Origin of the sequence: Runella sp. MFBS21 (assembly GCF_029433105.1) — a bacterium.
Lineage (GTDB): Bacteria > Bacteroidota > Bacteroidia > Cytophagales > Spirosomataceae > Runella.
Window position 1 is genome coordinate 230,687 of sequence record NZ_JARNTW010000006.1, and the last position, 57,671, is coordinate 288,357.

Annotated in this window: 57 protein-coding genes (2 of these 57 running past the window's edge); 30 read left to right on the plus strand and 27 right to left on the minus strand. The window is 40.7% G+C overall.

Annotated features, from left to right (window positions below; all coding sequences use genetic code 11):
- A protein-coding gene (locus tag P1X15_RS15280) for a DUF1501 domain-containing protein (RefSeq protein ID WP_277339000.1) crosses the window boundary here: on the plus strand, positions 1 to 542 show its 3' end. The gene continues 919 nt to the left of window position 1, outside the view; only the last 542 of its 1,461 coding nucleotides appear in the window; its start codon lies off the left edge, out of view; the stop codon is at positions 540 to 542.
- 128 nt (positions 543 to 670) lie between these two features.
- Positions 671 to 1,840 (plus strand): hypothetical protein, encoded by a 1,170-nt coding sequence (locus tag P1X15_RS15285; protein WP_277339001.1) that lies wholly within the window; start codon positions 671 to 673, stop codon positions 1,838 to 1,840.
- 61 nt (positions 1,841 to 1,901) lie between these two features.
- On the opposite strand, the gene ftsY is transcribed toward P1X15_RS15285, so the two are convergent.
- The 3 genes from ftsY to rpmG form a co-directional block, all read right to left on the minus strand.
- Complete coding sequence (gene ftsY, locus P1X15_RS15290; RefSeq protein WP_277339002.1) at positions 1,902 to 2,858, minus strand: signal recognition particle-docking protein FtsY; 957 nt, start codon at positions 2,856 to 2,858, stop codon at positions 1,902 to 1,904.
- Positions 2,859 to 3,013: 155 nt separating this feature from the next.
- Complete coding sequence (locus P1X15_RS15295; RefSeq protein WP_084332196.1) at positions 3,014 to 3,166, minus strand: DUF4295 domain-containing protein; 153 nt, start codon at positions 3,164 to 3,166, stop codon at positions 3,014 to 3,016.
- Positions 3,167 to 3,250: 84 nt separating this feature from the next.
- Positions 3,251 to 3,433, minus strand: coding sequence for a 50S ribosomal protein L33 (rpmG, locus tag P1X15_RS15300; protein ID WP_028663585.1), 183 nt, complete (start codon positions 3,431 to 3,433; stop codon positions 3,251 to 3,253).
- Between the two features lie 183 nt (positions 3,434 to 3,616).
- On the opposite strand from rpmG, the gene P1X15_RS15305 reads away from it, so the two are divergent.
- From P1X15_RS15305 to P1X15_RS15350, 10 genes are all read left to right on the plus strand, one after another.
- Positions 3,617 to 4,654 carry a cell wall metabolism sensor histidine kinase WalK gene (locus P1X15_RS15305; protein WP_277339003.1) on the plus strand — a complete coding sequence of 346 codons (1,038 nt, stop codon included), beginning with the start codon at positions 3,617 to 3,619 and terminating at the stop codon, positions 4,652 to 4,654.
- 190 nt (positions 4,655 to 4,844) lie between these two features.
- Positions 4,845 to 5,918, plus strand: a complete 1,074-nt coding sequence (locus tag P1X15_RS15310; protein WP_277339004.1) for an NAD-dependent epimerase/dehydratase family protein — start codon at positions 4,845 to 4,847, stop codon at positions 5,916 to 5,918.
- Between the two features lie 102 nt (positions 5,919 to 6,020).
- Positions 6,021 to 6,962 carry a glycosyltransferase gene (locus tag P1X15_RS15315; RefSeq protein ID WP_277339005.1) on the plus strand — a complete coding sequence of 314 codons (942 nt, stop codon included), beginning with the start codon at positions 6,021 to 6,023 and terminating at the stop codon, positions 6,960 to 6,962.
- A 47-nt stretch (positions 6,963 to 7,009) separates the two neighbouring features.
- A complete protein-coding gene (locus tag P1X15_RS15320; protein ID WP_277339006.1) occupies positions 7,010 to 8,629 on the plus strand; it encodes a hypothetical protein in 1,620 nt (539 codons plus the stop codon).
- An 81-nt stretch (positions 8,630 to 8,710) separates the two neighbouring features.
- Entirely contained in the window at positions 8,711 to 9,589 is an 879-nt protein-coding gene (locus tag P1X15_RS15325) for a class I SAM-dependent methyltransferase (protein WP_277339007.1), read from the plus strand.
- Between the two features lie 51 nt (positions 9,590 to 9,640).
- Complete coding sequence (locus P1X15_RS15330) at positions 9,641 to 10,576, plus strand: hypothetical protein (protein WP_277339008.1); 936 nt, start codon at positions 9,641 to 9,643, stop codon at positions 10,574 to 10,576.
- A gap of 112 nt (positions 10,577 to 10,688) precedes the next feature.
- Positions 10,689 to 11,525, plus strand: coding sequence for a phytanoyl-CoA dioxygenase family protein (locus P1X15_RS15335; RefSeq protein WP_277339009.1), 837 nt, complete (start codon positions 10,689 to 10,691; stop codon positions 11,523 to 11,525).
- Positions 11,525 to 12,496 (plus strand): glycosyltransferase family 2 protein, encoded by a 972-nt coding sequence (locus tag P1X15_RS15340; RefSeq protein ID WP_277339010.1) that lies wholly within the window; start codon positions 11,525 to 11,527, stop codon positions 12,494 to 12,496. Before P1X15_RS15335 ends, P1X15_RS15340 begins: the two co-directional genes overlap by 1 nt.
- Positions 12,493 to 13,308 (plus strand): glycosyltransferase, encoded by an 816-nt coding sequence (locus P1X15_RS15345; protein ID WP_277339011.1) that lies wholly within the window; start codon positions 12,493 to 12,495, stop codon positions 13,306 to 13,308. Before P1X15_RS15340 ends, P1X15_RS15345 begins: the two co-directional genes overlap by 4 nt.
- A gap of 86 nt (positions 13,309 to 13,394) precedes the next feature.
- Positions 13,395 to 14,132 carry a glycosyltransferase family 2 protein gene (locus P1X15_RS15350; protein ID WP_277339012.1) on the plus strand — a complete coding sequence of 246 codons (738 nt, stop codon included), beginning with the start codon at positions 13,395 to 13,397 and terminating at the stop codon, positions 14,130 to 14,132.
- Here the strand turns inward: P1X15_RS15350 and P1X15_RS15355 are convergent.
- The 5 genes from P1X15_RS15355 to P1X15_RS15375 form a co-directional block, all read right to left on the minus strand.
- Positions 14,129 to 16,036, minus strand: coding sequence for a hypothetical protein (locus tag P1X15_RS15355; protein ID WP_277339013.1), 1,908 nt, complete (start codon positions 16,034 to 16,036; stop codon positions 14,129 to 14,131). The genes P1X15_RS15350 and P1X15_RS15355 overlap by 4 nt on opposite strands.
- Before the next feature lie 191 nt (positions 16,037 to 16,227).
- Positions 16,228 to 17,694 carry a TonB-dependent receptor gene (locus P1X15_RS15360; protein WP_277339014.1) on the minus strand — a complete coding sequence of 489 codons (1,467 nt, stop codon included), beginning with the start codon at positions 17,692 to 17,694 and terminating at the stop codon, positions 16,228 to 16,230.
- Positions 17,695 to 17,834: 140 nt separating this feature from the next.
- Positions 17,835 to 18,053, minus strand: coding sequence for a hypothetical protein (locus P1X15_RS15365; protein ID WP_277339015.1), 219 nt, complete (start codon positions 18,051 to 18,053; stop codon positions 17,835 to 17,837).
- Positions 18,054 to 18,062: 9 nt separating this feature from the next.
- Positions 18,063 to 18,572, minus strand: coding sequence for a hypothetical protein (locus P1X15_RS15370; protein ID WP_277339016.1), 510 nt, complete (start codon positions 18,570 to 18,572; stop codon positions 18,063 to 18,065).
- Positions 18,573 to 18,601: 29 nt separating this feature from the next.
- Complete coding sequence (locus P1X15_RS15375) at positions 18,602 to 19,177, minus strand: RNA polymerase sigma factor (RefSeq protein WP_277339017.1); 576 nt, start codon at positions 19,175 to 19,177, stop codon at positions 18,602 to 18,604.
- Positions 19,178 to 19,285: 108 nt separating this feature from the next.
- On the opposite strand from P1X15_RS15375, the gene gatC reads away from it, so the two are divergent.
- The 6 genes from gatC to rlmB all read left to right on the plus strand — a co-directional run bounded on the left by gatC (position 19,286) and on the right by rlmB (position 23,206).
- The gene (gene gatC / locus P1X15_RS15380) at positions 19,286 to 19,573 is read left to right on the plus strand and encodes an Asp-tRNA(Asn)/Glu-tRNA(Gln) amidotransferase subunit GatC (RefSeq protein ID WP_277339018.1); all 288 of its coding nucleotides are present in this window, start codon (positions 19,286 to 19,288) and stop codon (positions 19,571 to 19,573) included.
- Positions 19,574 to 19,646: 73 nt separating this feature from the next.
- Positions 19,647 to 20,477, plus strand: a complete 831-nt coding sequence (locus tag P1X15_RS15385; protein ID WP_277339019.1) for an Fpg/Nei family DNA glycosylase — start codon at positions 19,647 to 19,649, stop codon at positions 20,475 to 20,477.
- Between the two features lie 113 nt (positions 20,478 to 20,590).
- On the plus strand, positions 20,591 to 20,902 hold the full coding sequence (gene rplU, locus P1X15_RS15390; protein ID WP_028663570.1) for a 50S ribosomal protein L21: 312 nt from the start codon (positions 20,591 to 20,593) through the stop codon (positions 20,900 to 20,902).
- Positions 20,903 to 20,948: 46 nt separating this feature from the next.
- Positions 20,949 to 21,209, plus strand: coding sequence for a 50S ribosomal protein L27 (gene rpmA / locus P1X15_RS15395; protein ID WP_028663569.1), 261 nt, complete (start codon positions 20,949 to 20,951; stop codon positions 21,207 to 21,209).
- Between the two features lie 163 nt (positions 21,210 to 21,372).
- Entirely contained in the window at positions 21,373 to 22,410 is a 1,038-nt protein-coding gene (locus P1X15_RS15400) for a class I SAM-dependent methyltransferase (protein ID WP_277339020.1), read from the plus strand.
- A gap of 4 nt (positions 22,411 to 22,414) precedes the next feature.
- Positions 22,415 to 23,206, plus strand: a complete 792-nt coding sequence (gene rlmB, locus P1X15_RS15405; protein WP_277339021.1) for a 23S rRNA (guanosine(2251)-2'-O)-methyltransferase RlmB — start codon at positions 22,415 to 22,417, stop codon at positions 23,204 to 23,206.
- A 51-nt stretch (positions 23,207 to 23,257) separates the two neighbouring features.
- On the opposite strand, the gene gmd is transcribed toward rlmB, so the two are convergent.
- The 3 genes from gmd to P1X15_RS15420 form a co-directional block, all read right to left on the minus strand.
- Positions 23,258 to 24,373: a GDP-mannose 4,6-dehydratase gene (gene gmd / locus P1X15_RS15410; protein WP_277339022.1), complete on the minus strand. Its 1,116-nt coding sequence runs from the start codon at positions 24,371 to 24,373 to the stop codon at positions 23,258 to 23,260.
- Between the two features lie 40 nt (positions 24,374 to 24,413).
- Positions 24,414 to 24,953: an SPOR domain-containing protein gene (locus P1X15_RS15415; RefSeq protein ID WP_277339023.1), complete on the minus strand. Its 540-nt coding sequence runs from the start codon at positions 24,951 to 24,953 to the stop codon at positions 24,414 to 24,416.
- Between the two features lie 68 nt (positions 24,954 to 25,021).
- Positions 25,022 to 26,974 (minus strand): DUF3857 domain-containing protein, encoded by a 1,953-nt coding sequence (locus P1X15_RS15420; RefSeq protein WP_277339024.1) that lies wholly within the window; start codon positions 26,972 to 26,974, stop codon positions 25,022 to 25,024.
- Between the two features lie 78 nt (positions 26,975 to 27,052).
- Here P1X15_RS15420 and P1X15_RS15425 point away from each other — a divergent pair, with 78 nt between their 5' ends.
- Entirely contained in the window at positions 27,053 to 27,694 is a 642-nt protein-coding gene (locus P1X15_RS15425) for a TIGR04282 family arsenosugar biosynthesis glycosyltransferase (RefSeq protein WP_277339025.1), read from the plus strand.
- Here P1X15_RS15425 and P1X15_RS15430 read toward each other — a convergent pair.
- Complete coding sequence (locus tag P1X15_RS15430) at positions 27,691 to 27,945, minus strand: hypothetical protein (protein ID WP_277339026.1); 255 nt, start codon at positions 27,943 to 27,945, stop codon at positions 27,691 to 27,693. The two genes, P1X15_RS15425 and P1X15_RS15430, sit on opposite strands and share 4 nt — an antisense overlap.
- A 166-nt stretch (positions 27,946 to 28,111) precedes the next feature.
- On the opposite strand from P1X15_RS15430, the gene P1X15_RS15435 reads away from it, so the two are divergent.
- Entirely contained in the window at positions 28,112 to 29,764 is a 1,653-nt protein-coding gene (locus P1X15_RS15435; RefSeq protein ID WP_277339027.1) for an amino acid permease, read from the plus strand.
- Positions 29,765 to 29,939: 175 nt separating this feature from the next.
- Here the strand turns inward: P1X15_RS15435 and P1X15_RS15440 are convergent, their stop codons facing one another.
- Positions 29,940 to 30,650 carry a helix-turn-helix domain-containing protein gene (locus P1X15_RS15440; RefSeq protein WP_277339028.1) on the minus strand — a complete coding sequence of 237 codons (711 nt, stop codon included), beginning with the start codon at positions 30,648 to 30,650 and terminating at the stop codon, positions 29,940 to 29,942.
- A 153-nt stretch (positions 30,651 to 30,803) separates the two neighbouring features.
- Here P1X15_RS15440 and P1X15_RS15445 point away from each other — a divergent pair, with 153 nt between their 5' ends.
- Positions 30,804 to 31,106: a DUF4286 family protein gene (locus tag P1X15_RS15445; RefSeq protein WP_277339029.1), complete on the plus strand. Its 303-nt coding sequence runs from the start codon at positions 30,804 to 30,806 to the stop codon at positions 31,104 to 31,106.
- A 21-nt stretch (positions 31,107 to 31,127) separates the two neighbouring features.
- A complete protein-coding gene (gene pbpC, locus P1X15_RS15450; protein ID WP_277339030.1) occupies positions 31,128 to 33,449 on the plus strand; it encodes a penicillin-binding protein 1C in 2,322 nt (773 codons plus the stop codon).
- 58 nt (positions 33,450 to 33,507) lie between these two features.
- On the opposite strand, the gene P1X15_RS15455 is transcribed toward pbpC, so the two are convergent.
- From P1X15_RS15455 to P1X15_RS15495, 9 genes are all read right to left on the minus strand, one after another.
- A complete protein-coding gene (locus tag P1X15_RS15455) occupies positions 33,508 to 34,017 on the minus strand; it encodes a DUF3299 domain-containing protein (protein WP_277339031.1) in 510 nt (169 codons plus the stop codon).
- A gap of 60 nt (positions 34,018 to 34,077) precedes the next feature.
- Positions 34,078 to 35,010, minus strand: a complete 933-nt coding sequence (locus P1X15_RS15460; protein WP_277339032.1) for a fasciclin domain-containing protein — start codon at positions 35,008 to 35,010, stop codon at positions 34,078 to 34,080.
- Between the two features lie 94 nt (positions 35,011 to 35,104).
- Positions 35,105 to 36,091, minus strand: a complete 987-nt coding sequence (hemB, locus tag P1X15_RS15465) for a porphobilinogen synthase (RefSeq protein WP_277339033.1) — start codon at positions 36,089 to 36,091, stop codon at positions 35,105 to 35,107.
- A gap of 11 nt (positions 36,092 to 36,102) precedes the next feature.
- On the minus strand, positions 36,103 to 37,017 hold the full coding sequence (locus P1X15_RS15470; RefSeq protein ID WP_277339034.1) for a PfkB family carbohydrate kinase: 915 nt from the start codon (positions 37,015 to 37,017) through the stop codon (positions 36,103 to 36,105).
- 256 nt (positions 37,018 to 37,273) lie between these two features.
- Entirely contained in the window at positions 37,274 to 37,969 is a 696-nt protein-coding gene (locus tag P1X15_RS15475; protein ID WP_277339035.1) for a tetratricopeptide repeat protein, read from the minus strand.
- A 49-nt stretch (positions 37,970 to 38,018) separates the two neighbouring features.
- Positions 38,019 to 39,068 (minus strand): cytidylyltransferase domain-containing protein, encoded by a 1,050-nt coding sequence (locus P1X15_RS15480; RefSeq protein WP_277339036.1) that lies wholly within the window; start codon positions 39,066 to 39,068, stop codon positions 38,019 to 38,021.
- A gap of 57 nt (positions 39,069 to 39,125) precedes the next feature.
- Positions 39,126 to 41,579 (minus strand): tyrosine-protein kinase family protein, encoded by a 2,454-nt coding sequence (locus tag P1X15_RS15485; protein ID WP_277339037.1) that lies wholly within the window; start codon positions 41,577 to 41,579, stop codon positions 39,126 to 39,128.
- Between the two features lie 18 nt (positions 41,580 to 41,597).
- Positions 41,598 to 42,335, minus strand: a complete 738-nt coding sequence (locus tag P1X15_RS15490; RefSeq protein WP_277339038.1) for a tyrosine-protein phosphatase — start codon at positions 42,333 to 42,335, stop codon at positions 41,598 to 41,600.
- An 11-nt stretch (positions 42,336 to 42,346) separates the two neighbouring features.
- Positions 42,347 to 43,126 carry a polysaccharide biosynthesis/export family protein gene (locus P1X15_RS15495; protein WP_277339039.1) on the minus strand — a complete coding sequence of 260 codons (780 nt, stop codon included), beginning with the start codon at positions 43,124 to 43,126 and terminating at the stop codon, positions 42,347 to 42,349.
- A gap of 231 nt (positions 43,127 to 43,357) precedes the next feature.
- Here P1X15_RS15495 and P1X15_RS15500 point away from each other — a divergent pair, with 231 nt between their 5' ends.
- Both P1X15_RS15500 and glyA read left to right on the plus strand, forming a co-directional pair.
- Positions 43,358 to 43,933: a ribonuclease HII gene (locus tag P1X15_RS15500; RefSeq protein WP_277339040.1), complete on the plus strand. Its 576-nt coding sequence runs from the start codon at positions 43,358 to 43,360 to the stop codon at positions 43,931 to 43,933.
- 96 nt (positions 43,934 to 44,029) lie between these two features.
- On the plus strand, positions 44,030 to 45,316 hold the full coding sequence (gene glyA, locus P1X15_RS15505; RefSeq protein ID WP_277339041.1) for a serine hydroxymethyltransferase: 1,287 nt from the start codon (positions 44,030 to 44,032) through the stop codon (positions 45,314 to 45,316).
- A gap of 58 nt (positions 45,317 to 45,374) precedes the next feature.
- On the opposite strand, the gene P1X15_RS15510 is transcribed toward glyA, so the two are convergent.
- The 4 genes from P1X15_RS15510 to P1X15_RS15525 form a co-directional block, all read right to left on the minus strand.
- Complete coding sequence (locus tag P1X15_RS15510) at positions 45,375 to 46,097, minus strand: RluA family pseudouridine synthase (RefSeq protein WP_277339042.1); 723 nt, start codon at positions 46,095 to 46,097, stop codon at positions 45,375 to 45,377.
- A gap of 118 nt (positions 46,098 to 46,215) precedes the next feature.
- Positions 46,216 to 47,649: a histidine kinase gene (locus tag P1X15_RS15515; RefSeq protein WP_277339043.1), complete on the minus strand. Its 1,434-nt coding sequence runs from the start codon at positions 47,647 to 47,649 to the stop codon at positions 46,216 to 46,218.
- Positions 47,650 to 47,667: 18 nt separating this feature from the next.
- Positions 47,668 to 48,606 (minus strand): hypothetical protein, encoded by a 939-nt coding sequence (locus P1X15_RS15520; protein ID WP_277339044.1) that lies wholly within the window; start codon positions 48,604 to 48,606, stop codon positions 47,668 to 47,670.
- A gap of 17 nt (positions 48,607 to 48,623) precedes the next feature.
- Positions 48,624 to 49,580, minus strand: a complete 957-nt coding sequence (locus tag P1X15_RS15525; protein WP_277339056.1) for a stage II sporulation protein M — start codon at positions 49,578 to 49,580, stop codon at positions 48,624 to 48,626.
- Between the two features lie 100 nt (positions 49,581 to 49,680).
- Between P1X15_RS15525 and P1X15_RS15530 the strand changes: the two genes are divergently transcribed.
- Positions 49,681 to 50,391, plus strand: coding sequence for an RDD family protein (locus P1X15_RS15530; protein ID WP_277339045.1), 711 nt, complete (start codon positions 49,681 to 49,683; stop codon positions 50,389 to 50,391).
- A 167-nt stretch (positions 50,392 to 50,558) separates the two neighbouring features.
- Here P1X15_RS15530 and P1X15_RS15535 read toward each other — a convergent pair whose 3' ends face one another.
- The gene (locus P1X15_RS15535) at positions 50,559 to 51,395 is read right to left on the minus strand and encodes a M48 family metallopeptidase (protein WP_277339046.1); all 837 of its coding nucleotides are present in this window, start codon (positions 51,393 to 51,395) and stop codon (positions 50,559 to 50,561) included.
- A 181-nt stretch (positions 51,396 to 51,576) separates the two neighbouring features.
- Between P1X15_RS15535 and P1X15_RS15540 the strand changes: the two genes are divergently transcribed.
- The 5 genes from P1X15_RS15540 to pruA all read left to right on the plus strand — a co-directional run.
- Positions 51,577 to 53,289, plus strand: a complete 1,713-nt coding sequence (locus P1X15_RS15540; RefSeq protein WP_277339047.1) for a GMC oxidoreductase — start codon at positions 51,577 to 51,579, stop codon at positions 53,287 to 53,289.
- Between the two features lie 28 nt (positions 53,290 to 53,317).
- Entirely contained in the window at positions 53,318 to 53,767 is a 450-nt protein-coding gene (locus P1X15_RS15545) for a nuclear transport factor 2 family protein (RefSeq protein WP_277339048.1), read from the plus strand.
- A gap of 210 nt (positions 53,768 to 53,977) precedes the next feature.
- On the plus strand, positions 53,978 to 54,424 hold the full coding sequence (locus P1X15_RS15550; protein WP_028663540.1) for a hypothetical protein: 447 nt from the start codon (positions 53,978 to 53,980) through the stop codon (positions 54,422 to 54,424).
- A gap of 256 nt (positions 54,425 to 54,680) precedes the next feature.
- Positions 54,681 to 56,783 carry a prolyl oligopeptidase family protein gene (locus P1X15_RS15555; protein ID WP_277339049.1) on the plus strand — a complete coding sequence of 701 codons (2,103 nt, stop codon included), beginning with the start codon at positions 54,681 to 54,683 and terminating at the stop codon, positions 56,781 to 56,783.
- A 44-nt stretch (positions 56,784 to 56,827) separates the two neighbouring features.
- A protein-coding gene (gene pruA / locus P1X15_RS15560) for an L-glutamate gamma-semialdehyde dehydrogenase (RefSeq protein WP_277339050.1) crosses the window boundary here: on the plus strand, positions 56,828 to 57,671 show its 5' portion. It continues 794 nt past the right edge of the window; the window shows 844 of its 1,638 coding nt (coding positions 1–844); the start codon lies at positions 56,828 to 56,830; its stop codon lies off the right edge, out of view.

Here is a 57,671-nt window from a genome sequence, read left to right on the forward strand (position 1 = left end):
TGTATGGGCCAGAAGCGCGTAAGGCGGGCACTTTTGCGGCCAATTGCCTTTTGGCCAGAAAACTAGCCGAGAAAGGAGTTAAATTTATCCAATTATATCATCAGGGCTGGGACCAGCACGGAAACCTTCCTAACGACATCAAAATCATGACCAAATCCGTGGATCAAGCATCGGCTGCTTTGGTATTGGATTTGAAACAAAGAGGATTACTAGACGATACACTCATTATTTGGGGTGGCGAATTTGGCCGAGGTTCTTATTCACAAGGGAAGCTCACCAAAGAAAGCTACGGGCGCGATCATCACCCTCGTGCATTTACGATATGGATGGCAGGAGCAGGCGTAAAAAAAGGATACATTCATGGCGAAACCGACGATTTTAGTTACAATATCGTTCGTGACCCTGTACACGTACATGATTTTCAGGCTACTGTTATGCACTTATTGGGTATTGACCATGAGCAACTTACCTTCAAGTTTCAAGGAAGAAGATACCGACTTACGGATGTTCATGGAAAAGTGGTAAAACCTATCTTGACATAACTAATTCATTAGTAACCATTTAAAAAGCAAAGCTTAACGCTTTGCTTTTTTTATTTTCTGAAGTCAATTTTTGGATGGCCACAGCGTTATTGAAATACATTTTTCCATTCCAAAATTCACTTCTACCAATGAAACACACCTTTACGTTCCTCGCTTTTGTGCTTACCTTTCATGCTTTCGCCCAGACCGAAAAAGGTAACTCATTTATCTCTGGAAATCTATCTACCAATTTTAGTGTGGTCGATTACCCCAAGGACATTTCTACAAAGTCAAACACATTCTCATTTTCGTATGGGGTTGTGTATGGGAAATTTGTCAAAGACAATATCCTATGGCGCAGTAGTATATCTCAATCTTTTGGTCGTTCAAAATATGACATTGATCAAAGTAATTTTCTAGGCAAGTTTCGCAACCCTTCTACCTATGTTTCTATCAGTTCAGGAGGATTTTATTATTTTGGGCAAGAACGTTGGAGAGGCTTTGTGGGAGGCGGACTTAGTCTTTCCAGTTCCTTTTCTCGCACCACTCAAACCGACAATAATGGCATGGTATCAGAAAAGAAAGACAATAGTATTTCAATAAACCCATTTTTTGAAGCAGGAGCTACTTATTTTTTCAGTAAACGGCTTGCTGTTCAGTTGTCGGCCACATCAAACTCTTTTCCATTAACTATCGGAGGATTTTCAACAGGTCTGCTCTATTGGATAAAACCCACTTCTTATGGGATTGAAACAAAAGACCTTTCTACCCTTCAAAAAGGCAGATGGCTGCTAGGTACAACCTTTGGATTTAGGAATCAAACTACCGATCCAGCACCTCTTCCGACCAATGCCAGAGCTAACGAAAGTAATACCAATATCTCTTTTAAAATTTCGAAGTTTGTACAAGACAAAACCCTTATGGGTATCCGTGTAGGCTATGGCCGAGATTTCAATAAGACTTCCTCCCAACAAGATGTAAAAAATACCTTGAACACTTACAATGCAGGCATTTTCGTGAGGAAATATTTTTTACCTAGCCGTCTTACTCCTTATGGCGAAATCGCCGCCAATTACATCAGGGTAAATTCCAAACAAGAAAGAAACTCAAATATCATATCTGAATCCCACGGCAACACCTACGAACTATACCCGAGTGTGGGCTTGGCTTATTTGATTAGTAATCGCTTTTTGATTGAGACAGAACTGGCCTCTTTTCGGGTAAATTACGACACCACTGCCCATTCTGATTATAAGATATGGCGCACCAACCTCAATGCAGGACTTAGTCCTAACTTTAGCGTGTCGTACGTATTTTAAAAAAAGCGAAGCCGTGGGTATATTGTACCTACGGCTTCGCTTCTATAAGGAAGAAAATCAGCTATTTTTTAAAGAGGGAATCAACAAACTCTGCCCTATCAAATACCTGCAAATCGTCCATTTTTTCTCCTACTCCAATGTATTTGACCGGAATCTTAAATTCATCCGAAATTCCAATCACTACGCCTCCTTTTGCTGTTCCGTCGAGCTTTGTGATAGCCAAGGCACTCACTTCCGTAGCTTTTGTAAATTCGCGGGCTTGAATCACCGCATTTTGACCCGTACTACCATCCAGTACCAACAATACCTCATGAGGAGCTTCGGGCAAAACTTTCTGCATTACCCGTTTGATTTTCGAAAGCTCGTTCATCAAGTTTACTTTGGTATGTAAGCGACCCGCGGTATCCACAATTACCACATCAGCGTTCATTTCAAGGCCTTTCTTTACGGCATCATGCGCTACTGCGGCAGGGTCGGTATTCATGCCATGCTCAATCACAGGTACCCCTGCTCGTTGTCCCCAAGTTTTGAGTTGATCTACAGCTGCCGCCCTAAAAGTATCCCCTGCACCCAAAACCACTTTTTTACCTCGTTTATTGAATTGATGCGCCAATTTGCCGATAGTTGTTGTTTTGCCCGCTCCATTTACCCCTACCACCATGATGACATAAGGTTTGGGTAAATTTTCGGTTTCAAAACTATCTTTTATATCGAGGGATTTATTTTCCGTAAGTAAGGCAGCAATTTCCTCGCGCAAAATACGATCCAACTCAGAAGTGGTAGTGTATTTATCTTTGGCAACTCGCTCTTCGATGCGCTTTATAATCTTGACAGTAGTCCCTACACCAACATCTGAACTAATAAGGATTTCTTCCAGTTCGTCAAGTACTTCCTCATCGACTTCTGATTTCCCTACAATAGCCCGGGTAAGTTTTCCAAAAAAACTCTCTTTCGTTTTTTCAAGCCCTTTGTCAAGTGATTCTTTTTTTTCTTTAGAGAAAAAATCAAATAAACCCATAGTTAGAAGGTAGTTTTTACGGTTTACAGTAGTCCCAAAAACAAGCGTTTTATAATTCTTTGTTTTTTGCTACTAGTTACGAACAAAAGTACAACAAAAAAAGTCCCTTGAGAGGGACTTTCTTAAATATCGTTACGGTAACAGAATCGTGCGGATTAGTTTTTCAACGCAGCCTGTACCTCATCAGTAGGAACGATGACCTCCTTGAAAGTGTAAGCGCCAGTCTTAGGAGACTTCACAGCTTGAATCACCTTAGCATAAGTTTTACCACCTTCTTTTTTTAGGGTTGCAACTACTTTCTTTGCCATGTTAGTATCAGTTAAAAATGTTAAGAGTTAATGGTTAATCGTTTAACAGTACCAATTAACTATTAACGACCAACAAATAACAAATTATTTGATTTCTTTATGAACCGTTACTTTTTTCAAATACGGGTTGTATTTTTTCATTTCCATACGCCCTGGCGTATTTTTACGGTTCTTAGTCGTGATATAGCGCGACATTCCTGGAACGCCTGACTCTTTCTGTACAGTACACTCCAAAATTACCTGAATTCTGTTACCTTTCTTTGCCATTGCTTTACTTCAATTTTCAAAACGGAGTGCAAAGTTACAGATAATCAACTATAAGACAAAACATTTTCTTAAAATTTAAGCAAAAATTATTTAATTACATTTGCAGCATCATTCAAGATTGGCCTTCCTTATAGCTTGTGGAGGTTCTTTTACGGCACAACACACTACTAATAAAGGACTTTTATGCGACTTACTCCGCGTATTATTGCTTTTTTGCTCGCATTATTTATATCGACTATTACAGTCGCTTTCTTATCTTTTGTCAATGCTACGACTACAAGTATGCTTTTTGTAGCGGGTCTTGCCAGTTTTGCAGGTTCTTTTTTCCTCATTATGTACGCTATCGAAATCTTGGTTTATCGAGAAGTCACCAAAATGCACAAAACCATTCAGCGTCTCAAACTTAAAGACTTTAATTTTCCACGCAAAACGATCGTCAGCAACCCCAATCCCCTTAAGAAGTTAAATCAAGAGATTTTTGTTTACGTAGCCAAAAAGCAGCAGGAAATTGATGAGCTAAAAAAACTCGAAGTATTTAGAAGGGAGTTTTTGGCCGATGTATCGCATGAGCTCAAAACCCCGATTTTTGCGGCCCAAGGCTTTATACATACACTTTTGGACGGCGCTATGGACGACGAAAAAGTGCGTGATAAATTTCTGCAAAAAGCCGCAAAAAGTCTGGATGGGCTAGATGCCCTTGTAAAAGATTTGGTAGCACTTTCCCAAATGGAAACTGGTGATATTAGAATGCATAAAGAACGGGTGGATTTGCGGCTTATTACCCTTGATGTATGTGAACAACTCGAAAACAAAGCCAATCAACGCAATACCATTCTCAAAATTAAGCCCGACCAAATGCAACATGTATGGGTCAAAGCTGATCCACAACGTATCAATCAAGTGATGACAAATTTGATTGAAAATGCTATCAAGTACGGCAATGATAATGGCAAAGTGATTGTGCATTTTGAAGAAGAGAAAAAACATTATGTAGTGTCGGTACGTGACAATGGCCCTGGAATCCCGTCAGAACATTTGTCACGTATTTTTGAAAGGTTTTATAGAGTCGACAAAAGTCGTTCACGTGAAAAAGGAGGTACTGGGCTTGGATTGGCGATTGTCAAACATATTATCAACGCCCACGGCTCCAAAATTACGGTCACTAGCAAGATAGACAAAGGCACTACTTTTGCCTTCAAATTGGACAAAGCAGAGATGTAAGTAAAGCGAACTTTTGCGTTTTATTTGTTCTAACATTATTAAAATCAATCATCCTCAAACTAGCTGTAGGCTTAATTAACTTATTTTACGGATTAGGCTGATTGAACTTTTTTGACTTATTTTACGCCCTAAAACTGAGAAAAATAGAAATTTTCCAATATTAACAACACTTCAAAAAGACGCTTTTTGTATGAACATTGCACTTGTCACTGGTTCGGCTGGGTTGATTGGAAGCGAGTCGGTCGCTTTTTTTGCTGATAAATTTGACCTCGTCATTGGGGTAGATAATAACTTACGCCAATATTTCTTTGGCCAAGATGGAAATACCGAATGGAATCGAAATCGTATCCAAGAGTCTTATTCCAACTATAAACATTATAGTGCTGATATTCGAGAAGTAAGCCAATTAGAGCCTATTTTCAAAGAATATGGTGCTGATATTAAGCTTATTGTACATACTGCGGCACAGCCTAGCCACGATTGGGCAGCACGCGAGCCTTTCACTGATTTTGGGGTAAACGCAGTAGGTACGCTCAATATGCTCGAAATGACCCGCCTAAACTGCCCTGAAGCGGTCTTTATTTTTACTTCTACCAACAAAGTATATGGCGATAATCCCAATTACTTACCCCTTGTTGAGTTAGAAACTCGCTGGGAAATTTCGGAAGACCATGCTTACTTCAAAAACGGAATCGATGAGCATCATAGCCTTGATCATACCAAGCACTCTATCTTTGGTGCCTCTAAGGTAGCCGCCGATATTATGTGTCAAGAATATGGCCGCTATTTTGGGATGAAAGTGGGTGTATTCCGCGGTGGTTGTTTGACGGGTCCTAATCACTCAGGTGCACAGCTTCATGGTTTCTTAGCTTATCTCATGAAATGTACAATCACGGGTAATCCCTATATCATTTTTGGTTATAAAGGAAAACAAGTACGTGACAATATCCACAGCTATGACCTTGTAAATATGTTTTGGCATTACTACCAAAACCCACGCCCAGGAGAAGCTTATAATGCTGGTGGTGGCCGTTTTGCCAACTGCTCGATGTTGGAAGCGATTGCAATTTGCGAAAAAATAGCCGGTAAAAAACTAACCTACCACTATTCGGATACCAACCGTATCGGTGACCATATTTGGTATGTAAGTGATTTAACTAAATTTAAGAGCCACTACCCTGATTGGAATTGGACTTACAACCTTGAACAGACCTTGGTTCAGATTCATGATGGTATTGCCGCTCGTTTGGCATCGCATGTTTAAGGATTGTCGTCCCGACAAGCCATATCCATACATATTGAGATTATCCGCTGTTATAAGTTTTTGAGGGATAATTCTTTGATTTGATAGCCGACAACGAAACACATGACCTCAAAGTACGTCATACTTATACCACAATACAATGATTGGGATGCGCTGAGTTTGCTCATTCAACGTATCAACGAAGACGTAGCGGCCGATATACTGGCTGCTACGTCTTTGGTTATTGTAGACGACTGTTCTAACAAGGATTTTGAGACTTTAACCACCTTCAAAGGGCTTAAGACTCAAATCGTCCGTCTTTATCGAAACCTTGGCCACCAGCGTGCCATTGCTATCGGCCTTTCTTATATTTCTCAAGAAGTAACTTGCGAAAAGGTAATCGTGATGGATGCCGACGGAGAGGACGCCCCTAAAGATATCAATGCCTTGGTAGAAGCCTCTCAAAAATTTCCTGACCGTATCATTTTTGCCCAACGTACCAAACGCCAAGAAAGCCTTACTTTTAGGGTTTTTTATGCTATTTATAAGTTTGTATTTAAACAACTTACGGGAAAAATCATCACATTCGGCAACTTTTCACTTGTTCCTCAAAGACGTTTACAAAACCTAGTACGCGTTTCGGAAATCTGGAACAACTTTCCTGGGGGAATTATTCGTTCTAAAATCCCTTATGAAGCAGTACCTACTGAACGAGGCAAACGTTTAGCAGGAGAAAGCAAGATGAATTTTGTTTCTCTGGTTTTACATGGACTCAGTACCGTATCTGTTTTGATTGATATTACAGCCGTTCGAATCCTTATTTTTTCGATTGGAATGTCAGTAACAGCCTTGGTAGTAATATGTATAGTACTTTTTTTGAAATGGATTAACGATGCCTCACCAGGGTGGGCTTCTACGCTAAGTTCTGCTTTACTGATTGTGGTATTACAGTCCTTCCTAATTTCGCTGTTTTTGGTATTTATGGTTCTACAATACCGTACCCAACAGCAGTTCATTCCGGTACTTCAATACCGCGACTTTATTGAGCAAGTTGAAGAAATATAAAGTTCGGGAGAAGAAGAGATTTCTACAGATAAAGATTAACGTGCAAGGTGATAAGTTTTGATGATTTTCCGATAGTATACTTCGCTTTAGGCTATGTGTTAGCTATCGGGATTGTTTTGATTTTACTTTTACAGACCAATCTTCCTTCTTTTTCTCGCATTTTTATCGGGTTATCGCTTTTTCTTGTGGCTTTTATGCGATTGCCTATCTTGGTTTTCAATCAAGAAATCAATCCCGACGAAAGTCAGATGATTGCCCACGCGATTACGCTCAAACAATTTCCTCTTTATTGGCAGTCTGTGGATGGTACTACGATTGGTCCTTTAGATAATTATGCCCTTATTTTACCTTCCCTTTTTGGCCTTCCCTTTGATTATACTTCGGCACGGCTCATGGGTCTTCTGTGTGTCTTAGGCAGTCTCTGGTTTTTCTATCAAAGCCTCATTCATTTTTTTGATAAGACTACCGCCCAGCTTTCACTATTGCCTGTTGTATTTTTTGTAGCCTTTACTCAAGAAGTCGATTTTGTACATTATTCTAGCGAGCAGTTGCCTGTTTTATTACTCAACATCGGACTATGGCTGTTGAGCAAAATAACTTCTGCCTCCCGTCTCAAACAACCTTCTCTAAATACCATTTTCTTTTTAGGAGTAGTACTTAGTATGAGTCCTTTTGCCAAAATTCAAGTAGTGCCCCAAGCAGTGGTGATTGGTGCTTTTGCGCTTGTAAGCTTATGGAACAATCGGTTATTCTGGCAATATTTTTTATACTTAATTGCTGGAAGTTTATCATTTCTTGGAATTGTACTTTTAACTATAGCCTCTTTCGGCGTACTCGACGACTTTTGGGATTATTATATTCTAGGCAATCTTATTTATGCCAGTGGGAGTTCTCTCATTGACGCCATTGCACGGTTACCTTTTTTCATTGCAAAAAGTAATTCATTTTTACTTTTTCTCGCCAGTATTTCACTTTGTGTTATTCTGGTAGGACTACAACATAAGAAAAAGTCTTTCAAAATGACTTGGCTCGAGGCATTCGTATTTGCTTGGTTACTAGCTGCTCTTTTTGCGGCCACAAAATCTGGCAACGATTTTCTCCATTATCTCAACTTTTGCATTTATCCTTTTGCCCTTTTAGGAGCTATTTTAATAGCACACTATACCCTCAAGACGCCTTTCAAATTGGTGATGGCGGCGGCCTTATCCCTTTTACCTTTTTTAGGAGCGTTTGCATATCCAGTCGTTAGGCATTTACCACTCAATGCTTATGTATCAGGAGCTAGCCACCAAGTTCCGAGAAGCGAGGTATCGAAATTGATTTTAAAATATGCTCATCCAGGAGAAAGGCTAGTGATATGGGGATGGATGTGTCGCTATCATGTAGAAACTCAAATGCCCCAAGGCACTGCCGAAAATCACTCCGAAAGGTGTATTTATCCTCATCCTCTGCGCCAAAAATATTATGAGCGCTTTTTGAGTGATTTGCAAAAAAATCAACCCAAGGTATTTGTAGATGCAGTAGGGCCGAATAGCCTCTGGCTCAACGACCCAGCTACGCAAGCCCACGAAAAGTTTCCTAAACTGAAAGCTTTCATTTCAGAGCATTATCATTTTATAGGTGAAGTAGAACATACCCGAGTGTATATCCGAAATACCAAAAAATAAGTTTTAGGTGAGGAAACACCTCTCAAAACTGTCAACTTTAATGAAGTTAATTTATTTTTGAATCTTTAGAATATCATCATAATGACACGTCAGCAATTCCTTGACTCTTTGGTATGCCCCAAAACGGGACAAAATTTAGAAGTTGCCGAAAATGGCCTTTCTCTTACTGCTCCTGACGGCACTGTATATCCGGTATTGGATTCGGGTATCGTAGACATGGTATATCCACGCGAATTGTTTGAAGACGATGCTCGTGAGCAATATCTATATGATCAAGCATATCAGCGTTATGACCGAGGAGTATCGTGGGTATTTGAGACCTTAAATCACTCGGACGAAGCAGCCACTCGTCAGTTTATGATTGGTTTAATGGACCTCAAACCTGGCCAAACGGTATTGGAAGTAGGCGCTGGTACAGGTAAAGATTCGGCATTGATTATTGACCAAATTAGCCCTGGTGGCACCGCTGTTTTGTCGGATTTATCTCACAACATGCTAAAACTAGCCACCCAAAAGCTACAGCCTAAGGAAGTGAATACTCATTTCTTTTTAGGAAATGGCTCTTATCTTCCTTTTGCAGATGGTACCTTCGATGCAGTGTTTCACTTTGGCGGTATCAATACTTTCTCAGAGCGTAAAAAAGCTTTTGCGGAGCTTACCCGCGTTGTGAAAGTAGGCGGCAAAGTAGTGATTGGCGATGAAAGTATGGCGCCTTGGCTACGCAACAATCCCACCTATGAGATTTTATGGAAGGCCAATCCGCTATTTAGAGCCGAGGTACCTTTCGAAGACTTGCCCAACACGGTCGAGAATTTTAAACTTCACTATATTTTCGGAAACTGCTTTTATGTAATGGAATATACCGTGGCCGCCAAAGCTCCCGAAATCGACATAGAGTTACCTATTCCAGGAAAAGATTTTGTGGATAATTGGCGCATTCGTGCCGAAAAAAGTAACTAAACAGCTTCCGTAAATCAAGCAGCAAAAGCTTATCTGAAATTTTGATTTTATATGTGGCAAAAAAAAGGAGTAATATATAAACCTGACGGTACAATGGCTCATAGCCGTACTCACGCTCAGGTACCGTTTGCGTACAAACACGAAAACTTTTTACGGATTTACTTTTCTTCGCGCGATGACAATGGCCAATCTCGCCCTACCTTTATTGACGTAGATTACGAGGATCCTACCAAAATCATTTATATTCACGACCGCCCTATTTTGGAACTAGGTGGCCCAGGTGAATATGACGAAACAGGCGCGATGCCTGCGTGGTTTGTGGATATGCCCAATGGCGATATTTGGCTCTACTACACAGGCTGGAATCGTACTCATAATTCATATCGCTTATCGATGGGCCTATCGGTAAGTCATGATGGAGGAATTACTTTCAAAAAAATGTTTACGGGTCCAATTATGGATCGCAGTATTCAGAATCCTATTTGGGCAGCACAGCCCTCAGTGATACGCGAAGATGATGGCACTTGGCGCATGTGGTATATCTCCGGACATAAATGCGAGTATATTCATGGCTATCCTGAGCCTTATTACCGTGCGCAATCTGCCACTTCACAAGACGGTATACATTGGAATATCAGCGACATCCCGACTTTAGATTTTGATGATTTTTTGCACGCTGTGGGGCGTCCTAGCGTTTTTAAAGAAGACGGTATTTATAAAATGTATTATTCATATCGCCACACGCGAGACTATCGCACTGACCGCAATCAAAGCTACCGATTGGGATATGCTGAATCATTAGATGGCGAAACTTGGGAACGGAAAGATCATTTAGTAGGTATTGAGAAGTCAGAAAACCCAGAAGACTTTGATTATCAAATGATTGATTACGCCAATTATTATACCCACAACGGCAAAAAGTACTTACTTTACAACGGCAATGGTTTTGGAGCGGCAGGATTTGGGTATGCGATTTGGGAAGATTAAAGATTTGGAACATTTATTGCAGATTTGATTATTGAATTTTGACTAATGTCATTCTTTCAAAGGAATTTGTGAGATAAAATTGGGGGTTGTTAAACCAAAAAATCCAAGTAAGATGTCAACATTAAAAGAACAATTCCGCAGAGAGGGATTTCTCCTCCTTCGTAATTTTTTAGATAAAAGTGTGGTAGAAAATATCTACCGTGAGGCACGTGAAATATTTGCCATCCAGATCAAAAGGGTCACAGGGCGAACGGTAGATATCAACAACCGCGATGAGTTTGAAAATGCAATGTTCGAGTTTTTTGAAAAAGACTTCATAGCATTTCGTAATACCGGCATTACCGTACAGCATAGCCTTTCGCTTCACCGCTTTGCTACCGATGAGAAAATCGTCAATTTACTGAAAGAAATAGGAATCGAACTCCCCGTCATTGGGGCGCGTCCTGCCATGCAATTCAACAGCCGTTTTCTTTCAAAAGATGGTAGTAAACACTGGAAATTGGATGCGCATCAAGATTGGCGTACAGGGCAAGGCTCTCTAGATAGTACTGTTATTTGGTTCCCAATGGTAAATGCAGGCGCTGATTTAGGTGCCTTACAGGTCATTCCCCAAAGCCATAAGTCAGGACTTTTGGCAGCAAGTACTTCAGGCTATCAAGGGGGTATCACTGCTTCTTTAAAAGACGAAGATTTTGTTCAAACTGAGTTTGAAGTAGGTGATTTACTTATTTTTTCTGCCTTTTTAGTACATCAGTCTGGCAACAACATCACCCCTAATATCCGCTGGTCGGTACAGCTTAGATACAACAACCTCTCTGAGCCTACTTTTATTGAAAGAGGGTATCCGATGGCCTATATCTATAAGCCAGAGGCAGAGCTTGTTACTCCTAATTTCCCCACTGTAGAGCAATTAGAAACCGTTTTTGCGGCTCCAACGCCAGTAGTATAATGAAAGTAAGCGTCGTCATTCTCACCTACAATCAAAAAAACTTCATAGGCAAGGCTATTGAAAGCGCCCTTGCCCAAGAAACCAATTTCGATTTCGAAATATTAGTGGGTGATGATTGCTCCACAGATGGCGCGCAAGAAGTGATTCAAGGCTATCAAAATCAGTATCCTGATAAAGTAAAGGCTATTTTGCATTCCAAAAATCTGGGGCAAAATGGCCTTTTCAATACCATCGAAACCCTTAAATTGGCGACCGGAGACTACATTGCGCCAATGGACGGAGACGACTATTGGACTTCACCCCACAAATTACAAATCCAAGTAGACTTCATGGAAGCTAATCCGAGCTTTTCGGCCTGCTTTCACAATGCACTCATTACTTATGAAGATGGTACGCCCTCTCATGAGCTCAACAGCCCAGATCAAAAAACAATTATTACTGTTGAAGATTTGGTAGGCGAAGACGAAATTTGGTTCATGGCTACCTCGGCCGTTATGTTCAAAAACGGCCTCATGTATTACCCCGAATGGTTTTTACAATCTACTAGCGGTGACATACCTAGATACGTCATCCTAGCCAAACAAGGTCCTATTGGGTATGTTTCGGGAGTAATGTCGGTATATCGGAAAAATCGCGGTGGAGCTAGCTTTAGAGATCATTATAAAGATGCTCGTTTTCTTTACAATCGTATCAAAATGTACGAGGGTATCAATAAAGAACTCGGTCAACAATATGATGATTTATTAAAAAGAAACATTGCTCGATATTATAAAATGCTACTCGAAGCTCGTCAATATCAAAAAAGTTATTTTAGACGGGCTAACTTAGCCATAAAATACCTTGAATTGGGAAAACCTGACCGCGAGACCACTAGAGAAGTAGTGAGAGATTATATCATACCCAAATGGATGATGCAAGTTTATAGCTTCTTTGCCCTTCTTCCTCACCGTCTGAAAGAATCATCCCGATGAAAGTAAGCGTCTGTGTCCCGACTTTCAATCATGAGAAATACATTCGGGAAATGATTGAAGGAACCCTGAATCAAAAAACTGACTTTCCGTTTGAAATTGTAATAGGCGACGATGGTTCTACGGATATGGCTCCCGCTATCATCCAAGAGTATGCACAACGGTTTCCTGACATCATCAGAGCGTATTTACATCCTCAAAACTTAGGGCCATCTTTTCCTAAAGAGTTTGCAGGGCGTAACAATGTCCTCTTTTTGTTAAAAGCTTGCCAAGGAGATTATGTAGCTCTGTGTGAAGGAGATGACTACTGGACTGACCCTTATAAACTCCAAAAACAAGTTGATTTTTTAGAATCAAATCCTGATTTTGCGATTTGCCACCACAACTTGAGCGTTATTTATGAAGATGGCTCACCAAGTCATTTCTTCAATCAGCCAGACCAAAAAGCAACATCGACTATTGAAGATTTGTTAGAAGACCGTTGGTTTGTAGGGACGGCCAGTTTAATGTATCGCAATTTTTTCAAAACAGAAGATTTTGCACTCTGGCATCATCGAGCTGCTGCGGGTGATTGGGCTTTAGTAATCCAACTCGCCGCCCAAGGTAAAATCGGATATCTCAACGAAACGATGGGTATTTATCGAAAACATCGTGCGGGGTTGAGCAATATTCATGCGACCTCCAATTTGGATTTTCTTCGTAATCGACGCCAAATGTTTGCAGATGTGAATGAGTGGCTACATTTTAAATACAACGACATTGCTCAAAAAACTATTGAGAAATACGACCATTTGATTCAAGAAATTGGAAATTAGGGCAAAATAAAAGAGTTTTGCACCCACAAGAGTCGTCAAAATACGAAGGCTCCAAATTGCCTCTCACTCATTCATGATGTAGATAAATGAAATTAAGTGTTGTTATTCCTGCCTATAACGAACAAGATTCTCTGCCCCAAACCTTGCAGACGCTCTATGCTTCTTTATCCAAACATAATATTCCCCACGAAATTTGGGTTACAAACGACAACTCCAAAGACAATACCCTCGAAGTTTTAAATAATCTATCAAAAGAAATACCCACCTTGGTGTATGAAACCAATCTTGGCCCTAACGGGTTTGGATATGCGGTGCGTTATGGATTGGAGCGTTTTTCGGGTGATTGCGTAGCGGTCTTTATGGCCGACCTTTCCGATGATCCCGAAGACTTGGTAAAGTTTTATAAAAAAATGTTGGAAGGAAACTACGATGCTGTATTTGGAAGTCGCTGGGGTAAAGGAGGGAAAGTATATGACTATCCTACGGTAAAAAAGGTAGTGAACCGTCTCGCCAACTTTATCATTCGGATGGTAATGGGAATCAAATACAACGACACCACCAACGCCTTCAAGCTCTATAAACGTGAGACAATGGAAGGGCTCAAACCTTTTCTTTCACCCCATTTCAACCTTACTGTAGAGCTTCCCCTCAAAACAATCGTGAGAGGATACTCATACGCTGTGGTTCCAAACAGCTGGACCAATCGTAAATTCGGAGAATCTAAATTAAAAATCAAAGAAATGGGTAGTCGCTATTTCTTTATTTTGATGTATTGCTTTATTGAAAAGTTCTTCTCTCGCGGTGATTACCGCAAAAAAAGCTAGTTGGTCTCAACTTTTATGGTTGCACCTCCATTTTCTGACACTATACCCGTACCACAAGTATTGTTTACGGAAGTCACTTTGTACTCAGTAGTTGTACGGGGATTGACAGTAAGCTGATAAGGATTAATAAAAGTACCCGTCACTGCTGAGCCATCAGACAACGTAAAAGACCAAGGTGGAAGGCCATTTTTAAAAGAAACTTTTATACGCGCAGCCCCTCCCGGACGAATCACAGCCCCTCCCGTCACGATTGCTTGCGCTGCATTTGGCATCATTACATTGATAGTAGTAGGTGTGCCTTCTACGAAGGGGTCAGTAGATATTACACGTATTTGTTGGCTAGTAAGGGTATCTTTCAAAAAAGGAGGAAGAATTTTTGCTCTCAATGAACTTGTGCCACCTATGGTTTGCATATTAATCCACTTACCACTTGTATCGGTCATTTGGACAATAAATTTATTGGCGTTGTTGAAACGCCCTGTGGTCGTAAAAGGTACCGAAATCTCCGTTCCTGAGCAGATTGTCTTATCTGCAAGGCTGCCAGTTGTAATCGTAGACGGGGGAATCTTCACTTTTACAAGCGCACTTCCTGAAAAATTACCTACTCCACAAAAACCACCCGCTGATGAAATCGTATAGGTAGTAGGATTGTAAGGAGACACCCTAATCGGATAAGGAGTAGAACGAATGTCATTTTGGTAAGTACCATCCGAAAGCAATACAAACCACGGCCCTCCCCCTTCAAAATCAAGGGTAAGTTCGGTAGATTCGCCTTCTCCTACCTGCAGCGTATCCCTGCGTAGTCGCGCTGTAGCAGGTGCCGAAATAGCCACATCCACGGTATCGCTCGAAATAGTAGGAAACGTAGAAACTACCCTAAGTTTATAAAGACCAGGCGTCAAGGTAGAGGGTACTTGCGTCATAATCGGGCTTTGGGAAGCCAAGGCCGATAAATTTGAGAAGTTTTCGCCGGTCGAATCACTCAACTGTACCACAAACCCATTACCAGCATTGAACTTACCTGTAGCGTTGAAATTGATCTGAAAAGGAGTACTCGTACACACCCGAAATCCCGCCCGAGGTACGGCTTTAAGCGCAATCACCGGAAGCGTATCCTGACTTACTTGTACCACTACTTCTCCAGAAGTACTACCACTCCCACAAGCATTGGAGACAGATGTTACTTTGAAGGTACTGGTTTGACTAGGAGCTAGGTGAGAGATATAAGGATTGATAAAGGAATTGGCAACCGTTGTTCCATCTGAAAGCGTAAAAGACCAAGGAGCGGCTCCTGTAAGCATTACACGATAAGCCGCTAGCTGCCCCGGCCCAATCTTAGCAATCGAACTTCCATCGTTGAGTTCCATACGAGCATGAGCAAAAGGCAGTACCATCAATCGCGTAGTCCGACTAATCGTATTGGGATGAGTGGATACAAGCCGAATACCAACAGAACCTGTGCGGTCGGAAGGTAAAGTAAATCGAATCGGGCTTTCGTGAATAGAGTCTAAGACATTTACAAACTTTCCCGCTACATTGGTCATTTGTAAAATAAACTCATTTTTATCTTCAAATTTCCCTTTAGTCTCAAAAGGAATCAAGATAGTACTTCCAGGGCATACATACATATGAGACAAATCCCCAATTACGACTTCCGAACTATTTTCTTCTGCCATAGCCCGAAAGGTGGTATCTTTCTGAAGTGCAGCGGGCTTGATGGTATCTTTGCGAGATGAAAAATTAAAGTCTGTAATAATCCGTCCCGAATCTTTCGGGTTTTTACGAAGAGTATCTTGGGATAAAATGTTTTTGCTATACTTGGCGAGAACGTCCCTTTCTCCCAGCCACCACAACCCTACACTTGTCCAAGTGAAAACAAGACAACTAATAATGAATTTGTGCATACTTTTTTGGAAATATTAGCACAAAATTAAGATTTAAGGCGTTTTTTCAAAAGGAGGAAGCTCAAAATCAAACAAATACTTCTCTACCACATTTGACTAAGTAGTCCAAAAATCACCCCTATTTTGCCCTTATTCTATTAAATTCTCGGTTTGAAAAAATACAAAGCTCTCCCAAACCAAGAGTTATTTCATCATAAATTTCCTACGGCTTGGTGAATACGAGCCGCTTGTTTAGGCTCAAATACTACACAAGGAAATCCAAAAAGACATTTGTTTTTAATCATTTCAGCCACTTCTACCGGAACACTTTCTTCCCAACCCGGTTCCCCACGCTTGATAAGTTCCAAGACTCGGTCGGTAGAAATACGGAGATTTTCTTCGTTGAAATCACGAATATCTTCGATTTTGTCGTTGCAAATCAAATAATTAAACAAAGGCTGAAGGTTGGTAGGAAGTTCAAAATTTTGACAGGTAAACATTTTTCCTGCTTTGATAGTGGGATATACAAAAAGCTTCACATTTCGACTAAACAGTGTCGAAAAAGACTCCAAAATACCACCAGGCAAATTTTGATAATAACTTTCTTCAAAAATATACTCCAAGTTGGGGACACCTACTACTAATCCAATCTTAACACGGGTAGTTTTTGCCAAAAACGCTACCAATCGATGATACTCTTGGTAATTGGAAATCATTACCGTTTGGCCAATCGAACTCAAAATATCTACCCTATCCAAGAAGTCTTTTTCGTTGATATCTTGCTCACCTCCCCTTAGATTTTGGAGCGTAAGCTCGGCCACCATTACTACTTTCTTTTCATCTACGTCTGGCTCAGCCTTGAATTGTTTGAGGCCATTGCGAAGCATATCTACGTGTACATTGGTAATGGGTCGGAGTCGGCCTCTCAAGAGCAAGATATGTTTTTTGTAAAGTGCTTCTGAAGGCTGTAACACTTGTCCGTCAGGGCCAAACATGGCTACCTCTGTGAAACCATGCTTTACCAAATACAAACTTAGCAGGCGATTGTCAACATGCTTAAAGTCGGGTCCTTGAATCCGAATCATGTCTATCTGAACACGGTCTAGACTTAAATCATCCATCAACGACAAAAGCAATGTCTCTGGTGATTTGTAATAATAAAAACAGGCATATATCAAATTAACCCCAATCACCCCTAAGGCTTGCTGCTGCATAATACTATCATTATCAAGCATTTTGATATGAATCACTACATCATTGTAAGGGGCGCGAGGAGTCAATTGAAAACGCAACCCCAGCCAACCATGTCCTTCGTTGCTTTTTTGATAATTAAGGGCTACTACAGTATTGGCAAAAGCAAAAAACAAACTATCAGCACCTCGTTTTTCAGCCAATCGCTGTTCTACCAAATCGTATTCATGCTGAATCATTTTCATCAATCGCGACTCCACTACATAGCGCCCGCTTGGTTCAGGGCCGTAGATTTCGTCACTGAATTTCATATCATAAGCCGACATGGTTTTGGCAATAGTACCCGAAGCACCACCTGCCTTAAAAAAATTGGCAGCGGTATCTTGTCCCGCTCCAATTTCAGCAAAAGAGCCATAAATACGCCTATCAAGATTGATTTTAAGCGCTTTTTGTTTAGTCCCGAGGTTTTTATCGTGTTTGACGCTCATAGGAAAGTAGTTTGGTGGCGCATTGAGATTTTAACTTTTTAAGTTTTTTTATAACAATACCCCGAATGCAACCTGTATTTTCTGCCTTCTACAAAAATACAACAAACTCCCCAATACCCATGCTACTAATTTGGAAGAAGCTACTCTTCTGGCGAGGTAAAATAAGCAATTACAGAGTACATAACCCCTACCAAAGCTACTCTGAAAACCCACTGAATAAGCACGTCGCTTAGCGAATTAGCATGCTCTTTGGCTTCAATAAAAGCATACACACAATAGCCCAATGTAATCATAAACAACCCCCATCCTGCTAAGGAATAAGGCTTAAAAAAAATCGTTTTCCTCTCAAACCATTTCATTTGTCTCGGTTATTTTAAGTGTTCTATGCGTTTAAGTCTTTCCATATCTTGCATTGACTTTTCAATCATATTTTCGGTGACTGCATAAAAACCGATAATAAGTGCTACACTCATGCCGATTCCAATCAGAAAAAGATTCCAAAAACGTAATTTTATGGTAATAACCAACTCATTGCTATTTTTATCATAAATGATATTGAGCAATGAAAGTAGGTTCATACCAGCGGCTATCAAAGGAAAAAGAAAAAAAAGCAGGGGTGAAAACCATCCTCCGTGGGCTCTATCAAATACCGTAAGGGTATCAAAAAAAGTATCTACCACGTGATTGTCGGATTTAAAAATTTCCTTCATTCCCAAAAACGCCAATAAAAGCAACGGAAATAAAACAAGCCACCATCCAATAGCAGCCGATTTTCGAGTATTAAGTATCGGCACCTTTAGATACGCTTGGTGTTGAGTCGCTGGAGTGGGCTTTTTTAAGCCTTGCATTTTTTTTTCAAACTCTTCGTGATTTTCCATTGTCTCTATTTCTTTGGCTAATAAAAACCTTAACTCATCTTTTTTCTTAATATCTCTAATCCTCGCGACAATAGCGATTTGACCGTCCCTTCTGGTTTTTCTAAAATAGCACTGATTTCAAGTATGCTTTTTTCTTCAAAATATTTTAGAGAAATTACTTCTTGGTATTTCACATCAAGCTTTTTCAATTGGTTTTGAACCTCATTAAAGGCTTCAAACTGTTCTGTATCTCGTTCTGCTTCTTGTCGTTCTTTGTCAAATACAACCAATAACTCTCGATCCGAAATTACTTCATGAGAAAGCTGCCCAAATAGGTCGGGGCGATATTTTTGATTTCTAAAAAAGAGATTGATTTCATTCGTTGCAATTTTATAAAGCCATGCGGAAACAGAATGCCCTTCAAACCTGTAATGTTTAATATTTAGATAAGCTTTTAGAAAAGTTTCGGCTGCGATGTCGCGAGCTATATCATAATCACCCACTCTACGAAAAGCGTACCCAAAAATTTTTGAGTAAAATGCGTCGTAGATTTCACCAAAAACCTGAGTATCGTTTTTGTCAAATACCTTAAAGTCAACTGTATTGATTTTCAAACTTAAAGCCATTTGATTGTATAATACACTCTTTATCGAAAAGTTGCAGTCTGAAGGTTAAATTCTTAGTTGTTTGCCCTAATTGAGGAGATTCTCTTAATTTTGTAAAAATTTAAGCCGATGCAAATAGACAAAGAGACTCTCCATAAAATCGCCAACTTAGCCCGTTTGGAAATCAAGCCCGAAGAAGAAGCTCCTCTCCTTCAAAGCTTAGAAAACGTACTCTCTTGGATGGAGCAACTCAACGAATTAGATACCGACAATGTCCCCCCACTTACGCACATCTCATCCGAAATCAACGTAATGCGCGAAGATGTGGTGGGTCAGCACCTTCCACGGGAGCAAGGTCTCAGCAATGCCCCTTCGCAAGACGGTGTGTATTTTAAAGTCCCCAAAGTGATTGAATAACAACCGTAAAAAAATTCAGATTCTCGAATCAAGTTTGTCGGTTTTGAGTTTTCTATTGTAAACTCAAACGTTTATGCCCGAACTACCCGAAGTCGAAACATACCGTCGTTATTTTGAAGCTACTTCACTTCATCAGGTGATTGAGGCGATTGAGGTGGAAGACTCCAAACTACTCACTACCGACTATGCCACCCTTACCGAAGCACTAATTGGAGCCTGTTTTGTACAGACTCAGCGAGTAGGTAAAAATTTGTTTGTAACTACTGACCAAGGCCCTATTCTTCGATTTCATTTTGGAATGACGGGCGATTTGGAATATTATCATTCGTCGATTTCACGTCCACGTCATGCCCGTATTGTCTTTATATTCCGCTCAGGTTTCAATTTAGGGTTTATTTGTCCGCGCAAATTTGAACGCATTGCACTAGTAGAAGATATTCCTACGTTTTTAAAAGAGAAAAAAATTGCACCTGACGCGCTTACTATTAGTTTGGAGCAACTCAACCATAACATCCGTCAAAAGAAAAGCATGATTAAACCCATTCTACTTGACCAAAGTACGGTAGCGGGTATCGGCAATTGGATTGTAGATGATGTGCTTTTTCAGGCCAAAATTCACCCTGAAAGACTCAGCCAAAGTCTTAGTAATGAAGAAGTAGAGCGTATTTTTTTCGCTATTAGGCTTGTCTTGGAAACGGCAATAGAACAAGAAGCAAACTATGGAATGTTTCCCAAAAGCTTCTTAATTCATGCCCGAGAGTGGGCTCCATCCCCCTATGAAGAAGCCTTACGACACAGACTCTGCCCTTGTGGCAAAGTAGAAATACAGCAATCGCAAGTCGGTGGACGAACTACGTATTTTTGTCCCCTTTGTCAAACTATTCCCTCAAATAATAGAAAGTAGCTCCAAATAGCTACACTTTTTTTAGATTTTGATAAAAATAAATTGCTAATTTTTATCAAAACCACTATTTTTGCACTCCATTTTTGGAAAAAACTGATTTAATCCCAATCATCATGTACGCAATCGTAGAAATCGCGGGACAGCAATTTAAAGTAGAAGAGGGCCAACAAATCTTTACCAACCGTTTGGAAGGAGATGTGGACGCTGCACTCGTGTTTGACAAAGTATTGCTAGTGGACAATGCAGGTACCATTAGCATAGGCGCACCGACGGTAACCGGTGCCAGTGTAAAAGCCACTGTTGTAGAGCACCTTAAAGGTGAAAAAGTAATCGTTTTCAAGAAAAAACGTCGCAAAGGCTACGTAAAGAAAAACGGTCACCGTCAAGCTCTTACAAAAGTAAAAATTGACGCAATCGTAGGCTAATTTACTTCAATCAATAGCGTTTTAAAATTTTAAAATACTTAAAGAAATGGCACACAAGAAAGGTGTAGGTAGTTCGAAAAACGGCCGCGAATCGGAAAGTAAGCGCCTTGGCGTTAAAATCTTCGGAGGCCAATCTGCCGTAGCTGGTAATATCATCGTGCGTCAGCGTGGTACTAAGTATCACCCAGGCCGCAACGTTGGTGTTGGCCGCGACTATACGCTCTTTGCTTTAGCAGATGGTACTGTAAAATTCTCTCGTGGACGTGACAACAAGTCTTTTGTTCACATTGAATTGGCAGAAGCCTAAATCATAGAGTGATTATTGTTGTAGTTGATTAATTCAATCATTTACAACTACATTAGAGAAAACTTGGTAAAAAACCCGCTTGAAAATTCAAGCGGGTTTTTTGCTAGTTGTTTGCGTTTTTAATCGGGGAAGTCTACCTTCCATTTCCGAAAGCTCCTTATCTATGCAACTTCGCGTCGCTCCCGAAAATCCGCTCGAATGGCTAGCCCTCAAGACCAATCAGGTTCCCATTCCGTTGTTACATATTCAAATGTACTTTGTGATGGCCAAAGCAGTGATGGAAGCAGCCGAAGCCGGGGTTTTTGACACTATCGAAAAAGGCCAAGATACTACCAAACGCATAGCGCACTCTTGCAATCTGCACGAAGGTGCATTGGAACAATTGCTCACTCTTTTGGTTTCGATGGAATATTTAAGCTATAGCCAAGGGCAATTTTCTTTGACTCCAATGGCAAAAAAATGGATTGCTCCCGATAGCCCACATTCTGTACATGCGATTGCACTCTACAATAATCACGTGGCTTGGGAATGGGTAAGTCAGCTAGGGCAGTATTTACGAACAGGACAAGGGATGGAATCGCATGAAGTATTTAGCGAAACGCAATGGAAGCTTTATCAAGATGCCATGACCGCCGTAGCTCGCTCCGAAGTCAGAGAGTTTGTACAAAGAGTACCTATCTCTAAAAAAGCTACTCACTTACTCGACATCGGTGGAGCAAACGGCCAATATGTGGCTGCTCTTTGTCGAAAGTACTCTACATTGCAAGCCACTATTCTGGATTTACCAGAAGCGCTAGATAAAGCATCTCCTGTGACTGGCTTGACAAATCGCATTTCATATATCGCAGGCAATGCGCTCACCACATCCCTCAGCCCTGATACCTATGATGTAATATTACTTTCAAACGTAGCACATCATTTTACGGAGCAACAAAACAAAGATTTAACGCAACGAATCGCTCACGCTCTTCGCAAAGGAGGTATATTTATCATCAATGAATTTATACGTCCTTCTTTACAACGTAGAGCTGAGCTGGTCGGCAGTTCAAGCAATTTATTTTTTGGCTTGACAAGTACTTCAGGCAACTGGACTGTGAATGAAATCCAATCTTGGCAACAATCCGCAGGACTTAAAATTCATAAAACAATACACTATTTCACCATACCCGGAATGGCAATGGTGACTGCTAAAAAACTTTAAAACTATGGCATTTCAAAAAGACGGTTATCCTCCTAAAAGGACATTTCATACTACAAAACCCGTAGATAAAGCCCGCGAAAAAGAATTAGTATTTGGTATACAGTCGGTAGCGGAAGCGATTCGTGCAGGACAAGAGATTGACAAAATCATGATTTATCGTGAGCAAAACTTCAACGAAATCCAGCAATTAGCCGCCGAACGCGAGATTCCAGTACAACGCGTTCCGATGGAAAAGCTCAACCAAATTACGCGTAAAAATCATCAAGGGGTCATCGCTTTTATGTCGGCGATTCGTTATGTTTCGCTACACAATATTTTAGCTACTATCTTCGAAAAAGGAGAAGTACCTCTGCTATTATTGCTTGATCGTATCACGGATGTACGCAACTTTGGAGCCATTGCGCGTACTGCCGAATGCATGGGAGTGCACGCTATTGTGGTCCCGATGCGTGGCGCTGCACAAATCAACAGCGACGCTCTCAAAACATCCTCTGGCGCTCTCAATTATTTGCCAGTTTGTCGCGAAAACAATTTAATAGATGCCGTTCAATATTTACAAGATAGCGGCGTACAGATAGTAGTATGTACCGAAAAAGCGAGTCAAATTGTAAGTAATATTGATTTTGCCAGCCCCACAGCCATCGTTATGGGGTCAGAAGAAGATGGGGTATCTCCCGACCTTATTCGACGCGCAAATATGACCATCAAAATCCCAATGATTGGAAAGGTATCATCCCTAAACGTATCAGTAGCAGCAGGGATGGTGATTTATGAAGCCGCAAGGCAGCGTAGCTAATCAATCAGTCAATCGCCCTGCCATAGCCAAGGCGATTGACTTTAGGCTCTATTACTCGTAATATTTGAGAGTGCGGTGTCCTTCTTTTTCGAGCAACTGGTCACGTTTGAAAATTTCAATATCCGAAGCCACCATTTCTTTCACAAGTGCTGGTAGGTCATATTTTGGTTCCCAGCCAAGTTTGGTTTTAGCCTTGGTAGGATCACCTATCAACAAATCTACTTCCGTAGGGCGGAAGTAACGAGGGTCAATACCCACCACTTCTTTGCCCACTGAAAGTGAATAAGCGGGATTGTTGGATTTGAGTACAATTGCGGTCTCTTCTACTCCCTCTCCTCTAAATTCTAGCTCCACTCCTACTTCCGCAAAAGCCATTCGTACAAAATCCCGGATTCGTGTAGTAACTCCCGTCGCGATTACAAAATCCTCTGGTGTATCTTGCTGAAGCATCCGCCACATTGCTTCTACATAATCTTTGGCATGACCCCAGTCGCGTTGAGCATCAAGGTTACCCAAATACATTTTGTCTTGCAAACCTAGTGCAATCCTAGCCACTGCCCGGGTGATTTTGCGAGTTACGAAAGTCTCCCCTCTCAACGGCGATTCGTGATTAAATAAGATACCGTTGACGGCATACATGTCATAGGCTTCACGGTAATTGACCGTAATCCAATAACCATATAGTTTAGCTACAGCATAAGGCGAACGAGGGTAAAAAGGTGTTGTCTCAGATTGAGGAACTGCCTGTACCAGCCCATATAGTTCCGAAGTAGACGCCTGATAGACACGTGTTTTCTTGGTCAACCCTAGCAGTCTAACTGCTTCCAAAATACGCATCGTACCCAAGCCGTCCACTTGAGCGGTATATTCGGGTTCCTCAAAACTCACCCTCACGTGAGACTGCGCACCAAGGTTATATATTTCGTCTGGCTGAATCTCCTGAATAAGGCGAATCACATTGGTAGAATCTGAGAGATCCCCATAATGCAAATGAAGACGAACGCCCTTATCATGAGGATCTTCGTAAAGATGATCGATACGCTGGGTGTTGAAGAGAGAACTTCTACGCTTAATTCCGTGTACTTCATATCCTTTTTCTAACAACAGCTCTGTCAAATAGGCGCCGTCTTGGCCAGTAATACCCGTAATGAGTGCCCGTTTTTTCATATTAGTAACAATGCCGCCCTGCGACTCTATTTAAGTGTTTTTACTTGATTAATAAGCTCTTTTTTAAATCAATTTTTTCGGCCAGAACCACCGCTGAAGCATATCGAGTACGCACTTGCTCCAGATATCGCTCCGCATCGATACGATTCATGAAGTCTCCGATGCGAACACGATAAGTAGGCTGGCTATACATCAAGTAGGGATTTAACTCTGGAAAGGTTTGATAAGTATAAAGTTTGGCATCATCGGCATCTTTGCGGGTACTACCCACATAGATTTGAATCCGATAGCCAGAAGCAAACCGAATATTGCGATTGCGAGCCGCTATGGTATCGACTACGGCATCGAGTTGGCGATTTACGTGCAAAGGCTGATCAGACAATACACGCTTTACTTCATTTTTTTTAGGGGCGGTTTCGGCAGGGGCTACCTCTTTATATCGTGGTCGCACACCCGACAAGTCTTCGTCATAATTGCTGTAAGCATCTACCGTGGTAGAGCGCGTAGGTTTTGAAGTCACACACCCCACTGCGACGTACATCATGGGGAGCAATAATATCCAATTTTTAAAATTCATCATTTAGAATTGGTATTGTCTTTTGAATCTTACTTTTAAAAGAACAAAATTATAGATTCCTTGTAAGAGTTTTAGCTTTTCTCAAGCAACAACGTCACTTTATTGAAATCAGCTGCTGCATTGATTATTTTTTGGAACGATTCGTAGGTATCTATGGGTTGTAAAACCTGCTTATAAAACTCATCAATCGTGACCGTAAGCACACCTGCCTCTAGTTTATAATCAGATACAAACCCCATCACTGGCTCAGCTTTACCATCTGTAATATTGCGCTTTAAGCTCTCTAGTCCGCTCACTTTATAACCCTGCGGAATCCTTATTTTCATTACTCTTTTGTAAGCATGGGCATTACCCATATCAATCGAGTACTGCCGTTCTCTTTCATTGTACATCTCTACTTGTGGCCCAATAAGCTCTCCTATTTTAAATAAATATTTTTTCCCCGCTCGTTCGAGTACACTCTTCAGAGCAATATCAGTTGTGAGGATAAAAGGCTTATTGGCTTCGTCACTATTTAGATTTGTATTTTTGACTTGAGCATTCGAATAAGTCACATCAGGTTTTAGGGTAGATTTAATAATTTCGTTGGTCAACTGCTTTCGTTCTTCTTCTGCTTTTACAAAATGATAGTAGGGTCGTAGTTGTGCCGCCTGATGGCCTGTCATCTGACGAGTTACTTTTCCTTGTACTTGATCCATAGTGGGCGAAAAACTCACATCTATCATCAAATCATCATGATTGTCCAGAATAGTCGAAAACGGAATCAAGCGAATTTCGGCTTCTGGGAATGTTTGCGTACCTTCTTTTATAGTTTTAATAAATAGAGCATTGTTTCCCTCCATATATTGATCAATCATCCCATAGCGCAAAATAGGGCTGCTTGGATCCAAAAACTTTTTGGTGGCAGGAAAATACAGCAAGTACTCATCTAAAAAGCTCCAAGAATCAAACTCTTTATCAAATACCGCATCGGCTCTACTACAACCTACTACGATTTCATAAGGGATATTGAGTATTTCTAAGGCCGAAATATAAAGTCGCATCATGCCTGCTTTAGAAGCGTACTGTTTTTTTAATACATCCGAAGCAATATCGGCCTCTTCTTCTTCCTTGACGGCGATGTTGGTTTTGGCATAATTCTCAAATTTTTTGAGTGCAGCTTCGGCAGGTAGCCCTTTTATTTTTTCTTTTGTTAACAAAGCCCCCACATCTGCTTTCGATTCTTCGATTCCTGTTCGGAGATAATCATAGAAAGTTTCGGCGGCACTTTGCCAAGTATACAATCGCTCTTCGCCACGGCTCAGATTGTAGGACAATTTATAATCTGCCTTTACGATATTAGCTTTCAAGTTAGCATATTTTTCTTCGTGGATAGGGCGTAGATTTTTGACCAAAATGGTGGTGATTCGCTTTTGAGAAACTGTATCGGTTTCGATATTCGCAGGAGCATTGTATACTTTGGCTTCAAACACTAAATAAGAAGGCGTAATAATCTTAAGCTCAGTAGCTCTCACCGGAATATCACTCTGTAAAATTTCAGAGCCAAACAAGGTGCTATTGCGTCTAAAAAGAGTGGCATATTCCAACTCTCCGCCTACCTCTAGCCCCTCTACTGCCAATATTTTATAGACTCTTCCACGCTCTTCAAGCTCTTTGACCGCTTCCAATCCTACTTCTTTAATGGTTCCATTTTTGCTAATGCTTCTTGCTTTGAGATACAGCAAATCGTTGGTATTTGGTACCGGCAAAACGATTTTATTATACATCTCAATTGATTTGGAATCATTGATTCGGATGCGTTTAAAAATTCCCTCCAAACAAGAAAACTGGCCTAGCGAATCAAACGTATATTCGATAAAAATCTGATTGCGAAGCAATACTCCCGATTCTTTTTGCTCACTTTCTGTAAGGGTAGCAAGCGTAGGGTCAACTTTTTGGTTTTCAATGATTTTCTTAAATGCAACGTCTTGTGCAAATGATGTGGTGGTGGTTAAGAATAAGGCTACCCAAAGGAAATGTTTCATAAAAGTATTGAACTTCCGTGTTCGTTCTATTTTTTTGTCAATCTTACTATCTTTATTTCAACTATCCAACCCAAACGAATGATTTGCTCACTTATTGTTTTTGTAAAAAACCCAATTGCTGGAAAAGTAAAGACTCGACTAGCAGCGAAGGCTGGACATCAAAAGGCCGTAGAAGTATATTGTGAGCTTCTCCAACACACTAAAAATATAACGATTGAGTGGCTTCGCCAAAATTCTTTAGATTATGATAAAAGAGTCGTTGTTTATTATGGAGATTTTATAAATAATAATGACTTATGGACGAGTGACTTTTTTTCAAAAAAAAGCCAACAAGACGTGCCTGATTTAGGGGGAAGGATGAGAGCAGCTTTTGAAGCTGAGTTTACTGAAGCCGACCGAGTCGTGGTTATTGGCAGTGATTGTCTTGATATAAAATCAAAGCATTTGAAAGAGGCCTTTGAGCATCTAGCAAAAGCAGAAGTGGTGATTGGCCCTGCCAACGACGGCGGGTATTATCTATTAGGAATGAGCCAATTACATCCTTACTTGTTTGAAAACAAACCTTGGAGCCAAGCCCATCTTCTGGAGGAAACATTAGCTGATTTAAAAAAATACAAGTCTAATCGCGCTACTCGACTTCCGTATTATTTATTAGAAACCTTATCTGATATTGATACTTGGGAAGATTATATAGAGGCCAAAAACATCTCTAAACCCTAAATAAGTACCTCCAAGTTCATAGCACACTCCTCAGAGAACTGGTCCATTTTATCTTCGTTAAGGCTACGATACTTTCCAAAAAAGGTTCTTCTCCAAAGGGGTGAATCTGGCAAAGCAGGCTGAATAGCCACACCCGTGGGTCTAAGAGAAACGCTAGATACAATGATTTTACCAGAAGCAATCAAGCGCTTTTTTACATTCGGCGAAATACGAGATTTAACGACTGAGTGAGGTTTAATTTTAGTTGACATATATGTAAACTTTTAGCAATCAGATATTTAAATACAATTCAAAGTATTTGCATCAAAAATAATGCCAAGTATACTAGTGTCTCAAAAGCTAACATTAGAGTAGATTTGTTCACAATAATTTATATTTTTACCATAGATAGACTAAAGCAACCCTAAAACCACTTCAATGAACAACTCTCTATTTCGCAAAAAGTCGTTAAAACAAATATTAGATAATGCCTCTTTAGAAAGCCATACCAGTGGCATGGCAAAAGTTCTTAATGTAAGAGACCTAGTATCGATGGGGATTGCGGCTGTCATCGGGGCGGGGATTTTTTCTACTATCGGAGCAGCAGCCTATGACGGAGGACCAGGCGTTATTTTTCTTTTTATCATTACAGCTGTCACTTGTGGTTTTACGGCATTGTGTTATGCAGAGTTTGCTTCTAGAGTACCTGTTTCGGGAAGTGCCTATACTTATTCTTATGTGACTTTCGGCGAAATCATCGCTTGGATTATCGGCTGGGCTCTGATTCTCGAATATGCCATCGGCAACATAGTCGTTGCTATTTCTTGGAGTAGCTATTTCGACAATATTTTGCAGGGTGTGGGTATTGTGTTGCCTAGATGGATGATAACTGACGCCGCTACCGCCCAAAAAGTGTATGAACAAACTTTATCTGCGGGTAAATCGGTCGAGAATCTGGCTTGGACTACAGCGCCACTCTTTGGCGATACAAGATTTATTATCAATGTCCCAGCGTTTGTGATTGTAGTGCTAGTTACTATCTTAGCTTATATAGGTATCCAAGAAAGCAAACGTAGCGCCAACGCTATGGTAGCTTTAAAGCTCATTGTCTTGTTTGTGGTATTTGCAGTAGGTATATTTTTTATTAACACCGACAATTGGACGCCTTTCTTACCTAACGGATTTGGCGGGGTGCTGAAAGGAGTTTCAGCCGTTTTCTTTGCCTACATTGGATTTGATGCTATCTCTACCACTGCCGAAGAGTGCGCCAATCCCCAACGTGACCTACCCAAAGGAATGATTTATTCATTGATTATCTGTACTCTTATTTATATCGTCACAGCGCTTGTTATCACAGGCATGGTCAATTATTCAGAATTCCAAGGAGTTGCAGACCCATTAGCCTACGTATTCGACAAAATCGGCCAACCTCGCGTAGGTTATTTTATTTCGATTAGTGCGGTAGTAGCCGCTACAAGCGTTTTATTGGTATTTCAGATTGGTCAACCTCGCATTTGGATGAGTATGAGTCGCGATGGGCTACTTCCTAAGGCCTTTAGTAGAATTCATCCTCGTTATAGCACGCCTTCTTTTTCAACTATCATTACGGGGGTCTTAGTCGCAATCCCAGCTTTATTTATGGATGCTTCGTTGGTCACTGACCTTACGAGTATTGGTACCCTATTTGCTTTTGTACTGGTGTGTGGGGGAGTATTAATTTTACCAAAAGAAGAAAATCAATCATCGAAATCATTCCGAATGCCGTATATTAATAGTGGGTTTATTATTCCTGTGCTTTGGATTGTATTTGTGTATTTTTCGCGCCAAAGAATCAGTGAGGCATTTTCTCATTTTGGGCACGAGCAACATCAAGAATACCTTTTTCTGATATTTTTAGCGTTGTCTTTATGGGTCACCATATACAGTTTCCTAAAAAAGTGGTCTTTGATTCCGGTGATGGGCATTTTATGTTGTACATATCTCATGATTGAAATTCCCATCAATTCTTGGTTTGTCTTTTTTGGGTGGATGGCAGCAGGTTTAATCATTTATTTTAGCTACGGCTATCGTAAAAGCAAAATAATAGCTTAAAATTTGGCCAAAAACATGCTAAACAACTAAAATTAGGTAGAGAAGAAAAATCTTTTTAGTTGTTATACGAACAAATTAGACTTAATAACCGTTTTAGTAGAAGAAATAATTAAATGGTAGAGGTTTAGGTAGTATAGTAATCCACCATCCTTTTTAAGGGCGGTGGATTTTTGTTTTAGTTGATACCTACCATTGTGAAGTGGTCTACCATTTCGTCAGGATGTACTTCTAATACGTTGGCTAATACTAGCAAAACCAGCGTTTTGGAGGCTAGATTTCTTGAAATCCCTGCTACAGACGCAAAATCATCGACCGTCACGCTGTGGTGCTTATCTAAATGTTGCATTAGTTTACGTTCGTTGTCTCCGTATCTAAATTTCACATTATGATCGTTGTTTTTCCGCCTCAAAATCTCGCGCATTTCCCAACTTGCTTGTATTGATTTATCCGCTACACGTACGTAGGCTTTCTTCACCAATTTTGGAGCTTGCTTTTGGGGCACAAATTTCTTGCGTACATAGGTGGTATTGGTACGAGCAGCGTCAGATTCTTGTAATACATAATGAGGTCGCTGAGGACTCGGCAAAATATTGAACACCAACACATCCCTTTCTTCTCCTACCGGAACTCGCTCAACGGTGTATTGTATATGAGGAGAGCAATATTTTTCAATAGCTCTCACCAACAAGTATTCATCCTCATCTACGTATTTGAGTCCTTTAATGGTGCGGTCATCACCGATGCCGATGAGAAGACGTCCGCCGTCAGTATTGGCAAATGCCACCACTTCACGGACGATTTTTTCGGGGTGATTGGTCTTCAATTTGAATTCAATATGCTTACCTTCACCCTGTCTGACCAATTCTCTTAATGCCTTATAGTCCATTGGACAGGTCTTGAAATTGGAGGGACTTATCACTTGGATAAATCTACTATTTTAGTTCGAAACGCCCAACAAATTAATATTATTTTTTTATGGTATCGAAAAGCCCACTATATTTTTAAATATTGCGTTTTGAATCAAATAAAGACCAAAATTATGATTTTATATAGTGTAACCGTCAATATCGACAAAGCGATAGAAAGTGAGTGGCTTCAATGGATGAAGAAAGTACACCTGCCAGAAATAATGGCAACAGGCCTGCTTGAAGGCAACAAGCTTTTACGCCTTTTGACAGAGATTGAAAATGAAGGGATTACATACTCGTGCCAATATTATTTTCAAAGCATGGAAAATTACTTCACTTACCAGAATCTTCATGACGCGGCTCATCAGCAAAAACATCACGCTCTTTTTCAGAATAAGTATGTCTCTTTTAGAACTTTATTGGAAGAAGTATAGGTGTCTTAAGCATTCATATTTATGCTAGAAGTAGTAAAAAAAAGTTCTTTTAAACGAATTTTCAATCGTCGCAATGGGCTCTTGATAAGCCCATTGATACTTTTTTTTCTGCTTGATATTTTCTTTCCTTTTCGAGTTAAGCCTTCTTACTCCACGCTCGTTACGGCAGCGGATGGTAGTGTGCTTCATGCTTTTTTAAACAAAGAAGATAAGTGGAGAATATATACTGAGTTAGAGGAGATTACCCCTATTCTTCGCCAAACTATCCTTCAAAAAGAAGACAAATATTTTTATTATCATTTCGGCATCAATCCTTTTGCCTTAGCAAAAGCAGCCGCAAACAACCTCCTACGCCAACGGCGTGTATCAGGAGCGTCTACCATTACGATGCAGGTAGTACGGTTGCTAGAGCCACGCAAACGCACCTATACTAGCAAATTGATTGAGGTTTTTCGGGCTACTCAATTGGAAGTGCACTATTCCAAGGATGAGATTCTTCAGCTTTATCTTAATTTGGTTCCTTACGGTAGCAATATCGAAGGCATGAAATCCGCTTCTTTGCTTTACTTTGGCAAGCTTCCCCAACTGCTGAGCTTGGCCGAAATTACGACACTTGCTATTATTCCTAATCGCCCCTCTAGTTTGAGGTTAGGAAAAAATAATGGTTTTATCGTAAGTGAAAGAAACAAATGGTTGAAGCGATTTGAGCAAACAGGAATTTTTAAACAGCGCGACATTGAAGACGCATTACAAGAACCCCTCAACGCGTATCGACGCGAAGCTCCTAAAAAAGCACCTCATTGGGCTATAAGAATGCAAAAAGAGCACAAAAATACTCCCATTGTCCATACCACTTTGCTCGTAAATCGACAGATACAAGCAGAACAAATCACCAAAAATTATGTAAATCGTCTACGCAGCATCAATATTCACAATGCCGCAGTTCTCGTAGTCAATAATCGAACCCTTAATGTAGAAGCTTATGTAGGTTCGGCCGATTTTCAGAATATATTTGACGGAGGTCAGGTAGACGGTATCAGGGCGGTGAGGTCTCCGGGTAGTACACTCAAGCCTCTTCTTTATGGGGTGGCATTTGACAGAGGTCTTCTTTCTCCCAAATCCACCCTCAATGACGTACCGACCAACTTCGGTGGTTTTGAGCCAGAAAACTTTGACCGACAATTCAACGGCAAAGTAACAGTCGAATTTGCCCTAGCTAATTCCCTCAATATTCCTGCGGTGAAAGTATTAAAAGATATATCGCCCAGTGTTTTTATTGAATATTTAAAAAAAGCCGATTTTCAGACAATCAAAAAACAATCGAAAGACTTAGGACTTTCGATGATTTTGGGAGGCTGTGGAGTGACTTTAGAGGAACTTACGCGTCTTTTTGCCTCATTTGCTAATCAAGGAAAAATCCGTCCCTTAAAGTATCTACACTCGAACGAGAAAGCCACCAAACCAGCCGAAGTGTTGATTTCGGCAGAAGCATCGTATCTAATTACGAATATTCTTACCCAAATTACACGCCCCGATTTGCCCAACAATTTCGACAATACTTATCATTTACCGCGTATTGCTTGGAAAACTGGTACTTCCTACGGCAAAAAAGATGCTTGGAGTATCGGCTATAATCAACATTATACAGTAGGAGTCTGGATAGGCAATTTTTCGGGAATAGGAGTGCCTGAACTCAACGGTGCCAATATTGCGACTCCCCTTCTCTTTGATATTTTCAATGCCATCGATTACAATTCCCCCAAAGGTTGGTTTCGCCCTGCTGCCAATATTATTTCTCGAAAAGTATGTGCCGAGAGTGGGGATGTTCCTAATAGTTTTTGTAATCATCAAATCATTGACTACGCTATTATGGGCATTTCACCAAGTCGAAAATGCCAACATCTCAAATGGGTATTTACCAATAGAAACGAAACCCTTTCTTACTGCTCACAATGCTTACCCGACACTGGTTTTCAACGTAAATTGTATCCAAACCTTTCTCCAGAACTAATCGCTTACAACGAATCTATGCAAATTCCATATGTCAAAATTCCTTCTCATAATCCTTACTGTACTCGAATCTTCCAAGCAGGTGCTCCTACAATTACTAGTCCAAACGACGGAAGCGAATATTTTTTAGACAGTCAACAAATGCAGCTATCTTGCCAAGTATCCAATGACGTAACGACGGTCTATTGGTATGTAAATGATAAGCTCTTAGAAAAAACCAAACCCCAAAGTCCAGTATTTTTTAGCCCTCCTCCTGGCAAAGTAAAGATTTCTTGCAGCGACGATAAAGGACGCAATAGTGATATCTACATCAATGTCACCATTGCCAAATAAAAAGGGAAATCGATTTTACATCGATTTCCCTTTTTATTTGGTTTACATCAAACCAGTATTATTCGTCTGCAATTTCGGCACCTTCAATATTATAGTTCAACTCATAGATGTTATCTGCATTGAGTTTTAGAGTGCCTCGCAAAGTATGACGCTCGTCGGTCTTGAATTTACGACCAGTTTTTTTGAATTTGAGACCCACGACCGATTCTGGCCCTGCACCCCCACAAAAGAAACAAGCACTAAACGGGAACGCCGAAAGCGCATACAGATTAGACTCAGCATCTATCGGTAATACATAACCAGTAAGCATTACTTCTTTTCCATTCAACTTATTGACGTTAGGACCAAAAGTAGGATAGAGCATATAAACTGATTCTTCGGGGTACCATTTTTTCTTAAAAGTGACATCACGAAGGGTTTCCCAAGAAATCTTCACGGGATTGTTGCTACTCAATGCCCGATACCGAAATTTATCTTTGCTTTCCGTGTTCTTATCTGAATATTCGGCCTTGACGAAGCCCATGATGGCAACCATAGACACCAAAAGAGCCACTATTAAACTTTTCATGTTTTTACTGATTGTTTGACAGTAAAATTAATACAAAATTTTCACAATTTATGTTCCGCCCTAAGGCTTTAAAACTTTATCAATCACGTGGATAATCCCATTAGTAGCGTTGATATTTGTTTTGATAAGATTAGCTTCAGTAGGGGGACTTTGGCGATCTTTGATTTTAATGCCTGTTGACTGAACATCAAAGCTAGTCACATAAGAAGCGTCTAGCATCGCTAAATTGCCCGACAGCATATAAGAGAAATAGCGGCTCAGGGCAATATGATAAGCCACAGTTCGTGCCAAAATAATAGGACTTGTGACTGATATTTCTGCCGATGAAAGCCGTGCTGCTATCATTGCCTGATTAGTAGGCAAAAACAAAGTATAAGATGGCGAATATACTGTTTTAGCGGTGGTATCGACCAATTCTTGCAAACGAGGATCGGCTATTCTTGCTCTCAAAAGTGCCTCTCTAAATAGACTATAATCAGGTGTATTTTTTAGAATAAGCCCCACTGAGCGATTCGCTATCGGAACCACGTTGTTGATGACATGTACTACACCATTGGTAGCTACCATATCTGTTTTTGTAAATCTGGCATGATTCAAAAACGGTCCTCCATTTACATTTGATAAAAAGGCATTCCCCTTTGACATCATCGTAACAGGATTATTCAACCCTAGAGCCATCTTGTCTTTGGTAATTTTACCAATCATTATATGGTTGGTAAGAAGAGCTCTTACTTCTTCGGGAGGCAAAGCCGTAATAGCAGAGGCATCCGCAAAACCCGCCGCCTTAAACCCTTCATCACTGGGCGCATAGATAGTAACAGTACTTGTCTTGAATGCATCTCTGATACCAGCATGGTCAATGGCAGCTCTTAACATCCCTAACTCACTATCTTCTATCAAAATATCGGATACACTTCTGGGCTGTGGTTCGTCTTGCTTGCAGCCTGCAAACCAAACACAAAAGAGTATAAAGATTCCAGAGATTTTCTTCATAGCGTCAAACATATGAGTTAGGTGTTGAATACAGATATTACTCGCTCCTTGGCTAACACACTAAACGTTTAAAAAAAACGAAAATTGTGATTTTTTATACTTGAGTTTTTAGAAGTGCAAATTCTTTGGCAAAATAGGTAAGAATTACCTTCGCACCCGCTCGCTTTATAGAGAGAAGCACTTCTATCATCGCTCTCTGTCCATCAAGCCATCCATTTTGAGCTGCGGCTTTTACCATGGCATATTCGCCAGAGACATTATAAGCAGCAATCGGCAAGTCGAAATTTTGATCCAAGGTCTTGATGACATCCAAATACGAAAGAGCAGGTTTGACCATCAAAAAATCAGCACCTTCTTCATAGTCCAGTTCGGCTTCGATAAGAGCCTCTCTTACATTCGCAGGATTCATTTGATAAGTCTTCTTGTCACCAAAGCGAGGTGCCGAATCTAGCGCATCACGAAATGGCCCATAAAACGCACTCGCATATTTGGCCGAGTAAGACATAATGCTGACGTCAGTAAATCCTTCTGCATCAAGTGCCTTTCTGATATACCCTATTCTACCGTCCATCATATCGCTAGGACCGAGGATGTCGGCTCCTGCCCGGGCTTGTGCTACGGCCATTTTACCTAAAATTTCGAGCGTTTGGTCGTTCAATATTTTTCCATTTTCGACCAATCCATCATGACCATCACTGCTGTATGGATCCATAGCTACATCTGTCATAATAGCCAAATCAGGAAACTTATCTTTTACGGCTTTAAGCGCATCTAAGTATAAGGTACCTTCTCGATAGCTTTCGGTGGCAAACTTATCTTTTTTATCTTCCGAATAGTTGGGAAACAAATCTATGCACTTGATGCCCAAATCGGTGATTTCTTTTAATTCTTCCAAAAGAGTATCTAACGAATACCGATAGATACCAGGCATCGACTTCACCTCACTCTTGACATCTTGTCCATCTAAGATAAACATCGGAAAAATAAGATCATCGACCGAAAGAGTTGTTTCTTGTACCAACGCACGGATAGCTGCCGACTGCCTATTTCGACGTGGGCGGCGAACAATAGAATAACTCATACTTATTTTTTTTAGATTTGGAAGTTAGCTAAACTAACAAATTCTTGAACACGAGCCGTAATTTCTTCTTGTGTAAGACCAACGATTCGGTCGGCGCCAAATTTCTCAACACAGAATGATGCCATAGCCGAACCATACACAATAGCCCGTTTCATGTTGTCGAAGCTAATATCATCAGTGCTTGCAAGATACCCGATAAAACCGCCCGCAAAAGTATCTCCAGCACCTGTAGGGTCAAAAACTTCCTCTAATGGCAACGCTGGACAATAAAACAGATTATTGCCTTGAAACAACAAAGCCCCATGCTCTCCTTTTTTAATGATAAGTGTTTTTGGCCCCATTGCCATGATGGTTTTGGCAGCACGACGAAGTGAATAATCGCCCGATAAAATACGTGCTTCTTCGTCATTGATAGTCAATACATCTACCAGTTTCAAGACATCTTTGAGGTCATCCATGGCTATATCCATCCAAAAATTCATGGTATCAAGCATCACCAATTTGGGGCGTTTTTCGATACGTTCGAGTACTGTTTTCTGAATAGAAGGTGCGGTATTGCCTAGCATCAAATACTGACAATCTTGATAAGAAGCCGGAATCAAAGGGTCAAAGCCTTCCATTACATTGAGCTGTACTTCTACTGTATCGCGGCTGTTCATGTCATTGTGATACTTGCCCGACCAAAAAAACGTTTTTTCCCCTTTTTTGATTTGTAAGCCTTCTGTATCAACTCCATGGCCTTGCAAAAGCTCAATCATTTCTTGGGGAAAATCATCTCCTACTACCGCTACTAGCTTATTTTTAGTAACGAAATACGAGGCAGAGAGTGTAATGTAGGTGGCCGCTCCACCTATGATTTTATCTGTTTTGCCGAAGGGTGTCTCAAGCGCATCAAAAGCAACCGAACCTACTGTTAGAAGACTCATAAAGAGAAGATTAAGTAAATGGACTAATTTGAAAAATGAGGAAATTTGAAAATGGAGAAATTGCCACGGCAATCAATCGAAATTAAATGCCTGACACTTATCTATTTACAACAAACATTTTAATTTAAAGAACTTTTGGGTTCACTAATTAAAAGTGTATGATTATTTATCAAAAACAAAGGATAAAGCTGTTGAGCCTTATCCTTTGATATGTTTCTATAAAAAACAAATGAGCGAGTGCATTATATCATCTTTTTTACTCGGCTGCACTTTCGAGCAATGCTTTGAATTTCTTTGCATTCAAAACGTCAGAAGATTGAGGATAATCTTCGATAAGGTCTGAATACACCTTGATAGCCTCTTGATTTTTCTTGGCCTTTTCGTAAGCAATACCCAATTTTATCATATATGAAGGCGTAAACTGCGGCGTAGGCTTATAGTCTACTGCCTTTTGGTAATAGCTGATTGCCTCTTCTACATTATTTTTTTCCATGTAAGCATCGCCAATCAAGGCATATGCACGGCCTTGTAATACTAAATCTGTAGCAGAGAATGCCTTTAAGCGAGTAATAGCCTCGTCAAATTTACCTTGTTTCATAAGGGCAGAACCTGCTATAAACGTAGCGATATTTCCTGCAGGAGCAGCGCTAAATTCATCCGCAATTTTTTCTACGCCAGGATTTCCACCACTTCCTTTGAGGGCTTTGTTGAGAGAATCTGCTTCATATGCAAATTCAGCACTATACAAAGCTGCTTGGGCTTCTTCGTCTTGGCTACTTACGTACCAGTTATAGCCAAACCATCCTGCCAAACCAACTACCACCACCCCTATTGCTATATATAGCAAACTACGGTTCTTTTCGAGGTTTTTTTCAAACTTGTTTAGCTCGCTTGCTAACCCCTCTGGGCTTTCCAAAAATTCTAACCCAGAATCTGTGTCTTTATTGCTCATTACTATTGCTTTTCAAATTGGACTGCAAAATTAGGAAATCTGTTGAAAGTCAAAAAGAACTATTTGTTTTTTTACTTAATTCTATAAATTCATACACACTTAAGTTGCGATCATCTACGTAAAAATCGGCCGTAACTTTACCCAAACGTAGCTCATGATGTTTTACTCCCCAGTTTTCAATTTGCTGTTTTGTCACCGCCGACCAATCTATTCCGGTTTTGCTTCCTCTTGCCGTAAATAATACAATCCGATGTCCTTGTTCATACATTCTATTGACGGCCTCTATCACTGGCCAATTGGGCTGAGATAAATTATAATCATTGTTGGGAGAGAGCTGAGCCACTACTCCATCAATATCTACACTAAACGTTCGGATTTGGTCATTACCTGAGTTCTGTTGCAAAATCAGGTGTTCTGCCTTTTCCCAGTCACTTTGTAAATCTATATCATTAAATATCTTTTGCACATATCCTCCAATGTTTTTACCAGTCATTGAGTTTTGAGCTACAATCGTATCATATCTCACCACATCAATGTTAGCTGTTTGGAGATATACTTCAGGCAATGCTTGCCGAGGTTGATTATAAGGGTCGGCTATGCCCTCCAACATCAACAACGGTGCCAAAGTTTTATCGTCCCGTAAAAACCACATTTTATAAGGTGTATGGGGCACTGGGCACACTGCTCTTATGCTATCCCATTGAGGATGAGCGAGTAACTCCTCTATCATTTCATCAATTTCTTTTACTTCCCTAAAAGGAGAAGTAGGCCGTAGATGAACAATGATATCAGGGGTATAATCTTCATTTTTTTGAAGCCATTGAAGGGCATGTTGAAAAACTTCTAAGTCAGGAGTCAAATCTCCCGAGATTGAATCAGGCCGTAAAAAAGGAACTTCAGCACCGAATGCTTCGGCTATTTGTTGATAATATTCACTATCTGTAGAAACAATAACTCGATTGATATACTTTGACGCGAGAGCTTGCTCGATAGAATAAGCCAAAAGTGGCTTGCCAGCCAAAGACTTGATGTTTTTATCAATGATGGATTTCGAGCCTTGTCGGGCAGGAATAAGAGCAAGAATTTTTTGGGATTTCAAAACAATATAAATAGTTAAGTGGCTTTGCCGATTTTAAAAAAGTTTACCATTTCCTGTTTAGCTTTTAGGTCTAAACCAACCTTTTATTTTACGCCACAGGCTACGCTTCTTAGTTCCTGAATCTGAATAATAATTATTGGACTTGCCGTAATAATCATAACTATACTTGTATCCATAGCCTTTTGAAGCATAAGAAGGGGTGGAAACACTAGCATATAGATTATCTTTATAAAAATCATTGATAATAATCCCGACCTGTTTTAGCTCTAGCTCATCGGTCATCTGCTGTGCTAAAAGCGGAGCTTCTTTGGAAGAATACAGCCATCTTATCACAAACAACACTAAATCGCTTTTGCGTAGAAGGGGGATATTGTCAGATACTAGCCCAATAGGTGCCGTGTCTACTATTACAAAGTCATATTGTCGGAGACAATCGTCAAGCATTGCATCAAAACGGCTTTGCTGAATGAGTTCAGCGGGATTGAAAGGGACGGGGCCGGCGGGGATATAGTCTAATTTATCAATTGCCGAATGCTGTACTACCTTCTCATAATTATCTATCTTTCCAGCCAGATAATTACTCAACCCAATTTTATTGTTATTATTAAAAAACCGGTGCAAACGTGACCGCCTTAGATCTGAGACAACAATCAGCACCTTTTTATCCACCTTTGTAAGAGAAATGGCCAAATTGATGGTTACAAACGATTTTCCCTCACCTGCCACTTCCGACGTAACCATCAGCAGTTTCCCTCTATTCTCTTTGATTTCGGTCAGAAAACTAAGATTGGTTCGTATTCCATTGACTGATTCCGAAAACAGTGATCTATTATCCAAAAAATAATGTAAATCTTTTTCATTGTTTCGAATCTCATCAGGGTAGCGTTGAATCACGCCCAGAAGTGTGGTGTTTCCATTTTTACCAATTTCAGAAATGTCAACAAACTTATTGTTTAAGTATCTCACTAAGAAAATAGAACCCAAGCCAACAATCAATCCCAACAACACACTAAACGACATAATCACCACGGCTCTCGGCGCTACTTTGTAGGCATTGGTGCGGGTAAGTACGGTAAATGAGGGGAGCATTCCAGCCTTTATGATAGAGGCTTCGATTTCTTTGTTTATCAACAATAAATATATTTTTTCATTGACATCTCGGTCATTTTGTAAATACCCCAACTCCCTTTCGACCGAAGGAAGAGCATCTATTCTTTTTTTGAGGAGAGTAAGGTTTTGGGTGATAATCCTGAGCGTACTTTCATTTTTTTCTTTCTGAACCCTAATATTGCTTAAAATCTGCTCTCGAATACGCTCTATTTCATCATCTGCGGCTTTCACAACGGGATTGTTTACGCTGAGATTTTTGCCAACGATAAAGTTTTTACGATCCAATATAAGTTTGTTCAGATTTTGAACCAATCCCACCAGCACACCATCGGTGGTATTGTCAAGTCCAATACTCCCAATATTGACTGGCTCAAAGCGATTATTAAGGCTTTGTTCGAGAAGGTCTATGTACGCTTTTTGTATTTCTAAGGTATTTTTTTGAGTCTCAAATTGCGTCATTTGTCCCATTACGTCCGACATAGACGCTTGCAAATTAGGCACGGATTGGCGCTGCTTATACACTTCCAGTTCGGACGAAGCTTTTCTAAGCGCATCGGCATATATTTGGGCCTGTTCCCTAATAAAATTGATGGTCAGATTAGACGATAGCTTTTTTTGTTGCAAGTTGTATTCTTGATAAGACTCAATCAGTTTTTGTAGAAAATCTTGGGTAAACCTACGATTGGAGTGCGAAAACGACACATTCAGGATAGACATATTGCGCTCAGCTTCATTGACATAAATAAGACTACTGAGCATCCTTCTGGTCTGGTTTGGGTCGTTGTAGCTGAAGATATAGTCTTGAGTCAGTCTTGCTACCGAGTTTACTTTGAAACTTAGCCCTTTGACCGAAATGAGCGTGTCTTTTGACAAATCAAATTTTAGTTCTTCATTTACCTCATCTTCTGGTTTTTCGGTTTTGTAGGTAATGATTCCATCTTTTTGGATTTGAAAGACCCCAAATCCGTATTCGGAAGCTTCATAAGAGACGATTTGAGCCGTAAAAGGCTGATAGGGATAGATATCTTCTGTGCGAAAAGTAGATTCGCTATAAAAGGTAAATGGGTAATTAAGTTTTTTGACGGCTCCATTCACGACCTCTTCAGATATTATCACGTACCTTTCTGTAAGATACTTCTGACTGGCGGCGGCGTCAGTCTCCAAAAGCTGATTGAGTTCATTAAGCTCCGTTTGTTTTTCGCTGTAACTTAAGAGTACCGAGGATACATAGCGTGAATTGGATATTTGCAAAAAAACAAAGCAGCCTGCCAGCGCCAACGCCAATGATCCTAATACCCAATACCATCTACTTGCCAATACCCGTACGATTCGTTTGATATCTATATTGACAGATGCCTCTGCATACCTATCATACACCCTATTCCAATTCTCATTTTGCATATAGCTTCCCTAAAAAATTTACCCTAGATGGTTTAGTAAAGGCAATTGTTGTAATTTATCAAAATAAGGGTTTCCGTTCAAATCTGCCAATTTTTGTAAGTGTCTTATACCATGTGCATCGGTACCTACCGCATCGATATAATCGGCATCCAGGAGTTGCTCGGCCATCCGACGCTCGGCCTTGCCATAATAGCCTGTAAGCGACAACAGATTGAGTTGAAAACATACTCCTTTATTTTTCCAACTCTTCCATTCATTGGGTTTGGTATGCCAATAGCGATAGCGCTCTGGATGCGCTAACACAGGCGTATAACCTTTTTGTTGTACCTCTTCGACAAGCTTGATGCCCCACGGAAATTGCTGCATCGGCAACTCAAACAATATATATTGAGATTCGATAGGCAAAAGTTCATTCTTTTTGATGAGTCCCAAAAAATTTTCATCCGCAAAATACTCAGCCGAAGCCTCTAATACCAAGGGGAGATTGTTTTGTAAAATCAGTCGTTCAACTTTTTCGTGAGCTTTTTTGATAGTCTCTAAGGTATTTTTAAAATAATCAGCTCTTACGTGGGGCGTAGCTACTATTTTTTTAATTCCCAACGACACATACTCTTGCAGCATCTCTAAGGTTTGTTCTTCGGTTTGGGCACCATCATCAATCCCATAAAGTACATGGCAATGCCAATCACACTGCATATAAGTAAGTGAAAATGCCGAATTAGGAGACGCTTTTGTCCTCTTGAAAAAAGAAAACATGATTTTGTTGGTTAATTTCGCAGTGTTAGATAAATCCCCAATAGCACTGCTACTGTATTGAGAGAGATAACAATAGGTTGTAAGATACTTGATATTCGCTGATTTTTCACATTCCGAAGACTCCCTTTGGAAGGCGGTATAAAAACGTAATCTCCTTCATAAATACGTATATTAGCCACCAAAGGATCAGTGATATTTCGGATGTCGTACTCTACCTCGGTTTGGGTTCCTTGGGTAGTGCGTATCAATTTTATGGTCCGGTCGGCAATCGAAAAATCAATTCCGCCCGCCAGCGTAATCACTTGTCCTAAAGTCATTTTTTCTTCTTCGATCGGTATGACACCCTGCTTAAATACCGCCCCTAATACTCTCACATATAAATTTAAGATTTCTATATCGAAAATGGGGTTGTTGATAAGATCTTGGTAGCGTCGCTCTACTTCACTGATAGCTTCTGCTTTGGTAAGACCTACAATTTTGATTCTTCCTATGTGGGGAAGTACAATTTGTCCTAACCTGTCAACGGTAGTTTGATAGGGATTTATGGAGCCAGAGGTTGTGATAGGAGAGCCCGACACCGAGATTCCGGCACTTTGGGGATAAATAATCTCAAGAGCATTTAGGTTGCGAATACGCAGCTTATCTCCGACCCTGATTCGGTACTGAGCAGTATCTAGGGCCGATATCGATTGATTTTCTATCAGCACTTTTTCAACTTTAGTAGCCGGCGCTGGGCTTTCTTGAGCTACACCATAACAACATACCAGCAAAAATAGGAAAACAAGTCGCATACCAAATTAATGAGAGAGGCTGTGTTACCTCGAAGCAAAAATAAGTAAATTGCCTGCTTGACCCAAATACCTCGCTAGATAGGTGGTTTTAAAGAGGCTATATTTCCATTTATAACAGACTTTTTTTATGAATTGAACAAAAACCCTTAAGCAGCTATCTGGCCATAATACACTTATTTTAAACAAATAACGATTAACCGCCGGGCACCCCCTTATGCTTTAGCACTTACTATGTTAAAACCTTTTTATAACGATGCACTTATCGAAGCAGGACTCGACGAAGTAGGAAGAGGATGCTTAGCGGGACCTGTAGTGGCTGCCGCCGTAATTTTGCCAAAAGATTTTGAACATGAACTTCTCAATGACTCTAAACAGCTTTCGAAATATCAGCGAAATATCTTGCGCCAAGAAATCATTGATGCTGCCCTTGATTGGGCTATTGCAGAGGTATCTAATCAAGAAATTGATCAAATCAATATCCTAAAAGCAAGTTTTTTAGCCATGCACCGTGCCATCGACCAGCTTACCTATCGTCCTGAGCACTTGCTCGTAGATGGCAATCGATTCACCCCTTATCCCTTCATACCTCATACTTGTATCGTAAAGGGCGATGCTCTGTTTATGAGTATTGCTGCTGCATCTATTTTGGCCAAAACCTACCGCGACGATCTTATGGAGCAACTTTCGTTGGAATATCCTCACTATCAATGGGCTCAAAATGTGGGCTACCCCACTCCTGCCCATCGCAGAGCTATCCAGGAGCATGGCAGCTGTTGTCATCATCGTTTATCCTTTAAGTTGATTTGAATTTCAAAGGATTAGGCTTCTATTTTGACATGGTCTTTGTACCTTTGCTTAAATTTTTCTCCAAATTGTAATTCGTAAATCCAAATTGTAAATCCAATGGTTGCTACGACAACAGGACGCGACACCCAAATTTTTGATTTGATCGCTCAAGAACACCACCGCCAAGAGTCAGGTATCGAACTTATTGCTTCCGAAAACTTTACTTCTAAACAAGTAATGGAAGCCCAAGGCAGTGTGTTGACCAATAAATATGCCGAAGGCCTACCCGGCAAACGTTACTATGGCGGCTGCGAAGTTGTGGATCAAATAGAGCAAATTGCTATCGACCGTCTTAAGGAGCTTTTTGGTGCTAGTTGGGCCAACGTTCAACCTCACTCTGGCGCACAAGCCAACACAGCTGTATTTTTAGCCTGTTTGCAGCCGGGCGACAAAATCCTCGGTTTCAACTTAGCTCATGGGGGTCACTTAACTCACGGTTCTCCTGTCAATATCTCGGGGAAATATTTTCAGCCGTTTTTTTATGGCGTAGAGCAAGAAACAGGGCTTATTGATTGGAATAAAGTAGAAGAAACAGCGCTTAAAGAGCGCCCCAAGATGATTATTTGTGGTGCTTCGGCCTATAGCCGCGATTGGGACTATGCGCGCCTAAGAGCCATTGCTGACCAAATCGGTGCTATACTTTTGGCGGATATTTCTCACCCCGCTGGACTCATCGCCAAAGGCTTGCTCAACGACCCTCTCGAACATTGCCATATCATCACTACCACCACGCACAAAACCCTGCGTGGACCTCGTGGAGGAGTTATTATGCTTCGTAAAGACTTCGAAAATCCTTTTGGAATCAAAACTCCTAAAGGCGAGATTCGTACGATGTCTTCATTGCTTGATTCGGGTGTATTTCCAGGTACACAGGGCGGCCCATTGGAGCACGTTATCGCTGCCAAAGCGGTAGCATTTGGAGAAGCACTAAGCGATGACTATACTGACTATGCTATTCAGGTTCGTAAGAATGCCCAAGCTATGGCGACTGCTTTTGTAGAAAAAGGTTATAAAATCATCTCTGGAGGCACCGACAATCACCTGATGCTCATCGACTTAAGCTCTAAGAACCTAACAGGAAAATTGGCAGAAAATACCTTAATCAAAGCAGATATTACTGTCAACAAAAACATGGTTCCGTTTGATGCCAAATCACCTATGGTAACTTCAGGTATGCGGGTGGGAACCCCTGCCATGACGACTCGCGGCCTCAAAGAAACCGATATGGAACGCATCGTAGATTTGATTGATACGGTATTGATGAATGCCGACAATGACCAAAAAATTGCGACAGTGAAGCAAGAAGTAAATGATTGGATGGCAAAAGTGCCTCTCTATCTGTAAAACAAATATTTAAAAAATGAGGTAGTAGGTAAGTTAAGTTATTTACTACCTCATTTTTTTATGAGTTTTTCTCCAGCAATTTTACCAATACCCCAAAGTCTTTTGGATAGGGGGCTTCTACTTTGATAGCCTCACCATTCAATAGCTGAAATGAAAGAGAATAAGCATGTAATGCTACCCTTTGCATAATGGGCAACTCTTCGGTGTCTTTCTTGAGATTAAAATTTCGCTTCAATTCTGAAAGATATACATTGGCACCACCGTAAGTGGGGTCGCATACAATCGGGGCCTTCAAACACTGCAAATGAATCCGAATTTGGTGCATACGCCCTGTGATTGGAATACACTCCACAAGCGTATGTTTTCGAAAAGCTTTTAACGTAAAAAAAACGGTTTCGGCTGGCTTTCCCTTCTGACGGTCTATCTTAACGGCCGTGCCATCCTTCATTGGTGCAATTGGCAAAAAAACGGATATACTGTCAAAGTCATGAACTCCATTGACTACCGCATGGTAGCGCTTAGTGACTTCGCGATGTTCAAATTGCATTGATAAATGCCGATAAGCTTCTGGATTTTTGGCAATAGCAAGCGCTCCTGAGGTTTCTTTATCGAGGCGGTGCGCTACTTGAGCATCATGGCTGTATTCTTTGGCCAATCTCAAAATACTCACCGACTTATCGGCGGTGCGCTCATTGATAGAAGGTACATGAGCGGGTTTATTGATTACGATATAATCCTCGTTTTCGAATAAAATAAGGTCTTTAAAGTCCAAACGGAGCATGTGATTCTCGCTTTGGTATTGTGTAAAAAAACCATACTATAGTTTTTCTCACAACACAATTAAGTTTTTGTTACAGAACGACAAAACAACAATAAATACACTAAAATTCCTTCGTTTTTTATTTGTTCATCAAAGGGAGCGTTATGACCACTTCTTTGGAGGGAGTATTTTGTAACAACACTGTCGCCTCTTCTCCATACAACAACCTGAGTTTTTCTTGGATACTTTGAAGACCATAACCCACACTTACAGGCTCGGGGAAAGGCGTGCCATTATCATGAATAGTGATTTGCAGCAATCTTCCCTTTTTAGCTGCTTTGATTTCAATAGCACCCCGTTCTGTCATTTTTGCGATACCATGTTTGATGGCATTTTCGACCACGGGCTGAATCAAAAAACGCGGTACTTGAGCTTGTTTGAGTACATCGTCAGATACCAGTATTCTGAACGAAAGTCGATCTCCAAAGCGCACCTGCTCTATTTCTAAATAAGTAGCTGCCATTTCAAGCTCATTGGCCAAGGTATCAAAATAATCAGGCATTTTATTAGTAACGTACCTAAAAAGCTTTGACAATAGAAGTGTCATTTGCTCTGCTCTATCGGGATCAAAATGTACCAAACTTGCTATGCTATTGAGCGAATTATAAAGGAAATGAGGATTGATTCTAGCTTGAAGAGCTTCCAATTCAGCCCTAGTTTTTAGTTTTTCTAATTCAGAAAGCTGAAGCTCTTGTTCTGAAATCTTGCGAGTAAGCTGTTTGCCCTGTTTCTGAAAATAATGAAATACATTAGCTACAAAAATCGGGCATAGCACATATACATACCAAGGGGCATTACTAGTCGACTGAGAAGGATATTTTTTAAGGGTTTCAGCAATGATTTCTTGCCCAAAGCTTAAAAAAGAAAAGGTAGTAAGTAACAAATACCCTACCCCAATTACAAACGACAACAGTAAATGTTGAATCGTAATTGACTTGACATTTTTTTCCAAAAATCCCGACATCCAATTGGTGGCTACTACCGTCAAAATCCCTCCTACGATGTTATTAGCGACAATATACTGATAAAAAACCCCAAGAGTAGGCTCATGGGCGTTTAAGATTTGATTGGTAAAATAAATAACCGCACTCACCCCATAAAACATAAATGCTCCAATAAAAACGCTTATGACCGTACCAAACCATCCCGTATGGTACAGCAAATGGGTAAGAGAGGAAAGTTTTTGGGTGAGATTCTGGACTTTATCGGTTACTACTTTCGTATCTTTTTGCTGCCCCACCGACCAGCTAACACCCTCTGTGGAAGCACTTTGCAAGTTGATTCCTTTTACATCAGCTCCCTCAAAATTGGCATGGTCTATTTTGGCAAAGCTAAGATTTGCATTCTTTAGAATACATCGGCTAAAATTGACATATGATAGATTTGAAAAACGAAAGTCGGCTCCCGTCAAATCCATATCACTCAAATCCAGACCTTCCAAATCCAACGTCCGAAAATTTAGATTAGATGATTTGAGTTGGGCGGCAATATCTTCTCTCAATGTTGATTTCATTGATTTCCTCAAAAAACATTAGAAATCTTCTTCTCTTAAATCTTGGCGAGGAGTAATATCTTTTCCGATTTCGTCAATAGCGTCGGCCAATTCCGTTTTCTGAGCAATAAAGTTATAATACTGCATTGCCGCTGCTATAGGTATGAGACTTTGAATCAAGGTAGAAAATACATTACTGACAATGGTTAATATCACATAAGTAGTCGACATATTGAAAGTTCCCAATTTCATCCCACTCGCAAATCCTAATATCATTCCCGGTACGGCTAAGGCCATCGAAACAATGTATACAATCAATACCATCATCATGAGCAATACGAAGGTAGACCACCAGCTACGTATCTGCTGACGAACAGACTCAAAAAAAAGTAACCAAATGAGCAAAATACTTCCGACCACGGGCGACCACCAGGGACTTTCAACCAAGTCAACTGAGCGTTTTAGCGCACTGAAAGCGTCCGCGTTTTCTCGAACTATCACAATAAAAATAAAAGGGAAACAAAAGGCTAAAAAATAGCCCGGTACAAACAGAAAAATAAAGCCTACAAAAATGCCTAAAAGGGCTAATAAAAACGCACCAATTCCACTCAACAAGCTACCTTGTACTCTCCCCCACACATCGGCTGGCGTAATAGCGCGATTGCCTTGCTCATACTCTACAATAAAACTAGTTACGGTTAGATTCGTAATTACAAAACCCACTAACGACAGCAGGTAGGTCACAAAAAGAAGAGGCGAAAAGGAAGAGAAATATTTTACAAAATCACTCGAATCTGATAGCCCTGTAAGCCTACTATTTAAATAAAGCCCTGCTAATGCCAGCATCAAGTTAAATGGTACTGCAATGTAAAGTAAACAAGTGGCAAGAGGTTTGAAGTTTTGAACAACAAACTGAAAGGTAGCATTGATTTTTTGCCCAAAATCTCTTTCTTGGACAAGTTTGAGGGGAGGATTCATGAGGGTTTAGGAAAAGTTTATAATAAACGGAAATTTCTTGTTTCTTTATATAGCTTGGCAGGATACCACACAAAATACCAAACAATAAACACCGCCGACACAAAAATAATACTTCCACTTAGCAAGGCTGGCATTTTGAGACGAGTGACAAAACTTTCCAAAAAACCCGCAGTGATAAATATAGGCACTAGTCCTATGACAATTTTCATGCCTTTTTTAGCCCCTTGTTTAAAAGACTCCAATCGGCTGTAGGTCTTGGGGAATAGCAAGCTATGACCCATCACTAGACCCGCCGCCCCCGCAATCACAATGGCCGAGATTTCAAGGGTACCGTGAATCCATATTTTTAAAATAGACGTCAGTAATAAATCACGTTCATAGAAAAAGTACTGAAATGCCCCCAACATGACTCCATTTCGAAACAAAATACTAATGGTACCAAAGGAGAAAAAAATTCCCATAACAAACGCCACAAAAGAAACCCGAATGTTGTTGAGCGTAATTTGTAAAAACATCCCTGCTTGGCCAGAGTCCCCATAAATGGCCAAAGGATCTCCTTTTTTGATATTTTCTAACGTTTGATTTACGTAGCTATCTCCTAAAATAAGACGCACAAAGGTATCGTCGTTGGCTGCTGATACCCAACCTAAAATACAAGCTCCCATAAAAAAAATAAACGAGTACAAGAGTTTAAGCCTTGACTCATACATCAAAAGAGGAAGCTCATATTTCCAAAAAGCTTTGATGCGTCCCGTATCTTCTTTGCGATTACTGTAGAGTTTTTGGTGTAGTGTGGAAGTCACCCCATTAAGATAACGCGTTACGTTCGATTTGGGGTAGAAAGTACGCGCATAAGCGAGGTCGTCGGTGAGTTCAATAAACCTTTCTGTCATTTGGTCAGGGTCATTAGTCGACGTCTGTTCATATTCCTGCCATTTTTCAGTATTTCTCTTAATAAAAATCGCCTCTTTCATCAGAATTTGTTTTGAGTTGGTGAGGGATTGCGGGTTTTTCCCTAACTTTTCTGCAAAATATAAAAACGCGACCACAAACTCTTTAGTTGTTACCAAAAACATGTCTGTCCGTATCCAAACCTCCCAAAATGTTGACTTAGAATATGAAACAGCCAGCATTGGAGACCGTATTTTAGCAAATCTTCTCGACCGTCTTATTTATATTGGCTGGGTAATTGTGTGGATATTGGTTTACACAACCCTTAAATTAGAACAAACGTTGTCTATTTTTTTGATTGTTCTTACTGTTGTTTTACCCGTTTTGTTTTATCCCTTACTTACCGAATACTTTCTCAACGGCCAAACCCTAGGTAAGCGCGCTATGAATATTCGAGTTGTAAAACTAGACGGTACCAAACCTACATTAGGAGCGTATATTTTAAGATGGCTACTTATTTTGATAGATACAGAAATACTAACGCCTTTTGTAGCAGTAGTCGCCATTGCAGCCAATGGCAAAGGACAACGCATAGGCGACATAGCAGCGGGCACTACCGTCATTAAGACTATTAAGCAGGTTAGACTTAGTGATGTCACTTTTGAATCATTACCGCAGGACTATCAAGTGACTTATTTGCAAGTAAAAAGACTAAATGACCGAGATATAGATACCATCAGGCAAGTACTGATGAAAGATGATGATGGTTTATTAGATAAAACTACTTATAAAATTGCCTCGATTTTTGAGATAAACCCTCCGTTAGATACACGTCGATTTTTGAACACAGTCGTCAATGACTACGCTCATTTAGCATCACTAGAGGAATTATAATTTTTTGTAACTACTTAGCTCCGCTCTGTCGACCCCGTAGGCTGTAAGCCATAAGCTTTTGATTAAAAATGGTTTTGCAGACTCAATGAGTCTCCTAAAAAAAACATTGCAAAAAAATGCTTACTGCTTAAAGCTTATTGCCTAACGCTAAGTAGTTACGATTTTTACTAGTTCCTGCCTCTATTTTTATTGTAAATGGCCACAGCATCAGGCATAAGCTTTTTCAAATCTCTAATACGGGTATTGTCGGCAGGGTGAGTAGATAGCCATTGTGGAGGTTTTTGACCATTGCTCGCGTCTGCCATTCTTTGCCAAAAATCAACTGCGGCGCGGGGGTCATATCCTGCCATTGCCATAAAGGTAAGTCCAAGGCGGTCAGCTTCACTTTCTTGGTTGCGGCTATTGGGTAAAATATAACCTACACTAGCCGCCGCGGGCGCTGCCAGCCCGTACAATCCCATCCACGTAGCCTGCGTTTCACGTGGTTTGTTTGACATAGCTGCCCCTAAGCCTACTTGCCCTGCAGCAAGCGCTCCTTGTGCCAACAACCCTTGGCTCATTCGTTCGGCTCCGTGACTCGCAATCGCATGAGAGATTTCGTGTCCCATTACTACTGCTACACCCGTTTCATCTTGGCAAAGCGGCAAAATCCCGGTATAAAACACAACTTTACCTCCTGGCATACACCAAGCGTTGATGGTTTTGTTTTCAATCACATTAAACTCCCACTGAAACCCTTCAATGGCTTGGCTATAGTTATTGGCTCTCAAATAATCTTCTACCGACTTTTTGATACGCTGACCTGCCCTTTTGACCATGTCTACTTGAGCACCATTACGCAAAACTTTGCTAGAGTCTAACACTTCTCTATAACTAGAAAAGCTCATCGGCAACAGCTCTTTGCTGTTGATAAGCATTAACTGATTGCGCCCAGTAATGGGGACTTTTTGGCAAGCTACTACTGCAAACAATGCTGTTAGTGAAGCAAATATGATTCGTTTCATTGATTTTAAAGATTGGTTGTTTATCTTTCTTCATTCATAAATCATGCTACTACTTCAAGCGTACCAATCTGTAGAAAACCTTCCGCATAATGAGGCATTTTTTATACATGACTCCCTTTGAAAGAATAATCTTAGTACATTCGTTTTCATAAAAGAGGATTACTGAAAAAGTGATTGCTGCATGAATTTCAATATTGACGCTCAAAAACAAAACACTTACGACGCCATCGTAATTGGCTCGGGAATTTCGGGCGGATGGGCCGCCAAAGAATTGTGTGAAAAAGGACTACGTACACTTGTATTGGAGCGAGGCCGAAACGTCACCCATATCACCGACTACCCCACTGCCATGACCAACCCGTGGGAATTTAAGCACCATAATAGGCTTCCCCCTTCTTTTAGAGAACAAAACCCTATCGTGAGCAAATGCTATGCGTTAGATGAAGCAACCCAACAGTTTTTTACAAAAGACTCCGAACAGCCTTATATCCAAGAAAAACCCTTTGATTGGATTAGAGCTTATCAGGTAGGTGGCAAATCGCTTTTGTGGGCGCGCCAAGTGCAGCGCTGGAGTAAGTTTGACTTTGAAGGACCCGCTAGAGATGGTTTTGCGGTACCTTGGCCCATAACTTACGACGACCTTGCTCCTTGGTACAGTTATGTAGAACGTTTTGCGGGAATCAGCGGCAACAAAGACGGATTAGAAGGACTACCCGACGGAGAGTTTTTACCTCCTTGGGAGCTCAATTGTGTTGAAAAACACTTGCAAAAATCCCTCAAAACCCATTATACAGACCGACACCTTATCATTGGGCGCTGTGCTCACCTTACCAAACCTCAACCTTGGCATACTGCCCTTGGGCGTGCCCAATGCCAAGCCCGGCATTTGTGCTATCGAGGTTGTCCTTTTGGGGCCTATTTTAGTTCTCAATCCTCTACTCTTCCTGCGGCACAAAAAACAGGCAAACTCACGATTCGCCCTCATTCGGTGGTGCATTCTATCATTTATGACCCCAAATTGGGCAAAGCTTCTGGGGTACGTATCGTAGATGCCAATACAAATGAGACGATTGAGTACTACGCAAAAGTAATTTTCTTAAATGCTTCTTGTTTGGCAAGCAATCAGATTCTACTCAACTCCACCTCAAGCCGTTTTCCGACTGGATTGGGCAACGACAGTGGTGTGTTGGGACGTTATGTAGCTTTTCATAATTATCGAGGCATTGCTTATGCGGATATTGATGGCTTTGAAGATCAATATTATTTTGGTCGCCGTCCTACTTCGGGATTTATGCCACGCTACCAAAATGTCCATAAACAAGAAACGGATTTTCTTAGGGGTTATTTGGTTGCGCTCAGCGCATCGCGGGGAGGGTGGGGTCATGCCGCTGGTCAAGAAGGTTTTGGGGCAGATTGGAAAGAAGCAAATAGCAAACCTGGGCCTTGGCACTTGTATGTACAGATTCAAGCCGAAACTATCCCTAAGTTTGAAAACCATCTTAGATTGAGCCCCGACCAAAAAGATAAATACGGGATTCCTCAACTCATTACGTCAGTAGGCTACGACGACAATGACCTAAAAATTATCAAGCATTTCCACACTTCAGTAGCCGAAATGCTCGATAAAGCTAATTTTAAAAACATTAGCCTCGTAGACGACAAACGCAACCCTGGCCTAGATATTCATGAAATGGGTGGCTGCCGTATGGGAAGCGACCCAAAAACTTCGATGGTCAATAAATGGAATCAAATTCACCACTGTAAGAATGTATTTGTAACAGACGGTGCGGCTATGACTTCTATCGGCACCCAAAATCCTTCGCTTACTTTTATGGCTTTTACAGCGCGCGCCGCTAATTTTGCAGTTCAAGAATTAAAAAAGAAAAACCTTTAATGTATTTCCAAACCTTTTTATATTATTCATGAAAAACCTCACTCGGCTCTCTCTCATCGCTTCGATGATATGTATCTGGATTTTAAAAAGCTATGTCGTATTGTCACAAACTTCTCCCGAAGCCACCGTTACGGAAATAGAAAAAAAACGTTTTGCCGCACTGGTCAGTAAAGATTATGCTTATCTAGACCAAGTGATGGCGTCTGACTTGTTTTATTGCCATTCCAATGGGCTGATTGATACCAAAGAGTCTTTTGTTCAGTCCATCAAAGATGGCAAGTTGGTTTATAATGAAATGAATCCTGAAGAATTGAAAGTGAGAATTTTTGACAAAACAGCCATCGTAACAGGCGTTTGTGCAGCCAAAGTCATCAGCAACGGACAGCATCTGGATACGCGCTTTCGGTTTACTGATGTATATGTTAGACGCAAACAAGGCTGGCAAATGGTAACTTGGCAATCGCTAAAACTTCCTTAGGATGATTTTGTGAGGACAGCAGACAACCTTTTTCCCGAATACCTCGTCTTTTAGTTTGAATACGAGAGAGTTCCCTTAAATAGGTTTTTGGGAAATCGTTTGCAGATTTTTTAAAAAAAACTGATATTCGAGCGCAATATTGTTGGTTTGGCGTAGGTTTTGTTATAGAAACACAAAGAAATATTCTGATTTTAAACATAATACATGATTATGAAGCGCATTTGTACGGTTTTGGCCTTGGCGAGTATCGTTTTGGTTTCGGGTTGTAAGAAAAAGCCGAAGCCTCTCAGTGAGATTATTGGAAGAGTATGGAGCGCCCAGATAGTGAAAGAAGGCTCAGCCACCGTATATACTAAAGGTGCTGCTACTAATATCCGTTCGGGCTATGTTAACTATCGATTAGATTTAAGTAGCCCCACATCAGTTACTTATAAAGAATTTGACGGGAACACTTTTACAGGCCAATGGGAGGTTCAAGAGACGGCTACAGGCAACAATCTGATTTTGAAAAACTTGAATCCACAACCTACCGAATCTAACGGAACGGTTCAATTTATTATCAATTCCGCCTCCGAAACAGAGCTTATCCTTACAAGTGCGACTACGAGTCGTAAAACAGGCGGCACTATCAACAATTATACCTTGGTATCGCCTTAATAATCTCGCTTTTTATGCCACTATTAGCCTCGCTTTTTCATGAGCGAGGCTTTTTTTCATTTTACCTATCAAAAGGAAAAATTCTACTGGACTAAAAACTTTATCAAGTGAAGGATAACTGTATTTTAGCCATCAATTTATTGGTAGTAAAAAACGGGGATTTATTGTCAAAACAATATTTTTGATGTTGCTCTCTGACAAGCGGGTGACATTGTTTATTTTTGCCGAGCACTTTGTCAACCATCCTTCTAGCCATATGAATAAAACACTCATTTTTTTGGCTTTTGTTTCAGCCACTGTACACGCCCAAATGCAATACCCCACCACCCGAAAAGTTGACCATGTCGACGAATATCATGCTGTAAAAGTAGCCGACCCTTACCGTTGGCTTGAAGACGACCGCTCTGCCGAAACAGCAGCTTGGGTAGCCGAGCAAAACAAAATAAGCTTTGGATACCTAGAAAAAATTCCTTACCGAGGCCTTATCAAACAACAACTCGAAAAAGTCTATAACTACCCTAAATATTCGGCTCCGCGTCGTAAAGGAGAATATTTTTACTTTTACAAAAATGACGGTTTGCAAAATCAATCGGTTTTGTACCGACAAAAAGGAGCAAATGGCACGCCAGAGATCGTGCTCGATCCCAATAAACTTTCGGCTGATGGAACGACAAGATTAACGGTATTCAATTTATCAAAAAATGGCAACTACGCCGTTTGTGGTTTTTCTAAAGGCGGTTCTGATTGGCAAAAATACCAAATCATGGACATGAAAACCCTAAAAATGCTTGATGAGCGTCTTGAATGGGTCAAAGTATCAGGCGCTTCTTGGCAAGGTGATGGCTTTTACTACAGTCGTTATCCTAAGCCAGAAGGAAGTGCATTAGCAGCCAAAAATGAAAATCATCAGGTATTTTTTCACAAAGTAGGCACTCCCCAATCTGCCGATGAGCTTGTGTATGAAGACCCAGCAAACCCTCAACGTTTTCATATTGCATATGTAAGCGAAGATGAGCGTTTTTCATTTCTTACCATTTCAGACCGTGGCAAAGGTAAAGACGGCAATGCGCTTTTTTTTCGTGAAAAAGGGCAAAAAGATTTCAGACCAATCATTGCTGATATTACAGACCATCAGTTTTCAATCGTTGATAATGTTGGCAATAAATTTTTATTACGTACCAACAAAAACGCTAAAAATGACCGCGTTGTACTGTATGACCCCGCCAACCCCGATGAAAAAAATTGGAAAGCAATATTGCCCGAAAAGCCCGAACCTCTTCAGGGCGCAAGTACGGCAGGCGGAAAGCTTTTTGTAACCTATCTAAAAGATGTCACAACCCGCGCGTATGTGTATGACCTTAATGGTAAGCTTGAAAACGAAGTACCTCTTCCAGGCTTAGGCTCGGCAGGAGGTTTTGGCGGCGAACGTGAAGACAAATCCGTTTTCTATACTTTTTCGTCTTTCAACTACCCTCCTACTATTTTTAGTTATGATATAGCTTCGCGCAAAAGCACGATTTTCCGTAACCCTGAGGTTGCTTTCAAACCTACTGATTATGAGACCAAACAGGTATTTTATACAAGTAAGGATGGCACCAAAGTACCTATGTTTTTGGTGTACAAAAAAGGACTCAAACTCGACGGAGCCAATCCTACCATTTTGTATGGATACGGTGGATTCAACATTAGTTTAACGGCAAGTTTTAGCCCCTTGCTGATTCCCTTTCTTGACAATGGAGGGGTGTATGCACAAGCCAATTTGAGAGGGGGGGCGGAGTACGGCGACAAATGGCACGAAGCAGGAATGCGCCTCCAAAAACAAAATGTTTTTGATGATTTTATTGCGGCTGGCGAGTATTTGATTGCGCAAAAATACACCTCCAAAGAAAGGCTTGCCCTTCGCGGTGGCTCCAACGGCGGCCTTCTCGTAGGAACTGTCATCAATCAGCGGCCTGATTTATGTAAAGTGGCTTTTCCGCAAGTAGGTGTAATGGATATGCTCCGCTTCCATAAATTTACCATCGGCTGGAACTGGATAGCTGATTATGGAAGTAGCGACAATGCCGAAGATTTCAAAAATTTGTACGCCTATTCTCCTTTGCACAATATCAAAGAGGACGTGAATTACCCTGCTACTATGGTCACCACCGCCGACCACGACGACCGTGTAGTACCTGCTCACTCTTTTAAGTACATCGCTACTCTTCAAGAAAAAGCAGCTAAATCCACCAAAAATCCTCTATTGATTCGGGTAGATGTGAATAGTGGGCATGGAGCTAGCAACACGGCCAAGTCATTAGAACAAACTGCTGATATATACGCTTTTATGTTTTATAACATGGGGCTTACTTGGAAATAAGTAGCACCCCAAAAAACTTATTATCACCCAAAAATCAACAAACTATGGCTACCGGATTTTTCAACGTACCCGTTCCGAAAAACGAACCTGTTAAATCATATATTCCAAATTCTGCTGAGCGTATTGCGCTCAAAGCCGCACTTGCCGAAGCTCGTAGTAAGCAGATTGATATTCCGATGTATATCGGTAGTGAGGAGATAATGACTGATGATAGGTACGCCGTCACTCCCCCTCACGACCATCAACATGTATTAGGTTATTATTCATTAGGAGACGCTTCGCACGTAAAAAAAGCCATCGAAGCTAGTTTGGCGGCTAGAGAGCAGTGGGCCAATTTAAGTTGGGAACACCGTGCTAGTATTTTTCTAAAAGCAGCTGATTTGTTGGCAGGGCCCTATCGCGCCGAAATCAATGCTGCCACTATGCTCGGTCAATCTAAAAATGCGTATCAAGCCGAAATTGACGCTGCTTGCGAAATGATAGACTTTTTACGCTTCAACGTTTACTATGCTTCCCAAATATATAAAGAACAACCTCAATCGTCGGATGGTGTTTGGAATCGCTTAGAACACCGCCCACTCGAAGGTTTTGTATTTGCCCTTACGCCGTTCAATTTTACGGCGATTGCCGGCAATCTTCCTACTTCGGCAGCGCTCATGGGAAATGTGTGTGTATGGAAGCCCGCCCTTACCCAAGTATATGCAGCCAATGTGCTAATGAAAGTATTCAAAGCCGCTGGCTTGCCCGACGGGGTTATCAATCTTATTTATGTAGATGGGCCAGTAGCCGGAGATATTATTTTTAGTCACCCTGATTTTGCGGGTATTCACTTTACGGGTAGCACCAAAGTGTTTCAGCATATTTGGCAAACTATCGGCAACAATCTCC

What these genes read in the sequence shown, in the direction of transcription:
- P1X15_RS15285 (WP_277339001.1), top strand. Translation starts at nt 671, where the DNA reads ATGAAACACACCTTTACGTTCCTCGCTTTTGTGCTTACCTTTCATGCT.
- ftsY (WP_277339002.1), bottom strand. Translation starts at nt 2,858, where the DNA reads ATGGGTTTATTTGATTTTTTCTCTAAAGAAAAAAAAGAATCACTTGAC.
- P1X15_RS15295 (WP_084332196.1), bottom strand. Translation starts at nt 3,166, where the DNA reads ATGGCAAAGAAAGTAGTTGCAACCCTAAAAAAAGAAGGTGGTAAAACT.
- rpmG (WP_028663585.1), bottom strand. Translation starts at nt 3,433, where the DNA reads ATGGCAAAGAAAGGTAACAGAATTCAGGTAATTTTGGAGTGTACTGTA.
- P1X15_RS15305 (WP_277339003.1), top strand. Translation starts at nt 3,617, where the DNA reads ATGCGACTTACTCCGCGTATTATTGCTTTTTTGCTCGCATTATTTATA.
- P1X15_RS15310 (WP_277339004.1), top strand. Translation starts at nt 4,845, where the DNA reads ATGAACATTGCACTTGTCACTGGTTCGGCTGGGTTGATTGGAAGCGAG.
- P1X15_RS15315 (WP_277339005.1), top strand. Translation starts at nt 6,021, where the DNA reads ATGACCTCAAAGTACGTCATACTTATACCACAATACAATGATTGGGAT.
- P1X15_RS15325 (WP_277339007.1), top strand. Translation starts at nt 8,711, where the DNA reads ATGACACGTCAGCAATTCCTTGACTCTTTGGTATGCCCCAAAACGGGA.
- P1X15_RS15330 (WP_277339008.1), top strand. Translation starts at nt 9,641, where the DNA reads ATGTGGCAAAAAAAAGGAGTAATATATAAACCTGACGGTACAATGGCT.
- P1X15_RS15335 (WP_277339009.1), top strand. Translation starts at nt 10,689, where the DNA reads ATGTCAACATTAAAAGAACAATTCCGCAGAGAGGGATTTCTCCTCCTT.
- P1X15_RS15340 (WP_277339010.1), top strand. Translation starts at nt 11,525, where the DNA reads ATGAAAGTAAGCGTCGTCATTCTCACCTACAATCAAAAAAACTTCATA.
- P1X15_RS15345 (WP_277339011.1), top strand. Translation starts at nt 12,493, where the DNA reads ATGAAAGTAAGCGTCTGTGTCCCGACTTTCAATCATGAGAAATACATT.
- P1X15_RS15350 (WP_277339012.1), top strand. Translation starts at nt 13,395, where the DNA reads ATGAAATTAAGTGTTGTTATTCCTGCCTATAACGAACAAGATTCTCTG.
- P1X15_RS15355 (WP_277339013.1), bottom strand. Translation starts at nt 16,036, where the DNA reads ATGCACAAATTCATTATTAGTTGTCTTGTTTTCACTTGGACAAGTGTA.
- P1X15_RS15360 (WP_277339014.1), bottom strand. Translation starts at nt 17,694, where the DNA reads ATGAGCGTCAAACACGATAAAAACCTCGGGACTAAACAAAAAGCGCTT.
- P1X15_RS15365 (WP_277339015.1), bottom strand. Translation starts at nt 18,053, where the DNA reads ATGAAATGGTTTGAGAGGAAAACGATTTTTTTTAAGCCTTATTCCTTA.
- P1X15_RS15370 (WP_277339016.1), bottom strand. Translation starts at nt 18,572, where the DNA reads ATGGAAAATCACGAAGAGTTTGAAAAAAAAATGCAAGGCTTAAAAAAG.
- P1X15_RS15375 (WP_277339017.1), bottom strand. Translation starts at nt 19,177, where the DNA reads ATGGCTTTAAGTTTGAAAATCAATACAGTTGACTTTAAGGTATTTGAC.
- gatC (WP_277339018.1), top strand. Translation starts at nt 19,286, where the DNA reads ATGCAAATAGACAAAGAGACTCTCCATAAAATCGCCAACTTAGCCCGT.
- P1X15_RS15385 (WP_277339019.1), top strand. Translation starts at nt 19,647, where the DNA reads ATGCCCGAACTACCCGAAGTCGAAACATACCGTCGTTATTTTGAAGCT.
- rplU (WP_028663570.1), top strand. Translation starts at nt 20,591, where the DNA reads ATGTACGCAATCGTAGAAATCGCGGGACAGCAATTTAAAGTAGAAGAG.
- rpmA (WP_028663569.1), top strand. Translation starts at nt 20,949, where the DNA reads ATGGCACACAAGAAAGGTGTAGGTAGTTCGAAAAACGGCCGCGAATCG.
- P1X15_RS15400 (WP_277339020.1), top strand. Translation starts at nt 21,373, where the DNA reads ATGCAACTTCGCGTCGCTCCCGAAAATCCGCTCGAATGGCTAGCCCTC.
- rlmB (WP_277339021.1), top strand. Translation starts at nt 22,415, where the DNA reads ATGGCATTTCAAAAAGACGGTTATCCTCCTAAAAGGACATTTCATACT.
- gmd (WP_277339022.1), bottom strand. Translation starts at nt 24,373, where the DNA reads ATGAAAAAACGGGCACTCATTACGGGTATTACTGGCCAAGACGGCGCC.
- P1X15_RS15415 (WP_277339023.1), bottom strand. Translation starts at nt 24,953, where the DNA reads ATGATGAATTTTAAAAATTGGATATTATTGCTCCCCATGATGTACGTC.
- P1X15_RS15420 (WP_277339024.1), bottom strand. Translation starts at nt 26,974, where the DNA reads ATGAAACATTTCCTTTGGGTAGCCTTATTCTTAACCACCACCACATCA.
- P1X15_RS15425 (WP_277339025.1), top strand. Translation starts at nt 27,053, where the DNA reads ATGATTTGCTCACTTATTGTTTTTGTAAAAAACCCAATTGCTGGAAAA.
- P1X15_RS15430 (WP_277339026.1), bottom strand. Translation starts at nt 27,945, where the DNA reads ATGTCAACTAAAATTAAACCTCACTCAGTCGTTAAATCTCGTATTTCG.
- P1X15_RS15435 (WP_277339027.1), top strand. Translation starts at nt 28,112, where the DNA reads ATGAACAACTCTCTATTTCGCAAAAAGTCGTTAAAACAAATATTAGAT.
- P1X15_RS15440 (WP_277339028.1), bottom strand. Translation starts at nt 30,650, where the DNA reads ATGGACTATAAGGCATTAAGAGAATTGGTCAGACAGGGTGAAGGTAAG.
- P1X15_RS15445 (WP_277339029.1), top strand. Translation starts at nt 30,804, where the DNA reads ATGATTTTATATAGTGTAACCGTCAATATCGACAAAGCGATAGAAAGT.
- pbpC (WP_277339030.1), top strand. Translation starts at nt 31,128, where the DNA reads ATGCTAGAAGTAGTAAAAAAAAGTTCTTTTAAACGAATTTTCAATCGT.
- P1X15_RS15455 (WP_277339031.1), bottom strand. Translation starts at nt 34,017, where the DNA reads ATGAAAAGTTTAATAGTGGCTCTTTTGGTGTCTATGGTTGCCATCATG.
- P1X15_RS15460 (WP_277339032.1), bottom strand. Translation starts at nt 35,010, where the DNA reads ATGAAGAAAATCTCTGGAATCTTTATACTCTTTTGTGTTTGGTTTGCA.
- hemB (WP_277339033.1), bottom strand. Translation starts at nt 36,091, where the DNA reads ATGAGTTATTCTATTGTTCGCCGCCCACGTCGAAATAGGCAGTCGGCA.
- P1X15_RS15470 (WP_277339034.1), bottom strand. Translation starts at nt 37,017, where the DNA reads ATGAGTCTTCTAACAGTAGGTTCGGTTGCTTTTGATGCGCTTGAGACA.
- P1X15_RS15475 (WP_277339035.1), bottom strand. Translation starts at nt 37,969, where the DNA reads ATGAGCAATAAAGACACAGATTCTGGGTTAGAATTTTTGGAAAGCCCA.
- P1X15_RS15485 (WP_277339037.1), bottom strand. Translation starts at nt 41,579, where the DNA reads ATGCAAAATGAGAATTGGAATAGGGTGTATGATAGGTATGCAGAGGCA.
- P1X15_RS15490 (WP_277339038.1), bottom strand. Translation starts at nt 42,335, where the DNA reads ATGTTTTCTTTTTTCAAGAGGACAAAAGCGTCTCCTAATTCGGCATTT.
- P1X15_RS15495 (WP_277339039.1), bottom strand. Translation starts at nt 43,126, where the DNA reads ATGCGACTTGTTTTCCTATTTTTGCTGGTATGTTGTTATGGTGTAGCT.
- P1X15_RS15500 (WP_277339040.1), top strand. Translation starts at nt 43,358, where the DNA reads ATGTTAAAACCTTTTTATAACGATGCACTTATCGAAGCAGGACTCGAC.
- glyA (WP_277339041.1), top strand. Translation starts at nt 44,030, where the DNA reads ATGGTTGCTACGACAACAGGACGCGACACCCAAATTTTTGATTTGATC.
- P1X15_RS15510 (WP_277339042.1), bottom strand. Translation starts at nt 46,097, where the DNA reads ATGCTCCGTTTGGACTTTAAAGACCTTATTTTATTCGAAAACGAGGAT.
- P1X15_RS15515 (WP_277339043.1), bottom strand. Translation starts at nt 47,649, where the DNA reads ATGAAATCAACATTGAGAGAAGATATTGCCGCCCAACTCAAATCATCT.
- P1X15_RS15520 (WP_277339044.1), bottom strand. Translation starts at nt 48,606, where the DNA reads ATGAATCCTCCCCTCAAACTTGTCCAAGAAAGAGATTTTGGGCAAAAA.
- P1X15_RS15525 (WP_277339056.1), bottom strand. Translation starts at nt 49,580, where the DNA reads ATGAAAGAGGCGATTTTTATTAAGAGAAATACTGAAAAATGGCAGGAA.
- P1X15_RS15530 (WP_277339045.1), top strand. Translation starts at nt 49,681, where the DNA reads ATGTCTGTCCGTATCCAAACCTCCCAAAATGTTGACTTAGAATATGAA.
- P1X15_RS15535 (WP_277339046.1), bottom strand. Translation starts at nt 51,395, where the DNA reads ATGAAACGAATCATATTTGCTTCACTAACAGCATTGTTTGCAGTAGTA.
- P1X15_RS15540 (WP_277339047.1), top strand. Translation starts at nt 51,577, where the DNA reads ATGAATTTCAATATTGACGCTCAAAAACAAAACACTTACGACGCCATC.
- P1X15_RS15545 (WP_277339048.1), top strand. Translation starts at nt 53,318, where the DNA reads ATGAAAAACCTCACTCGGCTCTCTCTCATCGCTTCGATGATATGTATC.
- P1X15_RS15550 (WP_028663540.1), top strand. Translation starts at nt 53,978, where the DNA reads ATGAAGCGCATTTGTACGGTTTTGGCCTTGGCGAGTATCGTTTTGGTT.
- P1X15_RS15555 (WP_277339049.1), top strand. Translation starts at nt 54,681, where the DNA reads ATGAATAAAACACTCATTTTTTTGGCTTTTGTTTCAGCCACTGTACAC.